62 protein-coding genes and 2 tRNA genes (1 of these 64 cut by a window edge) are annotated in these 53,515 nt (G+C 69.1%); 22 read left to right on the forward strand and 42 right to left on the reverse strand.

All coding sequences use genetic code 11. The annotated features are described in order from the left end of the window. Both KUG41_RS06885 and KUG41_RS06890 read right to left on the reverse strand, forming a co-directional pair. Positions 1-1,600, reverse strand: a 1,600-nt coding sequence (locus KUG41_RS06885) for a cobalamin biosynthesis protein (RefSeq protein ID WP_216902645.1), incomplete at its 3' end; no start/stop codon positions are given. A 53-nt stretch (positions 1,601-1,653) separates the two neighbouring features. After that, positions 1,654-2,985, reverse strand: coding sequence for a hypothetical protein (locus KUG41_RS06890; RefSeq protein WP_216902502.1), 1,332 nt, complete (start codon positions 2,983-2,985; stop codon positions 1,654-1,656). Positions 2,986-3,412: 427 nt separating this feature from the next. Here KUG41_RS06890 and psaA point away from each other — a divergent pair, with 427 nt between their 5' ends. Together psaA and psaB are read left to right on the forward strand one after the other, a co-directional pair. Continuing rightward, positions 3,413-5,716 (forward strand): photosystem I core protein PsaA, encoded by a 2,304-nt coding sequence (psaA, locus tag KUG41_RS06895; protein WP_216902504.1) that lies wholly within the window; start codon positions 3,413-3,415, stop codon positions 5,714-5,716. Between the two features lie 20 nt (positions 5,717-5,736). Continuing rightward, entirely contained in the window at positions 5,737-7,962 is a 2,226-nt protein-coding gene (psaB, locus tag KUG41_RS06900; protein ID WP_216902506.1) for a photosystem I core protein PsaB, read from the forward strand. Positions 7,963-8,449: 487 nt separating this feature from the next. Here the strand turns inward: psaB and KUG41_RS06905 are convergent, their stop codons facing one another. The 4 genes from KUG41_RS06905 to KUG41_RS06920 all read right to left on the reverse strand — a co-directional run bounded on the left by KUG41_RS06905 (position 8,450) and on the right by KUG41_RS06920 (position 10,947). Next, positions 8,450-8,941, reverse strand: coding sequence for a photosystem I reaction center subunit XI (locus KUG41_RS06905; protein ID WP_216902507.1), 492 nt, complete (start codon positions 8,939-8,941; stop codon positions 8,450-8,452). A 62-nt stretch (positions 8,942-9,003) separates the two neighbouring features. Next, positions 9,004-9,120 carry a photosystem I reaction center subunit VIII gene (locus KUG41_RS06910; RefSeq protein WP_015109434.1) on the reverse strand — a complete coding sequence of 39 codons (117 nt, stop codon included), beginning with the start codon at positions 9,118-9,120 and terminating at the stop codon, positions 9,004-9,006. 83 nt (positions 9,121-9,203) lie between these two features. Continuing rightward, the gene (locus KUG41_RS06915) at positions 9,204-10,232 is read right to left on the reverse strand and encodes a glycosyltransferase family 2 protein (protein ID WP_216902509.1); all 1,029 of its coding nucleotides are present in this window, start codon (positions 10,230-10,232) and stop codon (positions 9,204-9,206) included. Beyond that, positions 10,207-10,947, reverse strand: coding sequence for a C40 family peptidase (locus tag KUG41_RS06920; protein ID WP_216902511.1), 741 nt, complete (start codon positions 10,945-10,947; stop codon positions 10,207-10,209). The genes KUG41_RS06915 and KUG41_RS06920 overlap by 26 nt, the downstream gene beginning before the upstream one ends. An 18-nt stretch (positions 10,948-10,965) precedes the next feature. On the opposite strand from KUG41_RS06920, the gene KUG41_RS06925 reads away from it, so the two are divergent. Further along, positions 10,966-11,886, forward strand: a complete 921-nt coding sequence (locus tag KUG41_RS06925; RefSeq protein WP_216902513.1) for a serine hydrolase — start codon at positions 10,966-10,968, stop codon at positions 11,884-11,886. A 14-nt stretch (positions 11,887-11,900) separates the two neighbouring features. After that, entirely contained in the window at positions 11,901-12,587 is a 687-nt protein-coding gene (locus KUG41_RS06930; protein WP_216902515.1) for a GAP family protein, read from the forward strand. 36 nt (positions 12,588-12,623) lie between these two features. On the opposite strand, the gene KUG41_RS06935 is transcribed toward KUG41_RS06930, so the two are convergent. Together KUG41_RS06935 and alr are read right to left on the reverse strand one after the other, a co-directional pair. Further along, positions 12,624-12,712, reverse strand: a tRNA-Ser gene (locus tag KUG41_RS06935). 18 nt (positions 12,713-12,730) lie between these two features. Continuing rightward, positions 12,731-13,954 (reverse strand): alanine racemase, encoded by a 1,224-nt coding sequence (gene alr / locus KUG41_RS06940; RefSeq protein WP_216902517.1) that lies wholly within the window; start codon positions 13,952-13,954, stop codon positions 12,731-12,733. Between the two features lie 74 nt (positions 13,955-14,028). Between alr and KUG41_RS06945 the strand changes: the two genes are divergently transcribed. Continuing rightward, positions 14,029-14,529: an HNH endonuclease gene (locus KUG41_RS06945; RefSeq protein ID WP_216902519.1), complete on the forward strand. Its 501-nt coding sequence runs from the start codon at positions 14,029-14,031 to the stop codon at positions 14,527-14,529. Positions 14,530-14,541: 12 nt separating this feature from the next. On the opposite strand, the gene prfA is transcribed toward KUG41_RS06945, so the two are convergent. The 30 genes from prfA to rplC all read right to left on the reverse strand — a co-directional run bounded on the left by prfA (position 14,542) and on the right by rplC (position 31,260). Beyond that, positions 14,542-15,657, reverse strand: coding sequence for a peptide chain release factor 1 (prfA, locus tag KUG41_RS06950; RefSeq protein WP_216902521.1), 1,116 nt, complete (start codon positions 15,655-15,657; stop codon positions 14,542-14,544). 115 nt (positions 15,658-15,772) lie between these two features. Then, positions 15,773-16,078 (reverse strand): 50S ribosomal protein L31, encoded by a 306-nt coding sequence (rpmE, locus tag KUG41_RS06955; protein ID WP_216902523.1) that lies wholly within the window; start codon positions 16,076-16,078, stop codon positions 15,773-15,775. 8 nt (positions 16,079-16,086) lie between these two features. Next, complete coding sequence (gene rpsI, locus KUG41_RS06960) at positions 16,087-16,494, reverse strand: 30S ribosomal protein S9 (RefSeq protein WP_216902525.1); 408 nt, start codon at positions 16,492-16,494, stop codon at positions 16,087-16,089. Then, positions 16,491-16,943 (reverse strand): 50S ribosomal protein L13, encoded by a 453-nt coding sequence (gene rplM, locus KUG41_RS06965; protein ID WP_216902527.1) that lies wholly within the window; start codon positions 16,941-16,943, stop codon positions 16,491-16,493. The genes rpsI and rplM overlap by 4 nt, the downstream gene beginning before the upstream one ends. Positions 16,944-17,010: 67 nt before the next feature. Next, positions 17,011-17,910, reverse strand: a complete 900-nt coding sequence (gene truA, locus KUG41_RS06970) for a tRNA pseudouridine(38-40) synthase TruA (protein WP_216902646.1) — start codon at positions 17,908-17,910, stop codon at positions 17,011-17,013. Between the two features lie 7 nt (positions 17,911-17,917). After that, complete coding sequence (gene rplQ / locus KUG41_RS06975) at positions 17,918-18,268, reverse strand: 50S ribosomal protein L17 (protein ID WP_015109423.1); 351 nt, start codon at positions 18,266-18,268, stop codon at positions 17,918-17,920. A 46-nt stretch (positions 18,269-18,314) separates the two neighbouring features. Continuing rightward, positions 18,315-19,253 (reverse strand): DNA-directed RNA polymerase subunit alpha, encoded by a 939-nt coding sequence (locus KUG41_RS06980; protein ID WP_216902529.1) that lies wholly within the window; start codon positions 19,251-19,253, stop codon positions 18,315-18,317. Positions 19,254-19,335: 82 nt separating this feature from the next. Further along, the gene (gene rpsK, locus KUG41_RS06985) at positions 19,336-19,728 is read right to left on the reverse strand and encodes a 30S ribosomal protein S11 (RefSeq protein WP_035830892.1); all 393 of its coding nucleotides are present in this window, start codon (positions 19,726-19,728) and stop codon (positions 19,336-19,338) included. 171 nt (positions 19,729-19,899) lie between these two features. Next, positions 19,900-20,265: a 30S ribosomal protein S13 gene (rpsM, locus tag KUG41_RS06990; RefSeq protein ID WP_216902531.1), complete on the reverse strand. Its 366-nt coding sequence runs from the start codon at positions 20,263-20,265 to the stop codon at positions 19,900-19,902. 66 nt (positions 20,266-20,331) lie between these two features. After that, positions 20,332-20,445, reverse strand: a complete 114-nt coding sequence (gene rpmJ, locus KUG41_RS06995; protein WP_006173336.1) for a 50S ribosomal protein L36 — start codon at positions 20,443-20,445, stop codon at positions 20,332-20,334. A gap of 43 nt (positions 20,446-20,488) precedes the next feature. Next, complete coding sequence (locus KUG41_RS07000) at positions 20,489-21,040, reverse strand: adenylate kinase (protein WP_216902533.1); 552 nt, start codon at positions 21,038-21,040, stop codon at positions 20,489-20,491. A 25-nt stretch (positions 21,041-21,065) separates the two neighbouring features. Further along, the gene (gene secY, locus KUG41_RS07005; RefSeq protein ID WP_216902535.1) at positions 21,066-22,385 is read right to left on the reverse strand and encodes a preprotein translocase subunit SecY; all 1,320 of its coding nucleotides are present in this window, start codon (positions 22,383-22,385) and stop codon (positions 21,066-21,068) included. A gap of 120 nt (positions 22,386-22,505) precedes the next feature. Beyond that, complete coding sequence (gene rplO / locus KUG41_RS07010) at positions 22,506-22,961, reverse strand: 50S ribosomal protein L15 (RefSeq protein ID WP_216902537.1); 456 nt, start codon at positions 22,959-22,961, stop codon at positions 22,506-22,508. Positions 22,962-22,969: 8 nt separating this feature from the next. Further along, a complete protein-coding gene (rpsE, locus tag KUG41_RS07015; protein WP_216902539.1) occupies positions 22,970-23,632 on the reverse strand; it encodes a 30S ribosomal protein S5 in 663 nt (220 codons plus the stop codon). Positions 23,633-23,646: 14 nt separating this feature from the next. Continuing rightward, positions 23,647-24,012, reverse strand: coding sequence for a 50S ribosomal protein L18 (gene rplR, locus KUG41_RS07020; RefSeq protein WP_216902541.1), 366 nt, complete (start codon positions 24,010-24,012; stop codon positions 23,647-23,649). 32 nt (positions 24,013-24,044) lie between these two features. Further along, positions 24,045-24,584 (reverse strand): 50S ribosomal protein L6, encoded by a 540-nt coding sequence (gene rplF / locus KUG41_RS07025; protein ID WP_216902542.1) that lies wholly within the window; start codon positions 24,582-24,584, stop codon positions 24,045-24,047. A 16-nt stretch (positions 24,585-24,600) separates the two neighbouring features. Continuing rightward, positions 24,601-25,002: a 30S ribosomal protein S8 gene (gene rpsH, locus KUG41_RS07030; protein WP_216902544.1), complete on the reverse strand. Its 402-nt coding sequence runs from the start codon at positions 25,000-25,002 to the stop codon at positions 24,601-24,603. Positions 25,003-25,022: 20 nt separating this feature from the next. Continuing rightward, positions 25,023-25,562 (reverse strand): 50S ribosomal protein L5, encoded by a 540-nt coding sequence (gene rplE / locus KUG41_RS07035; RefSeq protein WP_216902546.1) that lies wholly within the window; start codon positions 25,560-25,562, stop codon positions 25,023-25,025. 113 nt (positions 25,563-25,675) lie between these two features. After that, on the reverse strand, positions 25,676-26,032 hold the full coding sequence (rplX, locus tag KUG41_RS07040) for a 50S ribosomal protein L24 (protein ID WP_216902548.1): 357 nt from the start codon (positions 26,030-26,032) through the stop codon (positions 25,676-25,678). A gap of 1 nt (position 26,033) precedes the next feature. Then, positions 26,034-26,399: a 50S ribosomal protein L14 gene (gene rplN, locus KUG41_RS07045; protein WP_015109410.1), complete on the reverse strand. Its 366-nt coding sequence runs from the start codon at positions 26,397-26,399 to the stop codon at positions 26,034-26,036. A gap of 10 nt (positions 26,400-26,409) precedes the next feature. Next, entirely contained in the window at positions 26,410-26,661 is a 252-nt protein-coding gene (gene rpsQ / locus KUG41_RS07050; protein WP_216902549.1) for a 30S ribosomal protein S17, read from the reverse strand. Between the two features lie 17 nt (positions 26,662-26,678). Beyond that, positions 26,679-26,891 (reverse strand): 50S ribosomal protein L29, encoded by a 213-nt coding sequence (gene rpmC / locus KUG41_RS07055; RefSeq protein ID WP_216902551.1) that lies wholly within the window; start codon positions 26,889-26,891, stop codon positions 26,679-26,681. Positions 26,892-26,893: 2 nt separating this feature from the next. Beyond that, positions 26,894-27,352 carry a 50S ribosomal protein L16 gene (rplP, locus tag KUG41_RS07060; protein WP_216902553.1) on the reverse strand — a complete coding sequence of 153 codons (459 nt, stop codon included), beginning with the start codon at positions 27,350-27,352 and terminating at the stop codon, positions 26,894-26,896. Between the two features lie 16 nt (positions 27,353-27,368). Then, positions 27,369-28,097: a 30S ribosomal protein S3 gene (rpsC, locus tag KUG41_RS07065; protein ID WP_216902555.1), complete on the reverse strand. Its 729-nt coding sequence runs from the start codon at positions 28,095-28,097 to the stop codon at positions 27,369-27,371. A 19-nt stretch (positions 28,098-28,116) separates the two neighbouring features. Next, entirely contained in the window at positions 28,117-28,476 is a 360-nt protein-coding gene (gene rplV / locus KUG41_RS07070; protein WP_216902557.1) for a 50S ribosomal protein L22, read from the reverse strand. Positions 28,477-28,480: 4 nt separating this feature from the next. Then, entirely contained in the window at positions 28,481-28,756 is a 276-nt protein-coding gene (rpsS, locus tag KUG41_RS07075; RefSeq protein WP_216902559.1) for a 30S ribosomal protein S19, read from the reverse strand. A gap of 35 nt (positions 28,757-28,791) precedes the next feature. After that, positions 28,792-29,655, reverse strand: a complete 864-nt coding sequence (rplB, locus tag KUG41_RS07080; protein WP_216902561.1) for a 50S ribosomal protein L2 — start codon at positions 29,653-29,655, stop codon at positions 28,792-28,794. Positions 29,656-29,670: 15 nt separating this feature from the next. Continuing rightward, a complete protein-coding gene (locus KUG41_RS07085; RefSeq protein WP_015109402.1) occupies positions 29,671-29,973 on the reverse strand; it encodes a 50S ribosomal protein L23 in 303 nt (100 codons plus the stop codon). Then, complete coding sequence (gene rplD / locus KUG41_RS07090) at positions 29,966-30,601, reverse strand: 50S ribosomal protein L4 (protein WP_216902563.1); 636 nt, start codon at positions 30,599-30,601, stop codon at positions 29,966-29,968. Before rplD ends, KUG41_RS07085 begins: the two co-directional genes overlap by 8 nt. Positions 30,602-30,612: 11 nt before the next feature. Beyond that, positions 30,613-31,260: a 50S ribosomal protein L3 gene (gene rplC, locus KUG41_RS07095; protein ID WP_216902565.1), complete on the reverse strand. Its 648-nt coding sequence runs from the start codon at positions 31,258-31,260 to the stop codon at positions 30,613-30,615. A gap of 449 nt (positions 31,261-31,709) precedes the next feature. Between rplC and KUG41_RS07100 the strand changes: the two genes are divergently transcribed. The 7 genes from KUG41_RS07100 (at position 31,710) to recA (ending at position 38,773) form a co-directional block, all read left to right on the forward strand. Further along, complete coding sequence (locus tag KUG41_RS07100) at positions 31,710-32,171, forward strand: NAD(P)H-quinone oxidoreductase subunit N (protein WP_216902567.1); 462 nt, start codon at positions 31,710-31,712, stop codon at positions 32,169-32,171. A 60-nt stretch (positions 32,172-32,231) separates the two neighbouring features. After that, the gene (locus KUG41_RS07105; protein WP_254216931.1) at positions 32,232-33,530 is read left to right on the forward strand and encodes a sodium:proton antiporter; all 1,299 of its coding nucleotides are present in this window, start codon (positions 32,232-32,234) and stop codon (positions 33,528-33,530) included. Between the two features lie 43 nt (positions 33,531-33,573). Next, entirely contained in the window at positions 33,574-34,638 is a 1,065-nt protein-coding gene (locus KUG41_RS07110) for an LdpA C-terminal domain-containing domain (protein ID WP_216902569.1), read from the forward strand. Positions 34,639-34,748: 110 nt separating this feature from the next. Next, positions 34,749-36,368, forward strand: a complete 1,620-nt coding sequence (locus KUG41_RS07115) for an AAA family ATPase (RefSeq protein ID WP_371734064.1) — start codon at positions 34,749-34,751, stop codon at positions 36,366-36,368. A gap of 112 nt (positions 36,369-36,480) precedes the next feature. After that, positions 36,481-36,552: transfer RNA gene (locus tag KUG41_RS07120), tRNA-Gln, on the forward strand. Positions 36,553-36,573: 21 nt separating this feature from the next. Further along, positions 36,574-37,356, forward strand: a complete 783-nt coding sequence (locus tag KUG41_RS07125; protein ID WP_216902571.1) for an HAD family hydrolase — start codon at positions 36,574-36,576, stop codon at positions 37,354-37,356. Between the two features lie 199 nt (positions 37,357-37,555). Then, complete coding sequence (gene recA / locus KUG41_RS07130) at positions 37,556-38,773, forward strand: recombinase RecA (protein ID WP_216902573.1); 1,218 nt, start codon at positions 37,556-37,558, stop codon at positions 38,771-38,773. Between the two features lie 51 nt (positions 38,774-38,824). On the opposite strand, the gene KUG41_RS07135 is transcribed toward recA, so the two are convergent. The 3 genes from KUG41_RS07135 to KUG41_RS07145 form a co-directional block, all read right to left on the reverse strand. Further along, complete coding sequence (locus KUG41_RS07135; protein ID WP_216902575.1) at positions 38,825-39,163, reverse strand: DUF1815 family protein; 339 nt, start codon at positions 39,161-39,163, stop codon at positions 38,825-38,827. Between the two features lie 136 nt (positions 39,164-39,299). Further along, a complete protein-coding gene (locus KUG41_RS07140) occupies positions 39,300-39,551 on the reverse strand; it encodes a DUF2839 domain-containing protein (protein WP_216902577.1) in 252 nt (83 codons plus the stop codon). 28 nt (positions 39,552-39,579) lie between these two features. After that, positions 39,580-41,037 carry a helicase gene (locus KUG41_RS07145; RefSeq protein ID WP_216902579.1) on the reverse strand — a complete coding sequence of 486 codons (1,458 nt, stop codon included), beginning with the start codon at positions 41,035-41,037 and terminating at the stop codon, positions 39,580-39,582. 43 nt (positions 41,038-41,080) lie between these two features. On the opposite strand from KUG41_RS07145, the gene KUG41_RS07150 reads away from it, so the two are divergent. The 4 genes from KUG41_RS07150 to KUG41_RS07165 all read left to right on the forward strand — a co-directional run bounded on the left by KUG41_RS07150 (position 41,081) and on the right by KUG41_RS07165 (position 44,692). After that, the gene (locus KUG41_RS07150) at positions 41,081-41,980 is read left to right on the forward strand and encodes a prephenate/arogenate dehydrogenase (protein WP_216902581.1); all 900 of its coding nucleotides are present in this window, start codon (positions 41,081-41,083) and stop codon (positions 41,978-41,980) included. Between the two features lie 129 nt (positions 41,981-42,109). After that, positions 42,110-43,147, forward strand: a complete 1,038-nt coding sequence (corA, locus tag KUG41_RS07155) for a magnesium/cobalt transporter CorA (RefSeq protein ID WP_371734065.1) — start codon at positions 42,110-42,112, stop codon at positions 43,145-43,147. A gap of 152 nt (positions 43,148-43,299) precedes the next feature. Then, positions 43,300-43,698, forward strand: coding sequence for a hypothetical protein (locus KUG41_RS07160; RefSeq protein WP_216902585.1), 399 nt, complete (start codon positions 43,300-43,302; stop codon positions 43,696-43,698). Between the two features lie 28 nt (positions 43,699-43,726). Then, the gene (locus KUG41_RS07165) at positions 43,727-44,692 is read left to right on the forward strand and encodes a RimK family alpha-L-glutamate ligase (RefSeq protein WP_216902587.1); all 966 of its coding nucleotides are present in this window, start codon (positions 43,727-43,729) and stop codon (positions 44,690-44,692) included. A gap of 207 nt (positions 44,693-44,899) precedes the next feature. Here KUG41_RS07165 and KUG41_RS07170 read toward each other — a convergent pair whose 3' ends face one another. Beyond that, positions 44,900-45,592 (reverse strand): hypothetical protein, encoded by a 693-nt coding sequence (locus KUG41_RS07170; RefSeq protein ID WP_216902589.1) that lies wholly within the window; start codon positions 45,590-45,592, stop codon positions 44,900-44,902. Positions 45,593-46,867: 1,275 nt separating this feature from the next. On the opposite strand from KUG41_RS07170, the gene ggpS reads away from it, so the two are divergent. The 6 genes in view from ggpS to KUG41_RS07200 are tightly spaced (at most 20 nt apart) and all read left to right on the forward strand, a layout consistent with a single transcriptional unit that may run on beyond the window. Further along, the gene (gene ggpS / locus KUG41_RS07175; RefSeq protein ID WP_216902650.1) at positions 46,868-48,340 is read left to right on the forward strand and encodes a glucosylglycerol-phosphate synthase; all 1,473 of its coding nucleotides are present in this window, start codon (positions 46,868-46,870) and stop codon (positions 48,338-48,340) included. Positions 48,341-48,342: 2 nt separating this feature from the next. Continuing rightward, a complete protein-coding gene (locus KUG41_RS07180; protein ID WP_371734067.1) occupies positions 48,343-49,617 on the forward strand; it encodes an ABC transporter substrate-binding protein in 1,275 nt (424 codons plus the stop codon). Positions 49,618-49,637: 20 nt separating this feature from the next. Then, positions 49,638-50,477 carry a carbohydrate ABC transporter permease gene (locus KUG41_RS07185; protein WP_216902591.1) on the forward strand — a complete coding sequence of 280 codons (840 nt, stop codon included), beginning with the start codon at positions 49,638-49,640 and terminating at the stop codon, positions 50,475-50,477. Then, positions 50,474-51,301, forward strand: a complete 828-nt coding sequence (locus KUG41_RS07190) for a carbohydrate ABC transporter permease (protein WP_216902593.1) — start codon at positions 50,474-50,476, stop codon at positions 51,299-51,301. Before KUG41_RS07185 ends, KUG41_RS07190 begins: the two co-directional genes overlap by 4 nt. 11 nt (positions 51,302-51,312) lie before the next feature. After that, positions 51,313-52,305, forward strand: a complete 993-nt coding sequence (locus KUG41_RS07195; protein WP_254216933.1) for an ABC transporter ATP-binding protein — start codon at positions 51,313-51,315, stop codon at positions 52,303-52,305. Then, positions 52,305-53,515: the 5' portion of an alpha-amylase family protein gene (locus KUG41_RS07200; RefSeq protein ID WP_216902597.1), read on the forward strand. It continues 451 nt past the right edge of the window; 1,211 of the gene's 1,662 nt are visible here — the first part of the coding sequence; it begins with the start codon at positions 52,305-52,307; the stop codon falls past the right edge of the window. The genes KUG41_RS07195 and KUG41_RS07200 overlap by 1 nt, the downstream gene beginning before the upstream one ends.

Genomic DNA, 53,515 nt, shown 5'->3' on the forward strand with positions numbered 1-53,515 from the left:
GCTCCTCCGCCCGCCCCAGCTGCGTGGCCAGCAGCACCGGGGTGCCGGCCGGCCGGCACTCCCCCAGCAGCTCGATGGCTCTGCCCAGCTGCCAGGGACGGCCGAGGGAGCGGGGGTTGTAGAGAGCCACCACGAAATCGCCGCTGGCCGCGCCCCGGAGGCGCCGCTCGATCACCTCCCAGGGGGTGAGCCGGTCACTCAGGCTGATGGTGCAGAAGTCGTGCATCAGGGGCGCCCCCGCCCGGGCGGCAGCCAGCTGAAGGGCCGAGAGCCCTGGGTGCACCGTGAAGGCGGGGCGGTCGAGGTCAGGCAGCTGCAGCCAGAGCTCCAGGGCCAGACCCGCCATGCCGTAGATGCCACTGTCTCCCGAGGAGATCAGGGCCACGTCGATGCCCTGGCGGGCCAGGTCGAGGGCCTCGGCGCAGCGGGCCCGCTCCTCCGTGAGGCGGCCTTCGCGGCGCAGCTGGTCGGGCCGGCGCAGGGGTTCCAGCAGATCGAGGTAGAGCCCGTAGCCCACCCAAACGGTTGCCGCGGCCAGGGCACGGCGAGCATCGCCGCTGAGCAGGTCGATTGCGCCGGGGCCGGATCCCACCAGATGGAGACTGCCCCGCTGTGGCGCCCACTGGCGATCGGCCTGGGCAACGGCCAGGGTGCCGGCGCCCCGCTCCCCGGCGCCGGCCCGCTCGATCCGCTTCTCCACCAGCAGCCCGGCGGTTTCGGTCGGGGAGGCCGCCGGGTCCGACGCGTGGCATGCGGCCAGATGCGCCGCTGCTTCGGCCACGCTCGGGGTGCCCATCTCCCGGGCCACCGCCTCTGAGGGGTGGGGCACTCCGATGCCGGACAGGCTGGCGGCGTCGTAGAGCCGCAGGGGCCAGCCGTGGCGCTCGGCCAGGCCCAGCAGGGCGGGTTCGTCCCCCTTGCGATCGATGCTGGCCAGTCCGGCCACGGCTTCGGGGGCCAGTCCGGCCGTCTCCAGCCCTCGGTTCACCAGTCGCTCCAGCAGGCTCAGACTCGTGTCCCGCTCGCAGCCGATGCCCAGCCAGAGGCTGGGGGGATGCCAGCGGCAGCCGGGGCCGCTGCGCGGCCCGATCACCAGGTCCGGGGGGACTGATTCCAGGCTGGGGCCTGTCGCGTCCAGCTCCTGCCACAGATCGGTGCCGCTTTCCTGGAGGCGGGCGCTGCGGCGGCCCCGGGCCTCCTGCACCATCAGCCGGCGCCAGTCACCGCCACCCCGGCGCCAGCCCCAGGCCAGGCCGAAGGAATCAAGGGGCAGCCGGCCCCGGGCGGCGCCGGCCCCGGTGAGCACCGCCTGGCCGTCGACCAGGGCCGCGATCTCCTGGCTGAGCCGATCCCCCCCGGCGGCGTGGCCCCCCAGAAGAGGCACCACGAAGCGACCGTCCGGATCCACCACCACCACGGCGGGATCGCTGTCCTTGTCGGTGATCAGTGGGGCGATCAGCCGGGTCATCAGGGCGCAGGCGCCGACGGCCACCACCGCGCTCGCCCCGGGCCACTGGTCTGCCAGCCAGGCGGCCGATCCTCCCTCCTCCTGGCCCCGCACCACAGTCAGGACCCCCGCCTGGCGGAGTCGCTCAAGCATCGGTGCGGCCGTCGGGCCGAAGCCGATGCCGACGATCCGGCGCTCGCCGCCGCTCACGACGCCAGCCTCTGGCGCAGCCGCTGCAGCCGGCCGGGGGGAGCCCCGTCGGCGGCCGGCGCATCCGCGGGCGCCGCAGCTGGTTCCCCTGCCACAGGGTCGGCGTCGGCAGGATCCGGGTCCGGGGCCGGGACGGCCTCCACGGCGGCAGCCGCCGTGGCGTCGTCGGGAGCGATCGGGACGGTCTCCGGCTCGCCTGGTTGCACCGGGGCTTCCACCGGCTCGTCGGGGGCCATCGCCGCTGGCGCCTCCGGTGGCATTTCCTGTTCCTGTTGCTGTTCCTGTTCCGAGGCCGTCGCGATCTCAGGCTCGGCTCCCATCGGCGTGGCCGTTTCGGGCTCGGATTCCCCTTCCTGCTCCTGCTCTGGCTCCGGCTCGGCCGGGGGTGGGGCCTCGCCCAGCAGGCTGGCCAGCTCGGCGGGCTCCAGGCGGTCCCCCTGCCAGCGGGGCCGCTGGCCGCCGGGTTCCAGCAACACTTCGCCCACCAGGCTGTTGAAGGGTGGGTTGAGGGGCTCGCCGATGCCATCGAGCAGCTCCAGCTGGATGGTGTTGCTGCCGGTGCGCCAGCCCTCCAGCCACAGGGGCGTCTGGTGATCCACCAGGAAGCTGTCACCGTTGACGCTGACCCGCAGCCGCCAGCTGGCGTCGCCGGCCCTCAGGTTCTGCAGCGGAGCGTCGAGCAGCAGCCAGTCGAGCAGCAGGGGCGTGGCCGCGGCTTCACCCCGGGGGCTGACGGCGATCAGCTGGGGACTGCCCGGAGCGGGCTGGCTGAGGGGGTTGCTGGCGACCCGGTGCAGCCGGATCTGGCGCTGGGCGCCGGGGCTCTTCACCACTTCGCCCCAGGGCCGGGCCGCATAGACGGTGAGCCGGTGGCTGCCCGGTTCCAGGGGCCGCATGGTGGTGGAGGTGGTGGTCAGCGGCAGGGGGGGATCCCCATCCAGCTGCACCACCAGATGGGCCCCGAGCCCCAGGGAGCCGGCATCCGCCAGGGGCCAGTCCTCCACCCGCAGCCGCAGCTCCCAGGGACCTGCCGGCAGCAGAGCCCCATCCGCCGGGGAGAGGATCTCCACCCGGGGGCGTCGCCCGTCGAGGGCCTGCTGCAATTGCTGTACCGCCGGTGGAGGGGCCACTTCCTGCAGGCCGGAGCGGCCCATGGCGAGGGCGCCGGCAGGCGGGGTGGCCGCATGACGGCGTCCCGGCAGGGAAAGGGAGAAGGCCGGCGCCGCCGTCAGGGTCAGCACCAGCACCAGAAGCACCACCGCCAGGGCGGCCCAGGGCTGGGCAGCGTTCAGCCCCTCCCATCCCTGTTCTTCGCCCCTGCGGCCCACGCGCTCTGTCCGTCGTTCGTGCGGGCCATTCTGCTTCCGGGGCGGAAGCCGGAAAAACGGCAGTTGAATCGGCCCGGAAAATGACGCAAAAGGTTATAGGAACTCGGCCATTTTCCTGATTGTTACGTTGTTGACAACCTGTCGCCAGACCGTAGTCGCAGCCTTGGAAGCGCCGGGATTAAACCTTTGTGACTGGCGGCCGATTCGTCTTGTTTTCGACCCCTATACTTCCGCCAGCGGTCCCCTTTCGGGGCCCAAAGCCCCAGTCGTGGCAAGGGTTTTCTCCCCCTCTGCGACTGGTGCCCATGGCCGGCTCAACCCGGTCATGGGGCCCACCGATGGAGCCGGGCCGGTCGTCAGACCAGCCTTCCGCGTCCGTCGAAGGGGTGGACCTCCACCTCGACCCCGTCCCTCGAGGAACGTCTCGATGACCATCAGCCCACCAGAGCGTGGGAAAACGGCGAAGGACATGGTTGACCGGAACCCCGTTCCGGCCGATCCCGCAGTGTTCGGCAAGCCCGGCCACTTCGATCGCACCCTCGCCAAAGGTCCCAAAACCACCACCTGGATTTGGAACCTCCACGCCAACGCTCACGATTTCGACAGCCACACGAGCGACCTCGAAGAGGTCTCCCGGAAGATCTTCAGCGCTCACTTCGGCCACCTGGCCGTCATCTTCATCTGGCTGAGCGGCGCCTTCTATCACGGTGCCCGCTTCTCCAACTACACCGGCTGGCTGGCCGACCCCCTGCACGTCAAACCCAGTGCCCAGGTGGTCTGGCCGATCTTCGGCCAGGAAATTCTCAATGGTGATGTGGGGGCCGGCTTCCACGGCATCCAGATCACCTCAGGCCTCTTCCATGTGTGGAGAGCCTGGGGCTTCACCAGCGAGTTCCAGCTCCTCTGCACCGCCATCGGTGCCCTGGTGATGGCCGGCCTCATGCTTAACGCCGGTGTCTTCCATTACCACAAGGCAGCCCCGAAGCTGGAGTGGTTCCAGAACGTTGAGTCCATGCTCAACCACCACCTGGCCGGTCTGCTCGGGCTCGGGTCCCTGTCCTGGACAGGTCACCTGCTGCACGTGTCGCTGCCCACCACCCAGTTGATGGATGCCATCGACGCCGGCACCCCGCTGGTGCTCAATGGCAAGACCATCGCTTCGGTGGCCGACATCCCGCTCCCCCACGAATTTCTCAACCAGGATCTGCTGACCCAGCTGTTCCCCGGCTTCGGCGTGGGGATCTCCGCCTTCTTCACGGGCAACTGGGCCGCCTACAGCGATTTTCTCACCTTCAAGGGTGGGCTGAATCCTGTGACCGGCAGCCTCTGGATGACGGACATCGCCCATCACCACCTGGCGATCGCGGTGCTCTTCATCGTGGCGGGTCACATGTACCGCACCAACTGGGGCATCGGCCACAGCATCAAGGAAATTCTCGAGGGCCAGAAGGGCGATCCCCTGCTGTTCCCCGCGCCCAGAGGTCACGATGGGCTCTACGAATTCCTGACCACCTCCTGGCACGCCCAGCTGGGTCTCAACCTGGCGCTGTTCGGTTCGCTCACGATCATCGTGGCGCACCACATGTATGCGATGCCTCCGTATCCCTACATCGGTATCGACTACCCGACCCAGCTGTCGCTGTTCACCCACCACATGTGGATCGGCGGCTTCCTGATCGTCGGCGCAGGTGCCCATGCGGCCATCGCACTCATCCGCGACTACGACCCGGCCAAGAACATCGACAACGTGCTCGATCGGGTGCTCAAGGCCCGTGATGCCCTGATCAGCCACCTCAACTGGGTGTGCATCTTCCTGGGCTTCCACAGCTTCGGCCTTTACATCCACAACGACACGATGAGTGCCCTGGGTCGTCCCCAGGACATGTTCAGCGACACCGCGATCCAGCTGAAGCCCGTCTTCGCCCAATGGATCCAGGGCCTGCACGCCGCCGCCGCCGGCACCACCGCACCCAATGCGCTGGCCGGTGTGAGCGAAGTGTTCAACGGCACCGTCGTCGCTGTCGGTGGCAAGGTGGCCGCCGCGCCGATCCCCCTGGGAACGGCCGACTTCATGGTCCACCACATCCACGCCTTCACGATCCACGTCACCGTGCTGATCCTGCTGAAGGGTGTGCTGTATGCGCGCAGCTCCCGCCTCGTCCCCGACAAGGCGAACCTGGGCTTCCGCTTCCCCTGCGACGGCCCCGGCCGTGGCGGTACCTGTCAGGTGTCGGCCTGGGACCACGTGTTCCTCGGCCTGTTCTGGATGTACAACTCCCTGTCGATCGTCATTTTCCACTTCAGCTGGAAGATGCAGAGCGACGTGTGGGGCACCGTCAATGCCGACGGCAGCGTCCAGCACATCACCAACGGCAACTTCGCCCAAAGCGCCATCACCATCAATGGCTGGCTGCGGGACTTCCTCTGGGCTCAGGCCGCACAGGTGATCAACAGCTACGGCTCGTCCTCCAGTGCGTACGGTCTGATGTTCCTGGGTGCCCACTTCGTCTGGGCCTTCAGCCTCATGTTCCTCTTCAGTGGCCGCGGCTACTGGCAGGAGCTGATCGAGTCCATCGTCTGGGCTCACAACAAGCTGAAGGTGGCTCCCGCCATCCAACCGCGGGCGCTTTCCATCACCCAAGGCCGTGCCGTCGGTGTCGCCCACTACCTGCTGGGCGGTATCGCGACCACCTGGGCCTTCTTCCTGTCCCGACTCATCGCGGTCGGCTGACCTCCACCTGACCTTTCCCAATGGCAACGAAATTTCCTTCGTTCAGCCAGGGTCTGGCACAGGACCCGACAACCCGCCGTATCTGGTACGGCATCGCCACGGCTCACGACTTCGAGAGCCATGACGGAATGACGGAGGAGCGGCTTTACCAAAAGCTGTTCTCCACCCACTTCGGTCACCTGGCGATCATCGGCCTCTGGGTTTCGGGCAACCTGTTCCATATCGCCTGGCAGGGCAACTATGAGCAGTGGGTCGCCGATCCGCTGCATGTCCGTCCCATCGCTCACGCGATCTGGGATCCCCACTTCGGCCAGGGCGCCATCGACGCCTTCACCCAGGCGGGCGCCACCTCACCGGTGAACATCGCCTACTCCGGTCTGTACCACTGGTGGTACACGATCGGGATGACGACCAACATGGAGCTCTACCAGGGTTCCATCTTCATGCTGATCCTCTCGGCATGGGCCCTGTTCGCCGGCTGGCTCCATCTCCAGCCCAAGTTCCTGCCTTCCCTGGCCTGGTTCAAGAACGCTGAATCGCGGCTCAACCACCACCTGGCTGTGCTGTTCGGCTTCAGTTCCATCGCCTGGACCGGCCACCTGGTTCACGTCGCCATCCCCGAATCCCGGGGTCAGCACGTCGGCTGGGACAACTTCCTCTCGGTCTCACCCCACCCCGCCGGTCTGGCTCCGTTCTTCACCGGCAACTGGGGCGTCTATGCCCAGAACCCTGACACCACCGGTCAGGTGTTCGGCACCTCCGAGGGGGCCGGCACCGCGATCCTCACCTTCCTGGGTGGTTTCCACCCCCAGACCGAAGCGCTGTGGCTCACGGACATCGCCCATCACCACCTGGCCATCGGCTGCCTCTTCGTGATCGCCGGCCACATGTACCGGACGAACTTCGGTATCGGTCACTCGATCCGCGAGATCCTCGAAGCGCACAATCCCCCCAAGGGAACGCCGTTCGGGGGTGCCCTGGGCGCCGGCCACAAGGGCCTCTACGACACGATCAACAACTCCCTCCACTTCCAGCTGGGCCTCGCCCTTGCTTCCCTGGGGGTGATCACCAGCCTGGTGGCGCAGCACATGTATGCGCTGCCGTCCTATGCGTTCATCGCCAAGGACTACACCACCCAGGCGGCCCTCTACACGCACCACCAGTACATCGCCATCTTCCTGATGTGCGGTGCCTTCGCCCACGGTGCGATCTTCTTCATCCGCGACTACGACCCGGAAGCCAACAAGGACAACGTCCTTGCCCGGATGCTTGAGCACAAGGAAGCCCTGATCAGCCACCTGAGCTGGGTCTCCCTGTTCCTCGGTTTCCACACCCTGGGTCTCTACGTCCACAACGACGTGGTGGTCGCCTTCGGAACCCCCGAGAAGCAGATCCTGGTGGAGCCTGTCTTCGCCCAGTTCGTTCAGGCCGCCAGTGGCAAGGCTCTGTACGGCATGGATGTGCTGCTGGCCAACGCCGACAGCATCGTCAGCAACCCTCCCGGACCGGGTGGTTACTGGATTCCGGGCTGGCTGGATGCGGTGAATGCGGGGGACAACTCCCTCTTCCTGCAGATAGGTCCTGGCGACTTCCTGGTGCACCACGCCATCGCGCTGGGTCTGCACACCACCACCCTGATCCTGGTGAAGGGTGCCCTGGATGCCCGGGGTTCCAAGCTGATGCCCGACAAGAAGGACTTCGGCTACTCCTTCCCCTGCGACGGCCCCGGCCGTGGCGGCACCTGCGACATCTCGGCCTGGGACGCCTTCTACCTGGCGGTCTTCTGGGCCCTGAACACCGTGGGCTGGGTCACCTTCTACTGGCACTGGAAGCACCTCGCCATCTGGCAGGGCAACGTGGCCCAGTTCAACGAATCCAGCACCTATCTGATGGGCTGGTTCCGCGATTACCTGTGGCTCAACAGCTCCCAGCTGATCAACGGCTACAACCCGATGGGATCCAACAACCTGGCTGTCTGGGCCTGGATGTTCCTCTTCGGTCACCTGGTGTGGGCCACCGGCTTCATGTTCCTGATCTCCTGGCGGGGTTACTGGCAGGAGCTGATCGAGACCATCGTCTGGGCGCATCAGCGCACGCCTCTCGCCAACCTGGTGGGCTGGCGCGACAAGCCCGTCGCCCTCTCGATCGTTCAGGCCCGGGTGGTGGGTCTCGCCCACTTCACGATCGGCTACATCCTCACGTACGCCGCTTTCCTGATCGCTTCCACTTCCGGCAAGTTCGGCTGATCCCTCAGCCCCTTGCCCCCTTTCGAGGGACGGTTCCACCCCCGGCGTCAGCCGGGGGTTTTTTCATGGTCGTGCTCCCGGGCCGCGCTTCCGGCTCGGCCCCAAGGGCTCCACAGGGTGCGGGCTTCTTCAGCCTCCTCCAGCTCCTGGAACGTCGCCCAGACAAGGGGCACAGAGAGAGTCCAGTGGCTCTGGCCCAGCTGACCCCTGGACGTGCTTCCTGGCCACTGAAGACAGGACCCGTGGCCACCCACCACCCCTGGCCGCTGGTCTGCTGAGGCTTCTGGTCGAGGTCCTGTCCCGATCGCATGGTCCCTGCCCCCAACCCGGACTGCCCCTTGTCCCCAGACGCTCCAGCCGATCCAGGGCGAACGCCGTCCCCCGCGTCACCCTCCCTGCCAACAAAAAAGCCCCGCCCGGGGGCGGAGCGAGGAGAGGGGGGAAGCCCCGCGCAGCGGGGCTGGGAACGTTGCCCTTCGGCGGGGGCTCAGCCGACGCTCCAGACGCCGCCGGCGATGTTCGCCAGGGGGGACTGGATGGCGGTGCTGCAGAGGAACCAGGCGAAGGCGGCGCCGCCGCAGCCGCCGAGCCAGAAGCCGCTGGCGAACTCGGCCCAGCCGGCTTTGGTGAACAGGTCGGCCGGGGGGTTGTCGATGGTGGCGTCGGGCGGCTGCACGCTGGGGCCGCTGCCGGCGGTGCCGTAGATCGACAGGCAGATGGTGAGGATCGACACCAGGCCGACGGTGGCGAGCAGGCCTGCCGTGCTCGCGAACTCCGTGGCCCGCAGGGGACCGGCGTAGGCGAAGGGGCCATAGAGGAAGTAGCCGTGGGCCATGCCCACCTCCAGACCCCGCCGATTGGGGGACAGGGACGGTCTGTAGGCCGGCAAGGCATTCAGGAAGGCCTTGGTGAAGTAGCTGCTGTTGACGGGGGTGGCCAGATTGCCGACGGTCGGGTCGGCCACGGGGGTCACGGTCATGGGAGGCGGGTCGGGTGGTCGTCAGAAGGGGAGGCGGATGACGCTGGGGCCGGGGCCGGTCGTCAGTCGGTCGCCTCGATCACGTTGAACAGCAGGGCCATGGCCACCGCCGCGCCGAGGATTCCCACCAGGGGAACCATCACGGAAGGCATCCAGGCAACGGCAAATTCACCAGTCATGGCATGGGCCAGTAAGAACCGCCGGTACTGTAAGGAGCCCTTCCTGTCTGGCTTCTCAGGGACCCGAGGGGCGACATAAAAGTTCAGCTGCTGCCCCGCAGCGTGGCCCGCACCCGGTAGATGGGTCGCCCCTGGCTTTCGTGATACGTGCGCATCTGCAGCTCGGCCAGCAGGCCGAAACAGAAGATCTGCACCCCGCTCAGGATGGCCAGCACCGCCATCAGCAGCAGCGGCCGGTTGCCGATGTCGGCCCCCAGCATCAGCTTTTCGCCCACCAGCCAGGCGGCGATGGCCAGCCCCGCCCCCATGGTCACCAGGCCGGCGAAGCCGAACACATGCATCGGCCGGGTCAGGAAGCGCTTCATGAACCAGACCGTCAGCAGGTCCATCAGCACCCGGAAGGTGCGATCAATGCCGTAGTTGCTGCGGCCGAACCGGCGGGGATGGTGGGATACCTTCACCTCGCCGATCCGGGCCCCTTCAATGAAGGCCAGGGCCGGCAGGAAACGGTGCAGTTCTCCGTAGAGATTCATGTCGCTGAGCACCTCCCGCCGGTAGGCCTTCAGCGAGCAGCCGTAGTCGTGCAGCCGTACCCCCGTGACCCGGGCGATGAGCCGGTTGGCCAGCAGGGAGGGCAGCAGCCGGTTGAGGGCCCCGTCCTGGCGCTGGTGGCGCCAGCCGCTCACCAGATCGAGTCCGTCCTGCTCCAGGCGGGCCAGCAGCAGGGGGATGTCGGCGGGATCGTTCTGGAGATCCCCATCGAGGGTCACGATCACTTCGCCGCTGCTGACATCGAAGCCTGCGGCCATGGCGGCGGTCTGGCCGTAGTTGCGACGCAGCAGCACAGCCACCAGTTCCGGCACGCGGTCGACCAGGTCGGTCAGCACCGCCTGGGTGCCGTCCTTCGAGCCGTCGTCCACCAGCACCAGCTGGAAGGATCGGCCCAGCGGCCGCAGAGCTCCCAGCAACTGCTCGACCAGGGCGGTCAGGCTGGCCTCCTCGTTGTAGAGGGGCACCACCACCGAGAGTTCAGGATTCTGGGCCAAAGCAGCTCCGCCATGACCCCCCGGGGCCGGAGTTCCGAACTTAGGGGGGCAGGGGACTGCCGTCATGGCTGTGCATCACCCGTCCCGCCCCGCGCAGCTCGGCGCGGTAGTGGCTGGCCACCGGATCCCGGTTGTGGGGGTGGATGTCATCGATGCCGATGCCGTCCCGGCCGTGCTGCCGCCCGGAGCTGTGCAGGTAGCGGCCGCCGCCCAGGTGCAGCCCCACGTGGGTACAGCGCCGGGAGGTGCCGAAGAAGATCAGGTCGCCGGGAGCCAGCAGGCTGGTGATGCCGCTGCGGACCGCCACAGGCCGGCAGAAGCGCTCCTGCAGATAGGCATCCCGGGGCAGCCAGATGCCGGCCCGGGCGAAGGCGGTCTGCACCAGTCCCGAGCAGTCGAAGTCCGGGCCCAGGGTTCCGCCCCAGAGGTATCGGTTGGGCTGGTGGCGGGCGGCCTCGGCCCATGCGAGCACCTCCTCCAGGCGAGCAACGATCCGGCTGCGGTCCAGGCGGGCCAGGGAGGGCGGCCGGGCGGGGCAGGCCCGGGCTTCCAGCTCGTCGCTCTCCACCCAGCAGGGGTAGCCGTCCTCGTGCAGCCGCACACGCAGTCGTTTCGAAACGCCGGCAGCGGAGGGGGCGCCGGCCGCTGTCAGCACCTTCAGGTGGCGGCCCGCCCGCACCTGGGTGGCCAGCCCTGGCCCGACCGGCCGGCTGTAGGCCTCCAGCGGCTGCGTCAGGGCCCAGCAGCTGCCCGGCGCCGGCAGGGTGCCTAAGGTCGCCATCACATGGTGTCGCCGCTGATGGCGTTCTACAGCCCTGATCCGGCCATGGCCCAGATTCTCGGCCAGCTCGTCGCCCAGCTGGAGCAGGACGGCCGGCCGGGGCTGGGGGAGCAGCTTTCGGTCACCTGGCTGCGGTACGGGGCTTCCCTGATCGGCGCAGCCGATGCGATGGGCCACGAGACGTTCTGGGGCCAGCCGGTGACGGGGGCCAACTGGTCGGGGGAGCGACCGCGCTACCCCGCCAGTGTGGTGAAGCTGGTGTATCTGGTGGCTGCCGAGACCTGGCTGCAGCGCCAGCTGATCGACGATTGCCCCGAGCTGCGCCGGGCCCTGGCCGACATGGTGCGGGACTCGGGCAACGACGCCACTTCCCTGGTGCTGGATCTGCTCACCGGGACCACCAGCGGCCCGTCCCTGCCCCCGGAGCGGTACCAGGCCTGGTGCCGTCAGCGGCAGCTGGTGAATGGCTGGCTGGCCAGCCTGGGCTGGAGCGAGACCAGGGCGGAGAACGCCTGCCAGAAGACCTGGGCCGAGGGCCCCTACGGCCGCGAGCGCGACTTCTACGGTCCTGGACTGGAGAACCGCAATCGCCTCAGCACCGACTTCACGGCCCGCCTGCTGCATGCGGTGGTGGCTGGAGGGATCGTGTCCCCGCCGGCCTGCCGCCGCATGATGGACCTCCTGCAGCGCTCGCTCGACCCGGGGGAGCGGGCCGCCGATCCCGAGAACCAGGTGGATGGCTTTCTCGGGGCCGGGCTGCCGCAGGGGTCCCGGCTGTGGAGCAAGGCCGGCTGGATGAGTCAGGCCCGTCACGATGCCGCCTACCTGGAGGTGGAGGGCAGGATGCCGATGCTGCTGGTGGTCTTCAGCGAGGGAAGGGTCAGGGCCGCCGATGCCACCCTGCTGCCGCAGATCGCCTCCGCCCTGCTGGCCGCCTGAGTCTGCGTAGCATCATGCTGCGCCGTTCCGCCCCCTTGGCTGCCCTGCCGGTCGATGTGGTCCCGCTCGCCCTGGGGGCGGCGGTGAGCCCGATGCTGCTGGTGGGACAGATGCGCACCCTCACTGCTCCTGGATCCGGCCTCAGGCAGAGCTGGGCCTTCGTCGCCGGCAACGCGGCCGTGGTGGCGATCTGGGCCCTGCTGGGGCTCGGTTCGGGCGTCTCCCTGCCCGCCCGTCCCACCGCGGGCGCCGATCCGGTGTCAGCGGGGATCCATCTGGTGCTGGCCCTGGTGCTGCTGGCCATCGGCTGCGGTGCCCTGCAGCACCAGGGCGCGATGGCGTCGGCAGAGGAGGCCCCGGGAGGGGGGGCGGGCCGATCACCGGCCCGTTCCTTCGGGCTGGGACTGGCCCTCATGGCCGGCAACCTCACCTCCCTGGTGCTGTATCTGCCGGCGCTGCAGGACCTGGCCCGCGCCGGCCTCCGGCCCGATGTGCTGGTGACCCTGGTGCTGCTGGTCAGCCTGATCACCCTGGCGGCCTCGCTGCTGCCGCCCCTGGCCCTGACCTTCACCGGCGGCTGGGGTCGGGCCCGGCTGGAGCAGCTCTCCCGGTGGACGCTGATCCACCAGCGCCAGATCAACGCCGGGCTCTGTTTCGTGTTCGCCGCCTATCTCACTTTCAGTGGCCTGGCCAGGCTCTGAGGGGCCTGGCGTCGGTGCCCACGGTGGGGCCTGGAACGGAGAGGGAGGGATTCGAACCCTCGACAGAAGTTGCCTCCTGTAACTCCTTAGCAGGGAGCCGCTTTCAACCACTCAGCCACCTCTCCAGTGGCCCAGAGAGCTTATCAGGGCTCAGCCGCCGACTCCGGGGCGATGGGCGCTCCCGGTTCCGGAGCCACCGCCAGGCGCGGCAGGCGGTGCTTGAAGCCGCAGAGGATCTCCCAGGGAATCGTGCCGCAGCGCTCGCTCCAGTCGATCGGGCCGATCGCCTGCCCCTGCTGTTCCCCCAGCAGGGTGACCACGCTGCCCACCTCGATCCGGGGAGCGTCGGTGGCGTCAATCACCAGCTGGTCCATGGTGATCGCGCCCACCTGGGGCAGGCGCCGCCCTTCGAACAGCACCTCCATGCGGTCGGAGAGCTGGCGGGGCACGCCGTCGGCGTAGCCGATCGAGACCACCGCCAGCCGGCTGGGGCGGCTGGTCCGGAAGCGGTGGCCGTAGCTCACCCCGACCCCGGCGCCCACCTCGCGCAGCAGGGTGACCCGGGCATGGATCCCGAGGGCCGGCCGCAGGGGCACGACCCCGGCCAGGTGGGGGGCCGGTGGGTGGCCGTAGAGGGCCAGGCCCACCCGCACGAGGTCGAAGTGCTGCTGACGGCTGCGCAGGGTGCCCGCCGAATTGGCCAGGTGACGGCACCCGGCCTCCAGCCTCTGCTCCGCCAGGCTGGTCAGCACCGACTCGAAGCGCCGCTGCTGGAGCTCGCTGAGGCCGTCGTCCTCCCCGGGGGCGGCATCGGCGCAGGCCAGGTGGGAATAGATCCCCACCAGCTCGATGGCGTCCATGCCGCCCAGGGCCGCCACCAGCCGGGGTCCCTCCTGCCAGTCGGCGCCGAGGCGGGCCATGCCGGTGTCGAGCTTGAGCTGCACGGCCATGGCACGGCCGCTGCCGCTGGCCAGGTTCTGGCACAGGAGCGCCTCCCGCATGCTGCTGAGGGTGGGCATCAGCTGCCAGCGCAGGCAGCTGCGCAGTTCCTCGGGCTGGGTGAGGTTGCCGAGAACGAGCACCGGGGCCCAGATGCCGGCGCGCCGCAGCTGCACCCCTTCCGCCAGGGTGGCGACGCCGAAACAGGCCGCCCCCGCCTCCAGGGCGGCGCGGGCCACGGGCAGGGCGCCGTGGCCGTAGGCATCGGCCTTGACCACCGCCATCAGCTGGGTGTCAGGGCCGATGTGGCGCCGCAGGGCCCGCACGTTGGCCTGGATCGCCGCCGTGTTCACCTCCACCCAGGCCCGCTGCCGCGACTCGCCGGTCTCCTCCGTCGCGCCGGCCGGGACGAGCGAGGAACGGGTCATGGGCGGGACGTATGGGAGCAGGCCATGATTCTCATGGGAATCCCGTTAGCATGCCGCCTATCCAGCGGACTGGCATGGGCCACGTTCTCGTTCTGAATGCGTCCTACGAACCGCTGAACATCACCACCTGGCGTCGGGCCATGGTGATGCTGCTCAAGGGGAAGGCCGAAGGACTCGAGCATGACCCCGAGCGTGCCATCCGCCCGGACCATTTCCTGCCCACCGTGATCCGCCTGCGCCAGTTCGTGCGGGTTCCGTACAAGCAACTGCCCCTCACCCGCCGCAACGTGTTCCAGCGCGACGGCCATTCCTGCCAGTACTGCGGCTTCAGTGGCGACCAGCTCTCCATCGACCACGTGGTGCCCCGCAGCCGCGGCGGCACCGACATCTGGGAGAACGTCACCACCGCCTGCCTGCCCTGCAATGTGCGCAAGGGCAACCGCACCCCCCGGGAGGCGGCCATGCCCCTGGCCCGGGAGCCCCGCCGCCCCCTGGGCAGCCTCAGCTTCGAGGCCAACCGCCGCATCCGCTCCGGCCAGCACCAGGAGTGGGCCAAATACGTGATCGGCGCCTGAGCAGCCCACGCTTCAGCCTCCCGTGCCGCTGGCTTCCAGGGCCAGGGCCTCGAGGGCCTGGCGCTGCTCCTCGGCGATGCAGGCGCCGATCAGGTCGTCAAGCTGGCCGGTGAGCACGGGTTCGAGGGAAAAGTTGCGCCCCAGCCGGTGGTCGGTCACCCGGTTGTCCTTGGCGTTGTAGGTGCGGATCTTCTCGCTGCGGTCGCCGCTGCCCACCTGGGCGCGGCGCACGGAGCGCTCCTCGGCGTTGGCCTCCGCCAGCTGGCGCTCGTTGAGCTTGGCCCGCAGGATCTCCATGGCCCGCTCCCGGTTCTGGAGCTGGGAGCGTTCCTGGGTGCAGAACACCCGGATGCCGGTGGGCTTGTGGAGCAGATCCACGGCCGTTTCCACCTTGTTGACGTTCTGGCCACCGGCGCCCCCCGAGCGGGCCGTGCTGATGTCCAGATCGCCGGGATCGATCTGCACCTCCACCGGGTCGGCCTCGGGCATCACCGCCACGGTGGCCGTGGAGGTGTGCACCCGTCCCTGGGATTCGGTGGCCGGCACCCGCTGCACCCGGTGCACGCCCGCCTCGAACTTCAGCCGGCTGTAGACCGCCTCGCCTCGGATCGCCAGGATCAGTTCCTTGTAGCCCCCCAGATCCGCCTCCGAAGCACTCACGGGCTGCACCTGCCAGCCCTGGCCCTGGGCGTAGCGCTCGTACATGCGGGCCAGATCGCCTGCCCACAGGCTGGCCTCGTCGCCGCCGGCGCCGGCGCGGATCTCCAGCATCACGCTGCGCTCGTCGCGGGGATCGGAGGGGAGCATGGCCAGGGTGAGACGCTCCCCCAGGGCAGTGAGGCGCGCCTCAAGGCTGACCAGCTCCTCGGTGGCCAGGGCGGCCAGCTCTTCGGCGTCGGCGTCGCCCCGGGGCTCCTTCAGCAGCGTCCGGGCCTGCTCCCGTTCCTGCTCCAGCTTGCGCAGCTGGTGGTAATCGTTGACCAGGGGCTCGAGCCGGGCCCGTTCCCGGGCCAGCTCCTGCAGCCGGCCGGGATCGGAGGCCACCGCCGGGTCCGCCAGTTGCCGCTCCAGGGTGGTGAAGGTGCGGCAGACAGTGTCCAGACGGGATTGGAGCAGCTCGGAGTCCATGGACGGTGCCGATCAGGGGAGCGCCCTCCGGGGCGGCAGGGGGGCTCGCCGGGAACGGACCCAAAAAAACGGCCGGATGCCTGGGGCACCCGGCCAGGGAAACGCCTGGGCCGGATCAGGCTTCGGCAGCGGCAGGTTCGGCTGCAGGTTCGGCGGCTTCTGAAGGAGCCTCGGCAGGCTTGGCGGCCTTCTTGGTGCCGGAGGCGGAATCGGTGCTGCCCATGCCGTACTTGCGCATGAAGCGATCCACCCGGCCCTCGGTGTCGAGGATCTTCTGGGTGCCGGTGTAGAAGGGGTGGTTGCCGCTCCAGACGTCGACCGTGAGCTCGGGCTGGGTGGAGCCGGTGGTCATGACCACCTCCCCATTGCAGATCACCTTGGCGTCGGGATACCAGGTGGGGTGGATGTCGGGCTTCGGCATGATGAGAATCAGCGCTTGGAGAACTGGGGAGCCTTGCGGGCTTTCTTGAGGCCGTACTTGCGACGCTCCTTGGCCCGGGGATCGCGGCTCAGGTGGCCTTCGATCTTGAGCGGCTTGCGGTTGTCGGGGGAGAGGTCGCACAGGGCCCGCGCCGCGCCCTGCTTGATGGCATCGGCCTGGCCGGTGAGGCCACCGCCGCGCACGTTCACCAGCAGGTCGTACTGACTTTCCAGGCCGAGGGTCTGGAGAGGGGCCTTCACCGCCGCCAGGTAGACGGGGTTGTAGTTGAGGTAGTTGTCACCGGGACGGCCGTTGATGGTGACGCTGCCGGCTCCGGGGACGACCCGGACCCGGGCCACGGCGGTCTTGCGACGGCCCGTGCCCCAGTAGACGACGCGATTGGAGGTGCTGGTCATCGGGCGGCGGCGGCGGGATCGAGGGCGAGGGGCTGGGGCTTCTGGGCGGCATGCGGATGCTCGGTGCCCTTGTAGACCTTGAGCTTGCGGAACAGCTGACGGCCGAGGGCGTTGTGGGGAAGCATCCCCTTGATGGCCTTCTCGACGATGCGCTCCGGCAGGCGGGCCTGCAGGTGCTCGAAGGTTTCGGTCTTCATGCCGCCGGGACGGCCGGAATGGCGGCGGTAGATCTTCTGGGTGGCCTTGTTACCGCTGACGCGGATCTTCTCGGCGTTGATCACCACCACGAAGTCACCGGTGTCGAGGTGAGGGGTGAAGGTGGGCTTGTTCTTGCCGCGCAGCACCTGGGCCACTTCGCTGGCCAGTCGACCGAGAGTCTGATCCGCTGCGTCGACCAGATACCACTGGCGCTCGAGCGAATCGATGGAGGGTGGGGTTGTCTTGTTCATCGCGCCGGCGGGCCGGTTTGGGGTGAGCCCATCGCAGCAGGATGGGTCGGGACAGGAAGGATCGACCCTACCGCGTCGTCGGATCGCAGGGAGAATCGTGCGATTCCAGAAGAAATCGCGGTTGGCAATCATACCAGCCGGCCTCCGGAAACACCGGCTGCGGATAGCCCACCCGCAGCAGGCAGAGTCCCTGGGGCGGGGCGGCCTCCTTCACCTCGTGGCGGGCCCCGCTGCGCCAGCGGCGCAGGAACGCCTCGCTTTCCAGGCGGCCTTCTCCCACCGCCACCAGCTGCCCCATCAGCAGACGGACCATGCCGTACAGGAAGCCGCTGGCCTGCACCTCGGTGACCAGCAGATCCCCCTGGCGGACGATCTCCACGTCCTGCAGGGTGGTGCGGGCGTGGGCCCGACGGCTGCCCGCCCGCTGGAAGGCGGAGAAGTCGTGCTCGCCGAGCAGGGCCTCCAGGCAGCGGGCCATGGCCTGCTCATCCAGCCGCCACTGGTAGCGGTGCCAGCTCCAGGGGGCGAGAAACAGATTGGGGGTGCGTCCGTTGTGGATCGTGTAGCGGTAGCGCCGGTAGGTGGCGGAAAAGCAGGCATGCCAGTCGCCCGGCACCTCGGCGGCGGCCCGCACCCGGATCGTGGGCGGCAGCCGGCCGTTGAGGGCCCTGGCCCAGCGACCCACGGGAATGGGGCCTGCCGCATCGAAGTGGACCACCTGGGCGGCGGCATGGACGCCGCTGTCAGTGCGGCCCGCGGCCACTGCATGGACAGGACGATGGGGGTCGAGAGCCCGTATCGCAGCCTCCAGGGTCTCCTGGACGCTGCCGTTGAGAGTCTGGCGCTGCCAGCCGTGGAAGGCGGATCCGTCGTACTGGATCGAGATGGCGATCCGCCGGACTCCGGGCGCAGCCAGGGGCCCGGCAAGGGCGTCTGGCCTTGGGAACTGGGGCCCGGAGGGGGTCAGGGAGGGCTCAGACCAGCTCGATGATCGCCATCTCGGCGTTGTCACCCCGGCGACGCACGGTGCGGATGATGCGGGTGTAGCCACCCTGGCGGTCGCCGTAGCGATCCTGGGCCTTGTCGAACAGGGCGTGCACCAGCTGCTTGTCGTAGATGTAGCCGATGGCCCGGCGGCGGGCGGCAAGGGTGCCGTCCTTGGCCAGGGTGATCATGCGCTCGGCCTCGTCACGCAGGGCCTTGGCACGGGCCTTGGTGGTGGTGACCCGGCCTTCACGGATGAGCTGGGTGGTGAGGCCGCGCAGCATGGCCTTGCGTTGGTCGGCGGGGCGTCCCAGCAGGGGGACTCGGCACTGGTGTCGCATGGTGGGGACGGGGCGGGTGGCGAAGCGGGGCAGGGGTGATCGCCTTTCAGCCGCTGGTGCGGCTCTGGGGCAGGGAGATGCCGATCCTCTCAAGCGCCTCGATCACCTCGTCGGCGGACTTGGAGCCGAAGTTCTTGATCTCCAGCAGGTCTTCGTAGCTGAAGCCCATGAGATCGGATACGGAGTTGACCTGGGCGCGCTTGAGGCAGTTGTAGGCCCGCACCGAGAGGTTCAGTTCCTCCAGGGGGATCTGGGCCTCGGCCGAAGGCTCCGGCTCCAGGCCCGGCTCCTCGGCCATGGTGAGGGTCGCCAGGGGCTGGAACAGGCCGATCAGCTGGTTGGCCGCCTGGGCCATGGCGTCGTCGGGGGTGACGCTGCCGTTGGTCTCGATCTCGATGCGCAGCCGCTCGCGGGCCGAACCGCCTTCACCGACGGCGGTTTCATCGACGGTGTAGTTGACCCGGCGCACGGGCATGAAGACCGCATCGATCTGGAGCAGGTCGATGGCGGAGGTGTCCTCGTTGTGGCGATCCACGGGCCGGTAGCCGATGCCCCGCTCCACATGCACCTCCATCTCCAGGCTGTGGCCTTCGGCCACGGTGGCGATCTCCCGATCACCGTCGATCACCTGCACCTGGGGGGAGAACTGCAGATCCGAGGCCGTCACCCTGGCCGGACCGTTGACCATCAGGCGGCCGATCTCCAGGTCGCGGCTGCGGCTGTTGACCGGGACGGACTTGCAGTTGAGCAGGATGTCCAGCACGTCTTCGCGGACGCCGGGCACCGTGGCGTACTCGTGGTTCACACCCGAGAGACGCACCGCCGTGATGGCACTGCCTTCGAGACCGCCGATCAGGACGCGTCGCAGGGCGTTGCCGAGGGTGGTGGCCTGGCCCCGATCCAGGGGGCCGATCAGGAAGACGCCCGTCTGGGAACGGTCGTCGGCGACCTGGTGCTCGACCCGATCGATCTGGTAGTGCAACACGGTCTGAGGTGGAGAAAAGGGGAAGGTGGCCGCGAGCGCGGCACGGGGGAGGCGGGCAGGAGGCCGGAGGATTCCGGTCGGCTCAGACCCGGCGGCGCTTGGCCCGGCGGCAGCCGTTGTGGGGCAGGGGGGTGACGTCGCGGATCAGGGTGATCTCGAGACCGGCCACCTGGAGGGCCCGGATGGCGGTTTCACGGCCGGAGCCCGGGCCGCGGACCAGTACCTCGATCTGACGCATGCCCTGTTCCAGGGCCCGGCGGGCCGCCGCCTCGGCGGCGGTCTGGGCGGCGAAGGGGGTGCCCTTGCGGGCGCCCTTGAAGCCGCTGGCACCGGCAGAGGACCAGCTGATCACCTCACCGGCGGTGTCGGTGATGGAGACGATGGTGTTGTTGAAGGTGCTCTGGATGTGCGCGACGCCGTTCGGGACGTTGCGTTTGGCCTTCTTGGGGCCGGTCTTCTTGGCGGGCTTGGCCATGGCGGAGGTCCTGCGGATGCAGGGAGGTGATCGGGGGACTGGGGAAACCCCGGTGACGCCCTTCCGGGGAGGAGGGCGGCGGGGCTGCGGCCGAACGGCGGCCGCTGGGAGCCGCAGGCAGGGGGGGAAGGAGTTTGAGGCGGAGGAAGGAGCAGGCCGGGAGTCCCGGACTTACTTCTTCTTGCCGGCGACGGTCTTGCGGGCACCGCGGCGGGTGCGGGCATTGGTGCGGGTGCGCTGGCCACGCACGGGCAGGCCCATGCGATGGCGACGGCCCCGCAGGCAGCCGATGTCCTGCAGGCGCTTGAGGGCCATGCCCTCTTCGCGGCGCAGGTCGCCCTCGAGGATGAAGGACTCAGCGGCTCCGCGCAGCTTCTGCACGTCGCTGTCGCTGAGGTCCTTCACCCGGATGTCGGGGCTGACCCCCGATTTGGCGAGAATCTTGCGGGCCCGGGTGAGCCCGATCCCGTACACGTAGGTGAGTGAGATCTCAACCCTCTTGTCACGAGGGATATCGACACCGGCGATCCGAGCCACGTCAGGAAACGTTCAGAGGGCAATGGGGGTGGCAGCCGGAGGCGGCCGCCGTGGCAACGGCAAGGGTCAACCCTGACGCTGCTTGTGCTTGGGGTTGGTGCAGATCACCATGACCCGGCCGTGGCGACGAATCACCCGGCACTTGTCGCACATCTTCTTGACTGAGGCACGCACCTTCATGGGCGTTGTGCTCTCCGAATTTGCAAACCGCTAACGTATCACATCAGTCAACCAGTCCGGCCACGATCCGCGCCGAGATCTCCTCCACCGTGCCGGAGGCCTCCACGCTGCGGAGCAGGCCCATGTGGCGGTAATGGTCGATCAGGGGGGCGGTCTGCTCCTGGTAGACCACCAGCCGGTTGCGGATCACCTCCTCGTTGTCATCGGCCCGGCCGCGGGAGAGCAGGCGCTGGATCAGCACGCCGTCCTCCAGTTCCAGCAGCACCACCTGCTCGATCCGCTGGTCGAGCTCCGCCAGCAGGCCATCGAGGGCCTCGGCCTGGGCCAGGTTGCGGGGGAAGCCGTCCAGCAGCCAGCCCCCGTGATGGTTTTCCAGGCGGTGGCGCACGATCGCCAGCACCAGGGCATCGCTGACCAGCTCGCCGCGGGCCATCACCGCCTCCGCCTCCTGCCCCAGGGCACTGCCCGCCTTCACCTCGGCCCGCAGCAGTTCCCCGGTGGAGAGGTGCAGGAGCTGGTGACGTTCGGCCAGGAGCTCGGCCTGGGTGCCCTTGCCGGCACCGGGGGGGCCGAGGAAGAGGAGTCGCTGCTTCATGGGATGGAGAAATGAGGGGGAGGGGCTACTGGCGCACCAGCCCTTCGTAGCGCTGGGAGATGACGTAGGTCTGGACCTGCTTGGCCGTGTCGATGGCCACGCCCACCAGGATCAGCAGGGAGGTGGCCCCCAGACCCTGGAAGGTGCGCACCTGGGTGGCACCCTCCACCGCCGAGGGAATGATCGCCACGGCGCCGAGGAACAGGCCCCCCAGCAGGGTGAGCCGGTTGGAGACGCCGGACAGGTAGTCGGCGGTGGCCGAGCCCGGCCGCACGCCGGGGACGGCGACTCCCGAGCGTTTCAGGTTGGTGGCGATGTCCACCGGGTTGACCGTGAGGGAGGCGTAGAAGAAGGCGAAGCCGCAGATCAGGGCGAAGTACACCAGGGCGTAGAGCCAGGGGGTGCTGCTGTTGGGGTTGAGGTATCCCGCCACCCGGATCAGCAGGGGGTTCCTGGTGAGGTTGGCGATGGTGAGGGGCAGGAACACCACCGCCGAGGCGAAGATGATCGGCATCACCCCACCGGCGTTGAGCTTCAGGGGCAGGTAGCTCTGACGGGAGGCCAGCATGCTGGCGCCGCCCACCTGGCGCTTGGCGCTCACGATCGGGATGCGCCGGCTGCCCTCCTGCAGGAAGATGATCCCCACGATCGTCACCAGGAAGACCATCACCAGCACCACGATGCCTCCCACCGTGGCCCGATCGCCGCTCTGGGCCAGCTGGATGGTGGAGCCCAGGGCCTTGGGCAGGGTGGCGACGATGTTGATGAAGATCACCAGCGAGGCCCCCTGGCCGATGCCCCGTTCGGTGATCACCTCGCTGATCCACATCACCACCATCGAGCCCGTCACCAGGGCCAGGGAGGTCTGGACGACGAAGAGCCAGTCCGGCAGGCCCGGCAGGGCGTACTGGCGCAGGATCAGGGCGAAGACGACGCTCTGGAGGATGCCCCAGCCGAGGGCGACGTAGCGGGTGATCTGGGCCAGCTTGCGCCGGCCGGCCTCGCCCTCGTTCTTCTGCAGCTCCTCGAGCTGGGGCAGGGCCGCCGTCATCAGCTGCAGGATGATCGAGGCGTTGATGAAGGGCAGGATGCCCAGGGCGAACACCCCGAGGGTGGACAGGCCACCGCCGGTGAAGATGTCCAGGAAGCCGATCAGCTGGCCGCCCTGACGGATGAAGTCCTGGAAGGCGACCCGATCGATCCCGGGCACCGGGATGTAGATCCCCAGACGCACCAGCAGCAGCAGGCCGAGGGTGGTGAGCACCCGATCCCGCAGGCCCTTCGACTGGACCAGCTGGACGAGGATTTCAGCGGCGCTCGGATTGCGCCCCCTGCTGAGGAGCATGGTGGTGACGGGACTGTGGGGTGGGAAGCGGGGAGAGGGGCGATACGACCGGAGCCGCCTGCCGCAGCGCAAGGCTACGGGCAGACGGCTCCCGGTTGGAGGCAGGATCGCCCCCCGTGCTCAGGCGACGATCTCGCAGCTGCCGCCGGCAGCCTCGATCTTGGCGCGGGCGGAGGCGGTGAACGCGGCCGCCTGGACGGTGAGTTTCACCTTCAGGTCGCCGTTGCCCAGAACCTTGAGCGGGTAGCGGGGGCTGGTCACCAGGCCGGCCTGCTCCAGGGAGTCGAGGCTGACGGTGCTGCCGGCCGTGAGCTCACCCAGCCGCGACACGTTGATCACCGTGTAGTGGGTGGGGTTGACGACCGGGAAGTGCTTGAGCTTCGGGATGCGCCGGTAGAGGGGCATCTGGCCACCCTCGAAGCCGGGGCGGGTGGGACGGCCGGAGCGGGATTTCTGGCCGCGCATGCCGAAGCCGCAGCTGGCGCCCTGGCCGGCGGCGATGCCGCGACCCTTGCGCAGCTTGCGCTTGCGGGAGCCCGTCTGGGGCTGAAGGCTGTTGAGAGAGAAGGTCGTCATGGCGGGCCTCAGGAGTAGATCTGCTCAAGGGAGATGCCCCGCTCCTTGGCGGTCTCCTTGTGGGTGCGCAGGCCCTGGAGGGCCTGCATGGCGGCGCGGGCGTTGTTGAGCGGGGTCTTGGAGCCGAGCCGCTTGGCCAGCACGTTCTTGATGCCGGCCAGTTCGAGCACGGTGCGGATCGAACCGCCGGCGATCACCCCGGTGCCGGGGGCGGCCGGCCGGATCAGCACGCTGGCGGCGCCGTCGCGGCCGTTGCTGAGGGTGGGAATCGAGCTGGTGCGGGTGAGAGGCACCTTGACCAGATGCTTCTTGCCGTCGGCCACGCCCTTGCGGACGGCGCCGATGACGTCGCCGGCCTTGCCGACGCCGACACCCACCTGGCCGCGCTCGTTACCGACCACGACGATGGCCCGGAAGCTCATCTTCTTGCCGCCCTTGACGGTCTTGGAGACACGGCGGATCTGCACCACCCGCTCCTGCCATTCGGAGTCACGCTCCTGGCCGCGACGGTTGTCACGGCCGCGGCCACCGCCGCGGCGGTCGCCGCCCTTGGAGTCGCCCCGGCCACCACCGCCGCCCCGGCGCTGCTCCTGCTGGCCTTCGGCAGCGGCGGGGACGTCGGAGGCCGCAGGCACGGCGCCGGTCTGGATCTGGTCGTTGGTTTCGGTCATGGTGAGAGCAGGGATCAGAACTGAAGGCCCGCTTCCCGGGCGGCGTCAGCAAGGGCCTTGACCCTGCCGTGGTACAGGTTGCCGCCGCGATCGAAGACCACCTGCTGGATGCCCTTGGCGAGGGCACGCTGGGCGACCAGCTGACCCACGGCGACGGAGGCATCGCAGGTCGCAGCCGCCTGGACGCTGGTGCGCAGGTCCTTGTCGAGGGTGGACGCGGCGCAGAGCGTGCTCTGGGCGTCGTCGTCGATGACCTGGGCGTAGATGTGGTTGTTGGAGCGGAACACGGCCAGCCTGGGACGGTCGGCGGTGCCGGAGAGCAGACGACGCAGGCGGCGGTGACGCTTCTGGGTCTGCTGTTTGCGGGAGAGGGTAGACATGGGGGATCAGACGGTTGACGCTCGAGCAGACCTCATTTCTTGCCGGTCTTGCCGGCCTTGCGCAGGATCTTCTCACCTTCGTACTTGATGCCCTTGCCCTTGTAGGGCTCGGGCGGACGAATGCCGCGGATCTTGGCCGCCTCGTTGCCCACCAGCTCCTTGTCGGCGCCGGAGACGAGGACCGAGGTGTTGTTCTCCACGGTGAAGGTGACCCCTTCAGGAGGGACCATCTCCACCGGGTGGCTGTAGCCGGCGCTGACCACGAGCTTGCGGCCCTGGACCTGGGCGCGGTAGCCCACGCCGATGATCTCGAGCTTGCGGGTGAAGCCCTGGCTGACCCCTTCCACCATGTTGGCGACGAGGGTGCGGCTGAGGCCGTGGCGCTCGCGGGAGCGGCGGTGGCTGCTGGTGGGACTCACCACCACGGTGCCGTCCTCCTGGCTGACGCTGACGCCCTCCGGGAGAACGCGGCTGAGTTCGCCCTTGGGACCCTTCACGGTCACCGCCAGGCCATTGAGGCTGACGGTCACCTTGTCGGGGATGGGAATCGGGGCTTTACCGATACGGGACATGGAACAACTCCTGGGATCAGTAGACGTAGCAGAGCACTTCGCCGCCGACGCCCTGCTTGCGGGCATCACGGTCGCTCATCACACCCCGGGAGGTGGAGATGATCGCCACGCCGAGGCCGCCCAGCACCTTGGGCAGCTGGCGGGTGTTCTTGTAGATGCGCAGGCCGGGCTTGCTCACCCGCTGCACGGAACGGATGGTGGGCTGGCGGTGCTTGCCGCTGTATTTCAGCTCAAGCACCAGCTGGCGCTGCACCCCTTCGCCCTCTTCGGAGATGGCAGCGATGAAGCCCTCGTGCTGGAGCACGTTGGCGATGCTGCGGGAGAGGCGGGAAGCGGGAATCCTGGTGCGCTCGTGGCGCTTCTCACTCGCATTGCGAATGCGGGTGAGCATGTCGGAGATCGGGTCGTGGTTGGCCATGGTCGTGTCCGGAAGGGGGCTCAGGTATTGCGGAACGGCATTCCCATTTCGCGGAGGAGGGCCCGGCCCTCTTCGTCGTTACGGGCGTTGGTCACGATCGTGACGTCCATCCCCCGGATGGCATCGATCTTGTCGAAGGAGATCTCGGGGAAGATGATCTGCTCCCGGATCCCCAGGGTGTAGTTGCCCCGGCCGTCGAAGCTCTTCGGGCTCACGCCGCGGAAGTCGCGGATGCGCGGCAGCGCCAGGTTGATCAGGCGCTCCAGGAAGGCGTACATCCGCTCGCCCCGCAGGGTGACGGCCACGCCGATCGGCATGCCCTGGCGGATCTTGAAGGCGGCGATGGCCTTCTTGGCGCGGGTCACCACCACCTTCTGGCCGGTGATGGTGGCCAGTTCGGTGATCGAGGCCTCGAGCGCCTTGGCGTTCTGGGCCGCCTCACCGAGGCCCCGGTTGACGGTGACCTTGACCACCTTGGGAACCTCGTGGACGTTGGAGAGGTTGAGATCCTTCAGCAGCTTGGGCTGGATCGTCTCCCGGTAGCGCTGTTTGAGTGACATGGCGGGGGGATGGGGGGGCGCTTCTGGACGGGGTCAGAAGGCGGACAGGGAAGGGGAGAAAGGGAGCGTCACGACGTGGGGTGGGACGTCGCGGGATGGAGCGGAGGCGGCGGTCAGTCGAGCACCTCCCCGGTCTTCTTGAGGCGGCGCTTCTTGGTGCCGTCCTCCTGGACGACAATCTCCACCCGGCTGGCCACCTTCTTGTCGGTGGAGAAGAGCATCACGTTGGAGGCGTGCAGGGAGGCCTCTTCGGTGACGATCCGGCCGGTCTCGCCTTCCTGGGTGGGTTTGACGTGACGGGTGCGCAGGTTGATGCCCTGCACCACGACGCGGTTCTCGTTCGGCAGGGTGCGCAGCACCTCGCCGGTCTTGCCCCGGTCCTTGCCGGCGATCACCTGGACCGTGTCGCCCTTGCGGATGCGCATCTTGATGCGCTGCACGGGCCGGGCTTTGGGGGTTGCGGTGGCCATCTCAGATCACCTCCGGAGCGAGGGACACGATCTTGGTGAAGTTGCGTTCACGCAGCTCGCGGGCGACGGGGCCGAAGACCCGGGTGCCCTTGGGGTTGTTGTCGTTCCCCAGGATCACGGCGGCGTTGTCGTCGAAGCGGATGGCATTGCCGGTGTCCCGGCGCAGCGTGGCCCGGGTGCGCACCACCACGGCCTTGACCACATCCGATTTCTTGACGCCCATGTTGGGCATGGCGTCCTTGACGGCCGCCACGATCACGTCGCCCACGTGGGCGTAGCGCCGGTTGGTGCCGAGCACCCGGATGCACTGGATGCGCTTGGCGCCGCTGTTGTCGGCGACGTTGAGGAAGGTTTCCTGCTGAATCATGGGTGGTTCCTCAGCCGGCGCTGGTGGTGGTGAGTACTTCGGCCACGGCCCAACGTTTGGTGCGGCTGAGGGGGCGGGTCTCGGTGATCCGGACCCGGTCACCCACGCGACAGCTGTTGGCTTCGTCGTGGGCCTTGTAGCGGGTGGTGCGGCGGACGGTCTTCTGATAGATGGGATGGGGGAAGCGGTTTTCCACCGCCACCACCACCGTTTTGTCCATCTTGTCGCTGACGACGGTGCCGACCCTTTCCTTGAGTGCCATGGGGATGGAGGGGGGAATCAGGAGGCGACGGTGGAGCGCTGGCGCTCCTCCTGCACCGTCAGCAGGTGGGCCAGCTTGATGCGGGCCTCCTTGAAGCGGTGCGGGTGCTCCAGCCGGCGGGTGGCCTGCTGAAAGCGGAGGTCGAACAGCTCGCGGCGGATGCCGTCGATCTGTTCGCCGATCTGGGCGTCGCTGAGCGCGCGCACGTCGGTGATGGTGGGACGGGCCATGGTCAGGACTCCACTGCGAGGGCGGGTTCGGGGGCGGCTGCCTCCTGGTCGGCCAGGGCGAGGAACTTCGTCTTGACCGGCAGTTTGTACTGGGCCAGACGCATGGCCTCCTTGGCGATCTCGGGGGTGATTTCAGGACCCCCCATCTCGAACAGGATGCGACCCGGCTTGATCACGGCCACCCAGAACTCCGGGTTGCCCTTGCCGGATCCCATGCGGGTTTCGGCCGGCCGCATGGTGACGGGCTTGTCGGGGAAGATCCGGATCCAGATCTTGCCCCCCCGCTTGACGTAGCGGGTCATGGCCCGGCGGCTGGCCTCGATCTGGCGGGAGGTGATCCACCCGCACTCCTGGGCCTGCAGGGCGAAATCGCCGAAGGCGATGGTGTTGCCGCGCGTGGCGATGCCGCGCATGCGGCCTCGCTGCTGCTTTCGGAACTTGACGCGTTTTGGACTCAGCATGGTTCAGGCCTCCTGATCACTCCTCGTTGGAGCGGTCTTCGAACTGTTGCGGCCGGCGGTTCGCCCGGCGTTTCGGTGCTCCACCCACGGGCAGCTGATCCTGCTGACCGGGAAGCACCTCCCCTTTGAACACCCAGACCTTGATGCCCAGCACCCCATAGGTGGTGGTGGCCACCTTGGTGGCGTAGTCGATGTCGGCGCGGAGGGTGTGCAGGGGCACGCGACCCTCGCGGGTCCACTCCGTCCGGGCGATCTCGGCGCCGTTGAGGCGCCCGCTCACCTGGAGCTTCAGACCCAGCACCCCGGCCCGCTGGGCGCGCTGCACCGCCATGCGCATGACGCGCCGGAAGGCCACCCGCTTCTCCAGCTGCTGGGCGATGTACTCGGCCAGCAGGAAGGCGTCGGCGTCGACCCGCTCCACCTCGACCACGTTGATGCGCACCTGACGGTGCACGTCGCCGAGGGTCTTCTGGATGCCGGCGCGCAGTTCCTCGATGCCGCTGCCCTGGCGGCCCACAAGCACGCCCGGACGGGCGGTCTTGAGTTCCACTTCGAGCTGGTCGGCCTTGCGGGCGATCAGCACGTCGCTGATGCCGGCGGCGGCGTACTTCTTGTGAATGAACGACCGGATCCGGTCGTCCTCCTGAAGGAGGACGGGGTAGGTCTTGCTTGGGGCGTACCAGCGGGAGCGGTGATCCTGGGTGATCCCCAGGCGCAGGCCGGTTGGATGGATCTTGTGTCCCATCGGGCGGTGTCCTCGGGGGTCAGGCGGTGGGCGCTGCCACAGCAATGCTGATGTGGCAGGTCTGTTTCTTGATGGCGTAGGCGCGGCCCTGGGCGCGGGGTCGGAACCGCTTCAGGGATGGGCCCATGTCGGCGATCGCCTGGCTGATGACCAGGGTGGCCGGATCGAGGCCGAGGTTGTGTTCGGCATTGGCGACCGCGGAGCGGAGCACCTTGGTGATCGGGCCGGTGGAGCGGTAGGGCATGAACTCGAGCATGATCAGGGCATCGCGGTAGGTGCGACCCCGGATCTGATCGAGAACCCGGCGGACCTTGGACACGGAGCCTCGGATGAAGCGACCGTGGGCCAGGGCCTGGGTGTCGGGGGTGTTGGTTGCCATCGGATCAGCGGCCTCCCTTCTTGTCTTTGATGTGACCGCGGAACGTGCGGGTGGGGGCGAATTCGCCCAGCTTGTGGCCCACCATCTGCTCCGTCACGTAGACGGGCACGTGGGCCTTGCCGTTGTGAACGGCAATGGTGTGGCCGATCATCATCGGCAGGATGGTGGAGGCCCGTGACCAGGTCTTGATCACGGTCTTGTCGTCGGCGGCGTTCTGCCGTTCCACCTTGCGAAGCAGGTGGTCGGCGACGAACGGACCTTTTTTGAGTGAGCGTCCCATGGCGGATCAGGCGAACAGCAGAGCGGTGTGGGTCATCAGGAGTCGCGTCCGCCTCGGCTCCGTTTGGAGGTGCGGCGCTTCTTGCGCAGCACGAACCGGTTGCTCGGCTTGTTGCGCTTGCGGGTCTTGAGGCCCAGGGCGGGCTTGCCCCAGGGGGTGACCGGGCCGGAGCGGCCGATCGGTGCCCGGCCCTCGCCACCCCCGTGGGGGTGGTCGCAGGGATTCATCACACTGCCGCGCACCTCGGGGCGGCGGCCCAGCCAGCGCTTGCGGCCGGCCTTGCCCAGGCTGGTGTTGCGCTGTTCGGCGTTGCCCACCTCACCGAGGGTGGCGTAGCACTCACGGCGCACCAGCCGCACCTCCGTGGAGGGCAGCTTGAGAGCGACGTAGTCGCCTTCCTTGGCCACCACCTGGGCGCTGGCCCCGGCGGTGCGCACCATCTGGCCGCCCCGGCCGGCGTAGAGCTCCACGTTGTGGACGCTCGAGCCGAGGGGAATGGCCGAGAGGGGCAGGGCGTTGCCGTTCTCGATCGGAGCATCGGGGCCGGACACCACGCTCTGGCCGACGGCCACGTTGGCCGGAGCCAGGATGTAGCGCTTCTCGCCGTCGGTGTAATAGAGCAGCGCCAGACGGGCGTTGCGGTGCGGGTCGTAGTGGATCGCGGCCACCTTGGCGCTCACGCCGTGCTTGTCGCGACGGAAGTCGACGATGCGGTAGAGGCGCTTGTGGCCACCGCCGCGGTGGCGGCAGGTGATCACGCCGCGGTTGTTGCGGCCCTTGTGGCGGTGCTTGGACACCACCAGGCCCCGTTCCCGGTTCTTGCCCGTGATGTCACTGAAGTCAGTGACCACCAATGTGCGGGTGCCGGGAGTGTTGGGCCTGTAGTTGCGGATTGCCATGACGTTTCAGACCCCTCAGGACTCAGGGAACAGCTGGATGGCGTTGCCTTCGGCAAGCCGCACCACCGCTTTCTTCACCTGGGCGCGTTTGCCGGCGAAGCGCCCCACCCGGCGGGTGCGGCGGGGGGGATTCATGGTGCTGACGCCGACGACCTTGACGTCGAACAGGTGCTCGACGGCCGCCTTGATGTCGGGCTTCGCGGCCCGATGGTCCACCTCGAAGGTGTACTGGTTGATCTCGATGGCCCGGGTGGCCTTCTCGGTGATCAGCGGGCGACGGATCACGTCCGCCAGCCGGCCTGCAAATCGCTCAGACATCGCCGTAGACCTCCTGAATCTTGGCCAGTGCCTCTTCGCTGAGCACGAGCTTGTTGGCATGGAGCAGATCGAACACGTTCAGCTGATCGGCGGCGATCAGCTTCACCTTTTCGAGGTTGCGCACCGAACGGCGCACGGCCTCGGAAGCCCCGTCGAGCACCAGCAGCACCTTGGCTCCGGCCTCGATGCCGAAGCGGGCCAGGGCGGCGGTGATCTCCTTCGTTTTGGGGGTGTCGAGCCCTTCGGCGAAGCCCTTCACCACCGTGATGTCCGCAACGCGGCTCATCAGGGCGGTGCGCAGGGCCAGGCGGCGTTCCTTGCGGTTCATCGCCACCGCGTAGCTGCGGGGCTTGGGTCCGAAGATCACGCCACCGCCGGGTCGCAGGGGGGTGCGGATCGAGCCCTGGCGGGCCCGGCCGGTGCCCTTCTGCTTATAGGGCTTGCGGCCACCGCCGGCCACCTCGGCCCGCGTGAGGGTGCTGGCCGTGCCCTGGCGGGCGTGGGCCAGCTGGCGCACCACCGCCCGGTGCAGCAGGCCTTTGGCGGATGTCGGCTTGGCGACCTTGAGGCCGAGGGGAGCTTTGCCGCTCTCCTTGCCCTGCCAGTCGCGGATCACACAGTCAGTCATGGGTGTTCTCCTCAGTTCGCGGCGGGGCTGCCCACCCGCCTGGCCGGGCGGATGTCGAGCAGGGCGCCGGGCTTGCCGGGCACCGAGCCCTTGACGACCAGCAGATTGCGTTCCGCGTCCACCTTGAGAATGGTGAGGCCGCGGGTGGTGATCTGCTTGCCGCCGTAGCGGCCGGCCATCCGTTTGCCGGGATAGACCCGGCCGGGCGTGGTGCCGGCGCCGATGGAGCCCGGTTCGCGGTGGTTCTTGGAGCCGTGGCTCATCGGACCGCGGCTGAAGCCGTGGCGCTTCTGCAGGCCCGAGAAGCCACGGCCGATGGTGTCGCCGCTGACGTCGACCTTCTGGCCGGGGCTGAAGTCCTCGACGGTGACGGGGGCACCGAGCTCAAGGCCGTCAATGGCCTCCAGGCGGTACTCCTTGAGGTGCCGCAGGGGCGCCTCGCCGGACTTGGCCAGGTGGCCCTTGGCGGGTCTGTTGACGAGCTTCTCGCGCGTTTCGCCGAAGCCGAGCTGCACCGCGGTGTAGCCGTCGGTGGCTTCGCTCTTGAGTTGGGTGATGCGGCAGGGACCCGCTTCGATCAGGGTGACCGGAATGGATTTGCCTTCTTCATCGAAGAACTGGGACATACCCAGCTTCTTCCCGAGAATGCCGATGGACATGGGAGGGAGAACAACACCAGCTGGACTGCCGTGGCGCAACGTCGGGAGTCTGGGCCGGAGCCCGGAAACCCGAAGAAACCGCCGGACGGCGGGGGCTGAATTCGTGGAATCGCAGATTGACCCGGAGGTCAGGAGCTAGCGAGGCGAATCAGCGGGCTGGGACTTGCCGGAACCGAGGACGAAACGGGTTGGGGGCGAACCCCCGGCCTGATTTCGTTGTGTCCGGCAGTATCCCGACGTTCCGGACAGCGGCGAAGCGCTGCACTGGATCGTGCGGGCCAGAAAGGAGGCATCACCAATGACGCATCCCGTACCGTTCTCTGGAGGCCCGGCTAGCGGACGGGCACAGATGATCGGCACAAGAGACCACCCTACCCCATGGTGTGCACCACCACCTCCGGGGCCCGGGCCTGCTGCCAGACTCACCCCCGACCCGTCTGCCGCTCCCGATGCCTCTGCTGATGACCGGCCGCGGTTTCCGCAACGAACTGGAGCGCTGCGGTGCCCTCGCCCTGTTCGTGCCCCTGGAGGGCGGTGCCGAAACCCGCCTGCTGCGGCGGCTGCGGGCGGCGGGCTACCGGGCTCAGCTCACCTCCGCCCGGGGCCTGGGCGATCCGGAGGCCTACCTGTTGCAGCTGCACGGCATCCGGCCGCCCCATCTCGGGCATCACAGCGTGGGCAAGGGCGCCGCCGTGGGCGAGGTGCAACGCGTGATGCCCCTGCTGGGCGCCCAGCTGGCCGGGGAGGGTCCCGTGCTGCTGTGGCTGCTGGAGGGTCAGGTGCTGAGCAGCTCCGAGCTCGCCGGCCTCTGCGACCTCTGCCGGCGCGAACCGCGCCTCAAGATGGTGGTGGAGATGGGCGGCGCCCGGGTGCTGCGCTGGCAGCCCCTTGAGCAGCTTGTTCCCGCCTGAGGCCACCGCAGCCCGGCGTGGTCCCCCATAGCCTGACCCCGTTCGGCGGACTCCCGGCAGTTGAGTGAGCGGCTGGCATTGATCTGGGGTTCGGCCTTCTTCGCCGGCTCCCTGGCCCAGGCCACGGCCTGGGTGACGGGCCAGCCGGCCGTGGTGCTGCTGCTGGGCATGGGCCTGCTGGCGGGCCATGCCGGCTTCGATCTGGTGCACCCCGAGGACCTCGGTGCCGGCCTGGAGCCGGTGGTGGGGCTTCTGGTGAGCCTGGTGCTCTTCGACGGGGGCCTCAACCTGCGGCTGGCCGGCCGCGACCTGCAGCGCTCGGTGCTGCAGCTCGTGCTGGTGCGGCTGGTGCTGGGGCTGCCCCTGGCGGCCCTGCTCGCCCACCTGCTGGCGGGCCTGCCCTGGTCCCTGTCGCTGGTCTACGGGGCGATCGCCCTGGCCACCGGCCCCACGGTGGTCACCCCCATGGTTCGCCAGCTGCGGCTCGCGCCGAAGCTGGCCCAGCTGCTGGAGGCGGAAGGCCTGATCCTCGAACCGGTGAGCGCCGTACTGGGCCTGGTGCTGCTTCAGGTGACCCTGGGGGATCTGGGGGGCTGGCAGGAGGTGGCTTCCCGGTTGCTGCTGCGTCTGGGGGGAGGGGTGGCGATCGGTGGCCTGGCCGGGCTGCTGCTCTCCGAGGCCCTGAGCCGCCTCGGCGCGGTGGGGGCAGCCAACGGCGGTGACGGGGCGGTCTCCGCCGAAGCCAGTGGTCTGGAGCTCCAGCTCACCCTGGGGGCTCTGTTCCTGATGTTCAGCGGCTGCGAGGCCCTGCTGCCGGAATCGGGCCTGCCGGCGGCGGTGAGCGCCGGAGTGGTGGTGGGCCTGCGCCTCGATGCGGCCGCCACCCAGCTGGATGAACTGATCCGCCAGTTGGCCATGCTCGCCATCACCGTCCTGTTCCCCCTGCTGGCCGCTGATGTGTCGTGGGCGGAACTCAGTCCCCTCGGCCTGGGGGGAGTGGGCTGCGTGCTGGCCCTGATGCTGGTCCGCTGGCCCCTGATCCAGGCCACGGGCCTGGGCCTGCCCAGCCTCGACTGGCGCGAGAAGGTGCTGCTGAGCTGGATCGCCCCGCGCGGCATCGTGACCGCGGCGGTGGTCAGCCTCTTCGCCCTCGAGCTCGACCGGGCGGAGGTGGCCGGCGGCGGTGTGCTCAAGGGGCTGGTGTTCCTGACGATCCTGATGACCGTGGGTCTGCAGGGATTCACCGCCCCCTGGCTGGTGGCCCGGCTGGGGCTCTCCCAGCCCGGCAGCGGCGCGGAACCGGCGCCGCTGGAGCCCGCCCTGGCCGGCGAGGCCGCCGACCTGCCCCGGGCCGGCTGAGCGGCATCAGTGGCAGGATCAATGCTCCCCAGCAGTGCCACGCATGGGTGCCACGGCCTGGGCCCCCGCACCGGAGCTGCTCACGGAACCCGAGCGGGCCCTGGCCCGGGGGGCCTGGGTGAAGCTGATCGGCGGGGCGAGCAACCAGGATCTGGCCGCCATCGAGGATCTGGCCGGCATCCACACCCTGGCGGGGGTGCACTGCCTGGATGTGGCGGCCGATCCGGCCGTGGTGGCGGCGGCCCGCCGCGGGATGGGCTGGGCGGCGGCCCGGGGCGCCCGGCGACCCTGGCTGATGGTCAGCCTCAGTGACGGCCTCGATCCCCATTTCCGCAAGGCCTGGTTCGATCCGGCCCGCTGTCCGCCGGCCTGCCCGCGGCCCTGCGAGCGGGTCTGCCCGGCCCTGGCCATCGACGGCCGGGGGGTGGCGGCTGCCCGCTGCTACGGCTGCGGCCGCTGCCTGCCCGCCTGCCCCCACGGGCTGATCGAGGAGCGCAGCCAGGTGGTGGCGCCGGCCGCCCTGGCGGGCCTGCTGGCGGAGCTGGCCCCCGACGCGGTGGAGCTGCACACGCGGCCGGGGCGGCTGGAGGCCTTCGCCGAACGGGTGGAGCAGCTGAGGGCCAGCGGGGTGCCCCTGCGCCGGGTGGCGGTCAGCGCCGGCCTCGAGGACGGCGGGGGAAGCGTCGAAGGGCTGGCGGCGGAGCTCTGGCAGCGCTTCCGCCTGCTGCGCCGGGCCGGTTTCCGGCCCCTCTGGCAGCTGGATGGCCGTCCCATGAGCGGCGACGTGGGCATCGGCACCGCCCGGGCGGCCGTGGCCCTGCTGGAGCGTCTGGCCCCGCTGGCGCCGCCGGGTCCGCTGCAGCTGGCAGGCGGCACCAATGCCCGCACCCTGGCGCTGCTGGAGCGCTCCCCGGCGGCCGTCCCGCGGGCGGCGGGGGTGGCCTTCGGGGGGGTGGCCCGCCGCCAGCTTCAGCCCCTGCTGCAGGAGGCCGAGGCGGAAGGGCGGCGTCTGCTCGACCTGCCGCGGCTCTGGCCGCGGGCCCTGGCACTCACGCAGGCGCTGGTGGGGCCCTGGCTGGCCCGGGGCGCCGGCGGCGGCGGCCCCTGAAGCCCGGCTAGAACGAACCGGTCGCTTCACCCCGGCGCCCCCTGGAGCCTTCGACCCACCCCGCCCTCTCTCCCCAGCGGGTCACCGACGATCTGGACCGGCTGCTGGCCGTGCTGCCCCCGGTGGTGCAGCGGGCCCTGGCCGGTCCGGAGCAGCGGGAGGGGCTGCTGGAGGTGGTGCTCGACCTGGGCCGGGTGCCGGAGGCCCGCTACCCCGGCCGGGCGGTGCCCCTGGGGGGTGATGCGATCGAGCGGGCCGACCTGGCGGCGGTGCTGCAGCGGCTCGGCCCCTTCGGCGGCGACAACCGGGCCGGCATCGAGCGCACCCTGCACCGCATCAGCGCCATCCGCAACCGCACCGGCGATGTGGTGGGCCTCACCTGCCGGGTGGGCCGGGCCGTGTTCGGCACCGTGGCGATGGTGCGCGACCTGCTGGACACCGGCCAGTCCCTGCTGCTGATGGGCCGTCCCGGGGTGGGCAAGACCACGGCCCTGCGGGAGATCGCCCGGGTGCTGGCCGACGACCTGCAGCGACGGGTGGTGGTGATCGACACCAGCAACGAGATCGCCGGCGACGGCGACATCCCCCACCCGGCCATCGGCCGGGCCCGGCGCATGCAGGTGGCCCGGCCCGAGCTGCAGCACCAGGTGATGATCGAGGCGGTGGAGAACCACATGCCCGAGGTCATCGTGATCGATGAGATCGGCACCGAGCTGGAGGCCCAGGCGGCCCGCACCATCGCCGAACGGGGGGTGATGCTGGTGGCCACGGCCCACGGCAACGAACTGGCCAACCTGATCCGCAACCCCACCCTCAGCGATCTGGTGGGGGGGATCCAGTCGGTGACCCTGGGCGACGAGGAGGCCCGCCGCCGCCGCACCCAGAAGACGGTGCTGGAGCGGGCCGCCGACCCCACCTTTCCCCTGGCGGTGGAGATGCACAGTCGCCACCGCTGGCTGGTGCACCGGGATGTGGCCGGCACCGTCGACCTGCTGCTGCGGGGCCAGCCCACCCGGCCCCAGGTGCGGGAGCTTGACACCGACGGCCGCCTGCTGCTGCGTGAGGACGAGCCCGTCAGGCCCGCCCCAGCTCCACCTCCCGCCTGGGGCGCGGCTCCCGCCCCCCGCCGCCCGGGCCCGGCCCCCCTGGCGGTGGTGCCCCTGCCCGATCCCGCCGGCCCCGGCCCGGCCGCGGCGGCTGCCGGGCCTCCCGTGCCGCCGCTGCGGGTCTACGGGGTGGGGATGGCGGCCCGACAGCTGGAGGAGGCCGTGCGCAGCCGCCAGCTGCCGGTGCAGGTGGTGGCCGGGCCCGAGGACGCCGATGCCCTGCTCAGCGTGCGCGGCCAGCTGGGCCGTGATCCGGAGCTGCGCCGTCAGGCCCGCGACCTGGGCCTGCCGATCCTGGTGATCAAGTCGGACACGCCCCACCAGCTGCAACGGGCCATGGAGCGGCTTCTGGAGCGACGGCGTGAGGGGGGCGCTGGCGCCGGCGGCGCCGATCCGGATCACGAGCCGGAGGGCCCGGCACGCCTGGACGATGCCCATGCCGCCCTGGAGGAGTGCCGGCTGGCGGTGGAGCAGGTGGTGCTGCCCCAGGGCCGGCCGGTGGAGCTGCTGCCCCGCAGTGAGCCGGTGCGGGCCATGCAGGCCGAACTGGTGGACCGCTACCGCCTGCGCAGCGCCGTGTTCGGCCGCGGACGCCAGCAGCGGCTGCGCGTCTTCCCTGCCTGAAGGGGCCTGCAGCCAGGGTGGACGCGGGCGAGTTGACGAAGGACCGGGCGCTGTGGGTAACTAGCTAGACGCCGGTTCCTGACCGACGTCTTTCCCATCCCATGGGCTTGATTGGGCCGTCGCCAAGCGGTAAGGCATCGGGTTTTGGTCCCGACATTCCTAGGTTCGAATCCTAGCGGCCCAGTTTTTTCCTCCCCCACCACCGGTGCCTGAACGCCCCCTGCTGGTGTTCGATTTCGACGGTGTGCTGGTCGACGGCATGGCCGAGTACTGGTGGTCGGCCCGGCGGGCGGCCCTGGCTCTGGCCGACGGTCCCAGGCCCGCTGGCGGCCTGCAGCTGCCGGAGCCGGCACCCGCCGCTTTCGCCCGACTGCGGCCCCTGATCCACAAGGGTTGGGAGATGGTGCTGATGGCCGCCGAGCTGGGCCGGCCCGGGTTCGATCTGCGGGCAGCCCTGGCGGATTACGACGCCTTCCTGACCCGGTCCCTGGCGCGCTGGGGCTGGACTCCCGATCAGCTGCAGCAGTCGCTGGAGGGCCTGCGGCAGGAGGCCATCGCCGCCGATCTCGACGGCTGGCTGGCCCTGCACCGCTTCTATCCCGGCGTGCAGTCCCGCCTGGAGCGCCTGGAGGCGGAGGGGGCCGACTGGGCCGTGCTCACCACCAAGGGCGGGGCCTTCGCCGCCCGTCTGCTGGCCGCCGCCGGCCTCACGCCCCTGGCCCTGTACGGCCACGAGCAGGGCAGCAAGCCGTCGGTGCTGGGGCGCCTGGCGGCCGAGCGGGACCCGGCCCGGCGCCCCCTCTGGTTCATCGAGGACCGGCGCCCGACCCTGGAGCTGGTGCGGAGCACGCCCGGCCTGGAGGCGGTGCGCTGCTATCTGGTGTCGTGGGGGTATCTGGGCCCGGGGGACGGGGAGGGGCTGGGTCCCCTGGGAATCCGCTTGCTGGAGCCGGCGGCTTTCGAGGCCCCCCTGGCGCACTGGCCCTGAGCCGCTAGAGTACGCCCGTACTACAGCGATTGATACGCCGGCCTCTCCGGGTGGCACTGGTTCTCCAGAGGTCGCAGGATGGCCCCCGGTTCCGGGTTCCCCTCTTCAGCGGGCCCACTCCCCACCGGCCCACTCTCCACCGCCCCTTCGCGTTCCCGGCGACCGCCTGCCGCGGCCCGTTCCCCCACCGATCCCCACCATGCCTGCCGATTCCAAGGCCGCTGCCGCCGCTGCTTCCGCTTCCGGCTCCTCCGCCTCCAGTTCCTCCACCTCCTACGTCTCCGCCGCCGCCCCGGGCGGCGACCCCCGGGCCGCCGCCGAGCGCGACAAGGCCCTGGGCCTGGTGCTCAACCAGATCGAGCGCAACTTCGGCAAGGGTTCGATCATGCGGCTGGGGGATGCCTCCCGCATGCGGGTGGAAACGGTCCCCACCGGTGCCCTCACCCTCGATCTGGCCCTGGGGGGCGGCTATCCCAAGGGCCGGGTGGTGGAGGTCTACGGGCCCGAGAGCTCCGGCAAGACCACCCTCACCCTGCACGCCATCGCCGAGGTTCAGAAGCGGGGCGGCGTGGCGGCCTTCGTTGACGCCGAGCACGCCCTCGATCCGGTCTATGCCGCGGCCCTGGGGGTCGACATCGAGAACCTGCTGGTCTCTCAGCCGGACACCGGCGAGATGGCTCTGGAGATCGTCGACCAGCTGGTGCGCTCGGCCGCCGTCGACGTCGTCGTCGTCGACTCGGTGGCGGCCCTGACGCCCCGGGCGGAGATCGAGGGGGAGATGGGCGATCTGGCCGTGGGCAGCCAGGCCCGGCTGATGAGCCAGGCCATGCGCAAAATCACCGGCAACATCGGCAAGTCGGGCTGCACGGTGATCTTCCTCAACCAGCTGCGCCAGAAGATCGGCGTCACCTACGGCAACCCGGAGACCACCACCGGCGGCAACGCCCTCAAGTTCTATGCCTCGGTGCGGCTCGACATCCGCCGCATCCAGACCCTCAAGCGCGGCACCGAGGAGTACGGCATCCGGGCCAAGGTGAAGGTGGCCAAGAACAAGGTGGCCCCTCCCTTCCGCATCGCCGAGTTCGACATCCTCTTCGGCCGCGGCATCAGCACCCTGGGCTGCCTGCTGGATCTGGCCGAGGAAACCGGCGTGGTCACCCGCAAGGGCGCCTGGTACAGCTACGAGGGCGACAACATCGGCCAGGGCCGCGACAACACGATCGCCTGGCTGGAGCAGAACCCTGAACCGAAGGAGGTGATCGAGAAGCTCACCCGCCAGAAGCTCACCGAGGGCTCGGAGGTCACGGCCAATTCGATGAAGCCCCTGGCGGCGGCGGCCAAGCTGGCAGCGGCCAAACCCCAGGCCGGTGATGAGGCGGTCGCCGCTCAGCCGGCGGAGATGCCTGCCGCCGGCTGAGCGGCGACCGGCTGGCGCCTGCCCCTCCTCCCGCCGGGAGGGGCAGGGTTCTCAGGGCTGGGCGGGAAGGGCGACCGCAGGGTCGGGGGTTTGAAGCACCAGGGCCACCCGCTGCAGTTCCTGGATGGCGTCGGCGCCTTCCAGCTTCACCAGCTCCTGGCCGTTGCGGGATTCCACCCAGCTGATGCCGAAGTCGGACACCAGCAGCCGCACCATGTGGTTGTCGCCCAGGTCGGCGACGAAGGAGGCCCCATGACCATCGCGGCCATCGCCGCACAGGTAGCAGGTGGCCGCCATGCCCTGTTTCCGCAGGGACACCGCCAGGGCCTGGAGGCTCAGGATCAGATCCTCAACGACCGAGCGGTATTGCTCGGCCAGACGGAGAAACATGGGTCGTTGCTATCACGGTCTGCCGAATCTAAGCTTTTCTTCCGATTGCCGCTAGGTAGGAATGCTCAGGTGCTGAAACCGGCACCCCGGCCTCCGCCCGGCGAGGACCGCGTCCGGTTCAGCCGTCTGCCATGGCTCAGCCGTCCGCCAGGGTCCACCAGCCGGCCGCGGGACCGATGAAGCGAACGGTGATCCAGAACAGGGCCAGGCCACCGATGCCGATCCAGGCTCCCTTGGTGGTGACCGCCACGAAGCGGTTGGCCTGGTTGCGGGTCAGGGGCAGCCAGGGGGCGATGCGGGGCGAATCGTCCACGGGTCTGCTTTTCCCGGCCCGCGGCTTGTCCCGGGGCGGCAGACCCTGATCAGCGCGGCGCTTGGCTTCCCCCATCCGGGTTCCGACGGCAACTGGAGCCAGGCTAGGGGCCGGGCAGGAGCCGGGCCAGGGCCACCCAGGGCTCGAGGGCGGTGAACACCAGGCGTCCCCAGCTGCGTCCCCGCAGGCGGCCGTCCAGCACCGCCAGCCGGCCACCGCTGCGCCGCAGCCCCGCCACCCCGCGCTGCAGTCGGTTGAGGGCCTCAGGGAGCAGCAGCTCCCGGAACCAGTCGCGACCCTGCTGGCGCAGGACGGCGACGCGGGCCGCGGTGAGGGGATCCTCCAGGCTGGCGATCGGCAGCAGGCCCACCACGACCTGGCAGGGCTGGGGCAGCCGCGGCTGGTGCTCGAGCCACCAGCTCCAGCTGCAGCACACCACCCCATTGCTTTCCGGAGCGGTGCTCTGGTGACTCACGCGGCTGCCGAATTCGGCCGCCAGGCCGCTGGCCAGACCGAGGCGCAGGCCAGGGTCGTCCAGCACCACCACCGTGAGTCCGCTCTGGCCCAGCACCAGCCGTCGGCTCTGCTCGAGCAGATGCTCACCGAAATGGGGGCTGTTGGGCAGGGGCTGGCCCGGGGGGGCGAACAGGGGCAGGGGGTCCGCCAGGGGGGGATCGGCCAGATCCAGCACCACAGCAGGCTCCAGACCCAGGGCGGCACCGGAGGCTGGCTGGCCCTCCGCCGCCCGGCCGGTGGCCAGCTCGCCGATGAGCACAGCCCCCCGTCCGGCCAGCAGGCCGGCCAGTTCGCTCAGGGGTTCAAGGGGCTGGCGCAGCAGCTCCCACTGCAGCAGGGAGGGGTCCACCCGCGCCCAGCTGCTCCAGCCGCTTCCTGCGGCCAGCCAGCGGGGCCAGGGCTCCGGCAGGGGCTCCAGCAGCTGCAGCAGATGGCGCAGGGGGGCCTCGTCGTCGTCGGCCAGGGGCACCAGGAGCTGGGGGGAGCGCGGGTGGGCCAGCACCCGGCGGCTGAGCCGTTCGTGCAGGGCCAGCAGGCAGGCTTCGGCGCACGGCTGGGCGCGGCGCAGCTGGTCCCAGTGGCCGGGCTCCAGCGCCACCTCCAGGGCCTCGCGCAGGGCCCACTCCAGGCTTTCGGCCTCGGGGATCACCAGCTGCCGTTCCCCCAGGGCGCCGCTGCGCCAGGCCGCCACCAGCTCCCGGTGGTCGAGCAGCCAGAGCCGGCCGGCGGGGGGCGCTCCGGGCCCTTCCCAGCAGGCCAGCTCCAGACCCACGCCGCGCAGCCGCGGCCATTCCACCTGCAGCAGCCGCTGGCGCAGGGGCGGGGTGACCACCAGGGCCAGGGGCGCCTCGCTCAGGGCCAGGGGAACCAGGAGGCTGATCCACCAGCTGGGGTCGGTGCCGGGGGCCAGCCGCACCAGGGTGTGGTCGGCGCGGCGCAGGCTGCGGGCGACCAGGCGGCTGAGGGTGAGGTGGTGGGGCCAGCGTGCGACGCCCTCCCGCTGCAGCAGGGCCTTGAGGTGCTGGTGGGCGCGGGCTTCCAACATCGCCGGATCGTAGGAAGCTGGGCCCAGCCGATCCGCAGCGTCGATGACACCGCTCTGGCAGCGCGCACCGGTGGGGGTGGTGGGACTGGGGCTCATCGGCGGCTCCCTGGGCCTGGATCTGATGGCGGCCGGGGCCCGGGTGCGGGCCCTGGTGCACCGTCCCGCCAGCGCCGCCCGCGCCCGGGAGCGGGGCCTGGCCGGCGAGGTGAGCACCGATCCGTCGGTGCTCCGGGGCTGTGGGCTGGTGGTGCTGGCTCTGCCCCTCGACCGGCTGCTGGATCCGGATCCCGCCCTGGTGGCGGCCCTGCCGGCGGGGGCGGTGATCACTGATGTGGGCTCGGTGAAGGAGCCCGTGCTGCGTCGCTGGCAGGGGCTGCTGCGGGCGGCGGGCGGGGGACGGGATGGGGCTCGGTTCGTGGCTTCCCATCCCATGGCGGGCACGGCGCAGGCCGGGGTGGAGGCCGGTGTGACCGGCCTGTTCCGGGGTCGCCCCTGGGTGGCGACCCCGGCGCCGGATACCGATCCGGAGGCCCTGGCGGCGGTGCGGCAACTGGCGGAGGCCGTGGGAGCCCGCTGGTTGTGCTGCGAGGCCGATGCCCATGACCGGGCGGTGGCACTGATCTCCCATCTGCCGGTGCTGGTGGGGGCGGCCCTGCTGCAGGCGGCCGATGCCGGGGCCGCGGAGGCCGGGGCCGGTGGTGCCGGTGCGGCCCTGGTGCGGGCCCTGGCCTCCAGTGGTTTCGCTGACACCACCCGGGTGGGGGGCGGCAATCCGGAACTGGGTCTGCTGATGGCCCGGACGAACCGGGAGGCGCTGCTGGCTGCCCTGGGCCATTACCGCCAGGCCATCGAGATCCTTGAGACGCTGGTGGAGCGGGAGGAATGGCCGGATCTGCAGCGATCCCTGCAGCGTTGCCAGCGGCTGCGGCCGGACTTTCTCTGATCCGTGTGGCGGATCGGTGTTGCCGATAGGCTCCCCACCAATCCGATGGATACGGGCCGGGCGATGAAGACCAGGCCATCGCGAAAGCCAGCCGGAACCCGCAGAACCAGCGGAATCCGCGTCAGGAGAGTGGCCCCAGGCTCCTCACCCGGCGCCGTGGTGTATGTGGGTGAGCAGCGCCTGATCAAGGTGCGGGTGGATGTGATCCACTACGACAGCAGCGGCTGTAGCGAGCGGCAGGACGTTTCGGTGCAGGGCTGTGCCGATGCGGTGCGGCAGAACGGCATCACCTGGATGAACGTCAACGGCGTCCATGACGTCGGCCTGATCGAGCATCTGGGGGAGCGCTTCGGCCTCCATCCGATGACGATGGAGGACATCGTCAACACCACCCAGCGCCCCAAGGTGGAGGAGTTCGAGGGATACATCTTCATGGTGCTGAAGATGATCGCCTTCAACGAAGTCTCCCAAAGCATCGACATCGAACACGTGAGCGTGATCCTGGGCCAGAACTTCGTGATCTCCTTCCTGGAGGATGACGGTGACGTGTTCGATGGGGTCCGCGAGCGCATCCGCTCCTCCGGCGGCCGGATCCGCTGGATGAAGGCCGACTACCTGGCTTACTCCCTCATGGATGCGGTGGTGGACCACTACTTCCTGGCGGTGGAGCGCATGGGAGACATCATCGAAGAGGTGGATGACCGGCTGCTGGAGGACCCCCGCCCGAACGACATCAAGGAGATCCACGGCCTCAAGCGCGGCATCCTCAGCCTGCGCAAGGCGGTCTGGCCGATCCGGGAGGAGGTGGGCGTGATCGTCAAGAGCGAATCCCCACTGCTGACGGCTGAGAGCCGGGTCTTCTGGCGTGATCTCTACGACCACAGCATCCAGATCATCGACCTGGTGGAGACCCACCGGGACATTCTCGGGGGTATGCATGACACCTACCTCTCGATCCTCAGCCACCGCATGAACGAGGTGATGAAGGTGCTGACGATCATCTCCACCATCTTCATCCCGCTCACCTTCATCGCCGGGGTCTATGGCATGAACTTCAAGGAGATGCCGGAGCTGCAGTGGCGGGGTGGGTACTACTCGGTGTGGGCATTGATGATCGTGATCGCCACCAGCCTGTTCCTCTATTTCCGTCGCAAGCACTGGCTCTGAGGCCTTGCCGTCGTTCCGGAGCCGGGTCCCCGTAGCAAGCGCTACTCAGTTTGGTTTTGCTTCCGCTGGGCTAAGGATCATTGCTGAAGCCCGGCTTCCAAGGCCTGCCTCCGGCGTCGTTTCTAGGGTTATCTCGGTTTCGAGCATCGGTCGTGAGTTTCCTGAGCGACGCGGTTCAACTCCTGAATGCCGCCGGCGGAGCGGCCGGGCTCTCGGAAGGGGCGATCAAGTGCCATGCCGGCTGTTATCGCGAAAATCTCGCCCGCTGCAGCGATCCGATGCTCCAGTACGAGCGGGTGTGGCTGCAGGAGCAGCTGCGGGCCCTGCGCGACTGCCAGGGCCATCCGGTGCTGATGGCCCGGCTGGGGGGCGAACAGCGGCTCAACGTGCTGGTGTCCCAGAGCGTGCTGTTCCAGCTGCTGCTGCAGAACGAATTCGCCCGCCGGGGCCTCGAACCCCTCGACCCGCCCGGGCCGGTGGTGGCGGCCGAAGAGGCCTGGGAGATCACCAGCGTGCAGGTGAAGCGCGAGTGGGGCATCCTGCCGGCCTGAGGCGAAGACCTCTGCCGGTGGGATGGCCATGAGTGCCTCCCAGCCCCGGATCGTCCTGCTGCATCTGGGTCAGATCCATGACGAGACACCGGCACTGCGGGACTTCCTTGCCGACCGTGGCATGGCCAGCGACCTGGTCCCTCTGCCCTCGGCCGAGGCGCTGGGGGAGCCGAGGCGAGATGCCATCGACTGGGCTCGCTTCGATCGGGTCAGCCTGCGCGACTGCCGCGGCAGCCATGGCCACGCCGATTTTCTGCCCCGGATCACGGAGCTGGCCCGGCGGCTCGCGGCCCTCGCCGTGCCGCTGGCCAATCCCCTGCCGGTGATCCAGGCGGGGCACGCCAAGAGCGCCTATCTGCCCCGGCTGGAGCGGCAAGGCATCCCCCTCATTCCCACCCGCTGGCTGCCCCGGGGCTGGCGGGGATCCCTGGTGGCGATGCTGGAGAGCTGTGGCTGGAGCGAGGCGGTGCTCAAGCCCTCGATCGGCTCCAGGAGCTGGCAGACCTACCGGGTGCGCCGTGAGGGCCGACGCCTGGTGATCCATGGAGCTGATGGCGCCGTGCCGGTGGAGGCTGACGGGGCTGATGCCCTGGCCGAGCGCCTGGCCAGGGAGGGAGAGGTGTGTCTGCAGCGGTTCCTGCCCGCCATCGGCCGGGCGGGAGAATTCAGTGCCGTCTTTCTCGGTGGCCGGTTTTCCCACGCCGTGGCAAAAACCGTGGCCTACGGGGGCTGGATCGCCCATGAACATTTCGGGGGGTGCAACCGGCCCCATCGGGCCAGCGAGGCGGAACGGGGCTGGGCCGAAGCGGTGGAGCGGCAGCTGCGGCGCCGGTTCGGCGTGCTGCCTTACGCCCGCATCGATGGCATCCGAGACGAGGGCGGTGACCTGCTGCTGCTGGAGTGTGAGCTGGTGGCGCCGCGGCTTTTCCTGACCGAGGGAGAGGCCTTCGGGCGCTACGCCGATGTGCTGTTGGGAGCCATGGGTCGTGGTTAGGGTCAGCCCATGACCCGGCATGGCAGGCGCAGGTCCGCATGGTGACGCTGCTCCCATGCGCGTCCAGTCCCACACAGCCCCCCGGCTCCCGCAGCCCGGAGCCCCGGCTGGTGAGATTCCAGCAAGCCATGCCGGAGAACGGCCCCCAGGCCTGCCAGGAGCGGCTCGGTGTCCAGTCCCCCGGCGGTGATGTGACTCACCAGGCCATCAGCGACTGAGCACCCGCATGGCCTGGTTGCCATCGAGGCTGGGGGGGGCGCTCTCTGGCAGTGCATCGGTGCGAAGGGCCACGGCGACGGTGGCGGCCCAGGGGCGCGGGCCGGTGTCGGCGGGGAACACCAGCACCACCGTGCCGGCCGAGGGGGTGGTGGAAGGATCCTCCGCCAGGATCTCGAGGGCCACCCGGGTGCGGCGACACTGAAGAGCCCGTGCCTGCATCAGGGCCACGAACTCGTGGGTGTTCCAGCGTGCCTCGGTGCCCTGGCAGGGGAAGCGCTGGCTGAGGCGGGCGGCGCTGAGCTCCTCGATGGCGCCGCCCCGCTGCCCATCCCAGACCAGAAGCAGGTTGGCGTCACGGCAGAAGGCGTTGTGCTCCACCAGCTGGCGATCCAGCGTGAGCCGCCTTTCCAGGCCGTGCTTCTCGGCGGGGATCGCAAGGCAGGTCCTGAGGGCCTGGGCCACCTCGCAACCTCGTCCTTCGCAGTAGCCCCGATGGGCCGTGAGGATGTCGCCGGCGGCGGCCACGATCTCGAGAGCGGGCAGGCTGCGGCTCAGTTTCTGCATCAGGGCGTTGAACTGAACGCCTCCATCGCCGAAGGGGCCGCGGTCAGGATCGGTGGCGGCCAGCATCTGATCGATGGCGGAGCTCACCAGCTCCCGCCTCCAGGTCAGATACGTCATGAGGGCTCACTCCTTTGGCGATTTTTTTCAGTGTGTCTCTTGCCGTTGACGACGGCCACGAGCCGTTACATTGCCTGCTTCGCGTATCAACGGCTACGAAATAAAGTGTTGAACCCGCGATCTTGGCTGCTGTGGCTCTCTTGTCGCAGATGCCGATCCGGCCTTCCACCGGCGTCTGCCCGGGCTCGACCGTTCCCAGCTCGAGGCGAGACTGTTCAATCTCGTCAGCTCCGGCAGGGGCGGGGCCCGGAGGGGACCGGGCCGGTGCGGACCGTGGCGCCCGCCTCCACCTGCTGATTCGGGGGGGAAGGAATCCAGGACGTCGAGGGGCCTGGCCCTGGCAACGCACCAAGGCCCCCGCCTGACATCCTCTCTATCGGGGATGTCGTTGGAGCTGCGGATGTACGGCTTGGTGGCGCTGACTCCGCCGACGCTCATCTGACCCATGCCATACCCGTTCGGGCCCATCACCTATTCAAAGGGATCCAGACAGCGCTCCCTGAACCGGCGGTGCACCTCCATCGGATGGATCTCGCAAAGCAGCATCAGGTCGCTGAGCACCATCGACCGTTCGCTGTGGTGGTTGTCGGCCAGGCGGTTGACCCGCAGGATGTCCGCATCCAGGGGCGGCAGGCCGGCGCTGCCATCGTTCCAGCAGGGCGCCAGCCGGCGCCGATCGGGGCCATGCCGTGGAGGTCAGTCATCAACTCCCAGGCTCAGGGGGGCCTTCCATGCTGAGGGAAGCGTCAGCGACCTTTGCGGATGCTGAAGTCGGGATGCCCCCCCGCCCCCGGCCTCTGGCCACAGGCGGCTCTGCCCAGTCCCGATCGATTCCTCCGTTGGGCCTGCCCCACCAGGCCACCCAGCGGCTCACCGGTTTGCAACGGTGTCCCTTCAGGCTCCCCTGGCGGTGGCCACGTCCGCCCGATGTCAGCCATGCGCCCTCCTCCGCTGGGTTGGTGGCGACTCTCCCCCCTGATGTCACGTGCCTGCGAACCGGCAGGCAGGGATGGCCAGGAATCGCTGAAAACCACTGGAGCCACAGGGATGCCGCGTCAGAACTCCCCCCTGGGCAGGTTGACGAAAACTAGCCTTCATGCTCTTCTTGAATGAAGAGAGAGAACCTTGCTACCGAAAGTGCAGAATAAAGCAAATCATGAGCTTCTGAAATCACCCCTGCCGGATAATGAAAATGACAACTCCCAGCAGGAGACTATAGCAATCACACTTCCGCCTCGCGATCACGTGGAAACTGCAGAGCTCGGCTCAACTCAGGTGGGCACCAACAGATTCGTGCTGGTGTATCACCGTTCCCCTTTTGCCGAAATCCTGGATGACCAGGGAAATCGGCAATGGGTCGACCACAAGAGCCCGAATGGAATCATTCCGACCCTGCGGAATCTTTTTCACGAAGAACACTCCGGCACCTGGATTTCCTGGCTTGAGAATCTCACAGGCGAGCCTGCAGAGGATGAGCGCACAACGATTTCTTCGCCAAGTCCATTCACCCTCAGGAGACTTCCTCTCACTAAGGATCAGATCTCAAGCTTCTATCATGTCACCTCGAAGGAGTCTTTCTGGCCGATCCTGCACAGCTTCCCCGGGCTGTTCAGCATCGACAACTCCGACTGGGCCACCTTTGAGGAGGTCAACCGATCGTTTGCGCGGGCGGCCTGTGAAGAAGCGGCCCCGGGGGCCATCATCTGGATTCACGACTACAACCTCTGGCTCACTCCGGCCCTGATCCGTGAGCAAAGGCCTGACGTGAAGATCGCCTTCTTCCACCACACGCCATTTCCTTCCAATGACGTGTTCAGCATTCTCCCCTGGCGGGACGACATTCTCGACAGTCTGCTGTGCTGTGACCTGGTTGGATTTCACGTTCCCCGCTACGCTAACAACTTCGCCCGCAACGCCATCAACCTGCGCGGAGTGGAGGGAGGCGAGGCGGTGCCGGTGGCCGACAAGTTCCGTCGCCTCGGCAGCGCCCTGGCTGAGCCCACCGTGGTTCCATGGCTGGATCACCAAGGCCGCCGCATCCACATCCAGGCCTCTCCGGTGGGGACCTCCCCCGAGCTGATCCGTCAGCTGATGGATTCCGAGGAGGTCCGGCAGATGTCCGGCCAGATTGCCGAGCAGCACGCCGGGCGCAAGCTGATCCTTTCTGCCTCCCGGGTCGACTACACGAAGGGCAACGAGGAGATGTTGCTCGCCTATGAACGTCTCCTGGAGCAGCACCCCCAATGGCATGGGGAGGTGGAGCTGTTTCTTGCCTGTGTGGCCGCTGCCAGCGGCATGCGCATCTACGAAGACATCCAGCGCTCGGTCGAGGAGATCGTGGGGCGCATCAACGGCCGCTTCGGTCGCATCGACTGGACGCCCGTGCGTCTCTCCACCCGTCGCACCCCCTATGACGAGATGGTGGCCTGGTTCAGCCAGGCGGATGTCTGCTGGATCACCCCCCTGCGGGACGGGCTCAACCTGGTGGCCAAGGAATATGTGGTGGCCCGCGAGGGCCAGACAGGCGTTCTGGTGCTTTCGGAATTCACCGGCACCTCGGTGGAACTGGAGGATGCCCTGCTCACCAACCCCTACTCCCACCACAGCATGGACCTGGCCATCACCACGGCGCTGAACATGCCGGAGGAGGAACAGCGACGGCGGATGAACGCCATGGCCCAGGTGGTTGAGGAGTTCACGGTGCAGCACTGGGCTGCGCAACAGCTGGGAACCCTGCGCTCGCTTTGACCCTGGGCCGCCGGCGCTCCCTCTGGGCCCTCGCCCTCGGGCTGGCCCTGGCGGCTGCCCTGCTGCTGTGGCCTCTGGCCTGGGCGCGGCGGCCCGTCACGGTGCGGGTGCTGATGCCGGCCCCCTTCGCGGATGCCACCGCCGCGATGGTGGCCGACTTCAACCGCAGCCCCCGCGGGGTGCGCATCGAAGTGACCCGCGGGCCCTTCGAGACGGAGGCGGTGTCCGACCTGGCGATCAGCAGCCTCCTGCTGGGTGACAGCCCGTACGACCTGCTGCTGATGGACGTCACCTGGACGGCGAAGTACGCCGCCGCCGGCTGGCTGCAACCCCTCGACCCATGGCTGGGTCCGGAGGCCCTGGCGCCTCTGGTGCCGGGGGCCCGTGCCGGCAACCGCATCGACGGTCAGCTGTGGCGCCTGCCCCTGCTGGCCGATGTGGGCCTGCTCTACTGGCGGACGGATCTGATGGAGGCCCCGCCGCGCACCCCCGACGAACTGGTGACACGCTCCCGACAACTGCAGGGGCAGGGTCGGGTGCCCTGGGGGTACCTGTGGCAGGGCCGCCAGTACGAGGGGCTCAGCTGTGTGTTCCTGGAAGTGGTGCACGGCTTCGGCGGCGGCTGGAGCACCGATGAGGGGGAGGGCATGGGTCTGGCCCGCCCCGCGGCGGCGGCGGCGGCGGGCTGGCTGCGCCTGCTGGTGAGCGAGGGGATCACGCCGGAGGCGGTGGCCAACTACGCCGAGCCGCAGTCGTTGCAGAGCTTCCGCCGGGGGGAGGCCGCGTTCCTGCGCAGCTGGCCCTATGCCTGGCAGGAACTGCAGGGAGAGGGCAGCGCCGTGGCCGGCAAGGTGGGCATCACCACGATGGTCGCCGAGCCCGGCCTCCCCCATGCCGCCACCCTGGGCAGCTGGGGCTTCTCCCTGCTGGCCGGCAGTGCCCACCCCGAGGAAGCAATCACCGTGCTGCGGACGCTCACGGGAGCGGACAGCCAGCGGCAGCTGGTCCGGGACTGGGGGTACACCCCCACCCTGGCCGCTCTGTTCGAGGATCCGGATCTGGTGAAGCTGCGGCCCCAGCTTCCCCTGCTGCGGCAGGCGCTCAACGCCGCAGTGGTTCGCCCCCTCTCGCCGGGCTATGCCCAGCTCAGCGACATCCTGCAGCGGGAGCTGAGTGCCGTGATCACCGGCGGCGAGTCCGCCGGCCCCGCCATGGAGGAGGCCGCCCGGGCCAGCCGTCAGCTGCTGCAGGCCAGCGGCAGGGAGGCCGCGGCTTGAGGTTGAGGGCCCTGCTGCTGATGGCCCCGGCTCTGCTACTGCTGCTGGCGGTGTTCGCCTGGCCGATGCTCGAGTACGCCTGGCTGAGTCTGCACGCCCAGTCGGTCTTCACAGGCCTTGAGCCGGTGCCGGTGGGTCTGGCCAACTGGCAGCGGCTGCTGGGCGATGGTCGCTTCTGGCAGGACGCCGGCCAGACCCTGCGCTTCGCCGGGGTGTCGGTGGGGCTGGAGCTTGTGCTGGGCCTGGGCATCGCCCTGCTGCTCCACCAGAACTGGCGCGGCAGGGGCGTGGTGCGCAGCCTCAGCCTGCTTCCCTGGGCTTTGCCCAACACGGTGATGGCCCTGGGGTGGCGCTGGATCTTCGACGACCCGAACGGGCCGATCAATGCCCTGCTGGGGGGCCTGGGGCTGGCCACCCTTCCCTTCCTGGCCTCTCCCCAGCTGGCCTGGATCGCCACCGTGGTGGCGGATGTCTGGAAGACCACCCCCTTTGTGGCGCTGCTGCTGCTGGCGGGGCTGCAGATGATTCCCGCCGACCTGTACGACGCCTTCGCCCTCGAGGGGGGCACTCCCTGGCAGGCGTTGCGGCGCATCACGCTGCCGCTGCTGCGGCCCTACATCTTCATCGTGCTGCTGTTCCGGCTCGCCCAGGCCCTCGGCGTGTTCGACCTGATCGCCGTGCTCACCGGCGGCGGCCCGGCCAGCAGCACCGAGAGCCTGGCGGTGTATGCCTATCTCAATGCCATGCGCTTCCTCGACTTCGGGTATTCCGCCACGGTGATGCTGGGGATGTTTCTGCTGCTGCTGGCTGGATCGGCCCTGCTGCTGCTGCTGCCGCGCGGTCAGGAGGTGAGGTCATGAAGCGCTTCGGCAGGGGCGGTGCCGCCCTGGTCGTGCTGTTGCTGCTGTGGAGCCTGGGGCCGATGCTCTGGCAGCTGTACACCTCCCTGCGCACGCCCGAAGCCCTCCTCGGGGATGGGGCCGGCCCGGGCGGTGGCTGGACTCTGGCCAACTATGTCCAGGTGCTCCACGGCGCCCCCCCCTTCTGGCGCTATCTGCTCAACAGCACGGTGGTCGGAGCGATCAGCACCCTGCTCACGCTGCTGCTGGCGATTCCCTGCGCCTATGCCCTCAGCCGCCGAGGCGGCCTGCTGCGACTCGTGGTGAGCGGGGGCCTGCTGGCGGCCGCGGTGTTCCCCTATGTGCTGCTGTTCCTGGCCCTGCTTCAGGTGGCCCGACAGTTCGGCCTGGCCAACAACCTTCTGGCCCTCTGTCTGCCCTATGCGGGGCTGTCGCTGCCGCTGGCGGTGCTGCTCCTGCAGGCGGCCTTCGCTGAACTGCCGGTGGAGCTGGAGGAGAATGCCTTGCTGGAGGGCTTCACCCTGATGCAACGCCTGCGCTGGATCCTGTTGCCCCTGATGGGGCCGGCGGTGGTGAGCACGGGGTTGCTGGTGTTCCTGTTCAGCTGGAACGAATTCCCCATTGCCCTCACCTGGCTGAGCCGCAGCGAGCTGCTCACCCTGGCACCGGCGATGGCGCGGATCGCCGGCTCGTCGGTGTTCACCGTTCCTTACGGCGCCTTCGCCGCGGCCACCGTTCTGGGCAGCCTGCCCCTGCTGGCCCTGCTGCTGCTCTTCCAGCGACAGATCGTGGCCGGGCTCACCCAGGGGGCGATCAAGGGATGACGGATCCGGGCATGACCACCACCACGTCCGCGCCCAGCCTGCGCCTGGACAACCTCACCCGCCGCATCGGCGGCCGCGCGATCATCGATGGGGTCGACCTGGCGGTGGCCCCGGGCGAGTGCCTTGCCCTGCTGGGGCCCAGCGGCTGCGGCAAGAGCTCGGTGCTGCGGCTCATCGCCGGCCTCGATACCCCGGATGCCGGCAGGATTCTGCTGGAGGGTGACGACATCACCCGGAAGCCTCCGCAGCGCCGTCAGGTGGCGCTGGTGTTCCAGAGCTACGCGCTGTATCCGCACCTCAATGTGTCCCGGAATCTCTCGCTGGGGATGGAGATCCGCGGGGTGCCGGCCCAGGAGCGGGAACGGGAGGTGACCTCCGTGCTGGCCATGCTGCAACTCACGGAGCTGGCCCAGCGGCTGCCGGCGGAACTCTCCGGCGGCCAGCGCCAGCGGGTGGCCCTGGCCCGGGCCCTGCTGCGCCATCCGCGGGTGTTCCTGCTGGATGAACCGATGAGCAATCTCGATGCCCAGCTGCGCGAGGAACTGCGGCCCCAGCTGCGCTCCATCCTCTGCGCCGGCAGCGCTCCGGTGATCTACGTGACCCATGACCAGCAGGAGGCCATGGGCATCGCCGATCGCATCGCGGTGCTGTCCAACGGCCGGGTGCAGCAGTGCGGCACCCCGAAGGATCTCTACCTGACCCCGGCCAACATGTTCGTGGCCTCCTTCATCGGACGGCCCCAGATCAATCTTCTGCCGCAGGAGGACGGAACGGTGCTGGGGATCCGCCCCGAGCACCTGGTGGCGACGGACGACAGCGGGATCCCTGTGAGGGTCCTGAACCGTGAATGGCACGGGGCCAGCCAGCAGCTGCTGGTCTCCAGCCCCCAGGGGGACCTCCGCTGGACCTGTGACGGAGCCCAGCCCATCGGTGAGGGGCTGCGGCTGGGCTGGGACCGGCGCCACGAGCACCATTTCCTCAAGACCACGGGCGCACGTTGCTGATGGCCATCCGGACGGAGCACTGGTGGACAGGCTGCGTGATCTACCAGCTCATGCCGCGGAGCTTCGCTGATTCCGACGGGGACGGCATCGGTGATCTCGCCGGCATCACGAGCAAGCTTCCCTACCTGCGCTGGCTGGGCGTGGATGCGATCTGGCTGACGCCGATCTACCCCTCCCCCCTCAAGGACGGCGGATACGACATCACCGACTTCACGGCCATTCATCCTGAACTCGGCGACCTGGCGGACCTGGCGGAGCTGCTGGAACAGGCGCACCACCACGACATCCGGGTGATTCTCGATCTGGTGCTGAATCACACCAGCCTTCTGCATCCATGGTTTCAGCGGGCCCGCTGGGCGCCGAGCGGCAGCGTCGAGCGCGACTTCTATGTCTGGCGTGACGACGATCGGAGCTATGCCGATGCTCCCGTGCTGTTCCGCCACTTCGAGGACTCGAACTGGGAGTGGGATCCCGTGGCCGGCCAGTACTACCTGCACCGCTTTCTGCGCCACCAGCCCGATCTGAATTACGACAACCCGGCGGTTCAGGAAGAGATGCTGACCGTGGTCGATTTCTGGCTGGACCGGGGGGTCGATGGCTTTCGTCTCGATGCGGTGCCCTTTCTGTTCGAGCGGGACGGGACCCGCTGCGAGGGACTGCCGGAAACCCACGCGTTCCTCAGGCGGCTGCGGGCGCGGGTGGATGCCGGCGGTCGCGACGTGCTTCTGATCGCCGAGGCGATTCAGCCGGTGCGGGAATCGGCGCCCTACCTGGCCGACGATGAACTTCACGCCGCCTTCGACTTCGAGATCACCGCCCAGCTGTTCGCGGCTCTGGCCCATGGCCAGTGCGGGGAGCTGCGCCACTGCCTGATGCACGCCCAGGCCCAGGTGCCCGGGTGCCGCTGGGCCCTGCCGCTGCGGAACCACGATGAGCTCTGGCTCGGGGATGGCCACCTGGTGGATGAGAGCGTCGTTCAGACGGTGGTGAACGGTTTCCCCAATGCCAGGGGTCACTGGCTGAACTGGGGCATCAACCGGCGCCTGGCACCCCTGCTCAACGGCGATCCGCGGCCGAACACCCTGCTGCATGGCCTGCTTTACAGCCTGCCGGGGCTGCCCTGCCTGTACTACGGGGATGAACTGGGCATGGGCGACTGGCCGGGGCTGCGCGACCGCGACCCCAACCGCACCCCGATGGCCTGGACGAG

It is taken from the genome of Synechococcus sp. CCY 9618 (assembly GCF_019038415.1).
GTDB lineage: Bacteria > Cyanobacteriota > Cyanobacteriia > PCC-6307 > Cyanobiaceae > Cyanobium.

Bases quoted from the DNA above. Each gene is read 5' to 3' on its own strand.
- rpsE (WP_216902539.1), bottom strand. From the start codon at position 23,632: ATGACCGAAACCAACGACCAGATCCAGACCGGCGCCGTGCCTGCGGCC.
- recA (WP_216902573.1), top strand. From the start codon at position 37,556: ATGCCTGCCGATTCCAAGGCCGCTGCCGCCGCTGCTTCCGCTTCCGGC.
- KUG41_RS07190 (WP_216902593.1), top strand. From the start codon at position 50,474: ATGAAGCGCTTCGGCAGGGGCGGTGCCGCCCTGGTCGTGCTGTTGCTG.
- KUG41_RS06915 (WP_216902509.1), bottom strand. From the start codon at position 10,232: ATGACGGCAGTCCCCTGCCCCCCTAAGTTCGGAACTCCGGCCCCGGGG.
- rpsC (WP_216902555.1), bottom strand. From the start codon at position 28,097: ATGGGACACAAGATCCATCCAACCGGCCTGCGCCTGGGGATCACCCAG.
- rplF (WP_216902542.1), bottom strand. From the start codon at position 24,584: ATGTCCCGTATCGGTAAAGCCCCGATTCCCATCCCCGACAAGGTGACC.
- KUG41_RS06930 (WP_216902515.1), top strand. From the start codon at position 11,901: ATGCTGCGCCGTTCCGCCCCCTTGGCTGCCCTGCCGGTCGATGTGGTC.
- KUG41_RS07185 (WP_216902591.1), top strand. From the start codon at position 49,638: ATGGCCCCGGCTCTGCTACTGCTGCTGGCGGTGTTCGCCTGGCCGATG.
- rplB (WP_216902561.1), bottom strand. From the start codon at position 29,655: ATGGCAATCCGCAACTACAGGCCCAACACTCCCGGCACCCGCACATTG.
- rpmJ (WP_006173336.1), bottom strand. From the start codon at position 20,445: ATGAAGGTGCGTGCCTCAGTCAAGAAGATGTGCGACAAGTGCCGGGTG.
- KUG41_RS07140 (WP_216902577.1), bottom strand. From the start codon at position 39,551: ATGGGGGAAGCCAAGCGCCGCGCTGATCAGGGTCTGCCGCCCCGGGAC.
- rplV (WP_216902557.1), bottom strand. From the start codon at position 28,476: ATGGCAACCAACACCCCCGACACCCAGGCCCTGGCCCACGGTCGCTTC.
- rplD (WP_216902563.1), bottom strand. From the start codon at position 30,601: ATGACTGACTGTGTGATCCGCGACTGGCAGGGCAAGGAGAGCGGCAAA.
- secY (WP_216902535.1), bottom strand. From the start codon at position 22,385: ATGCTCCTCAGCAGGGGGCGCAATCCGAGCGCCGCTGAAATCCTCGTC.
- KUG41_RS07100 (WP_216902567.1), top strand. From the start codon at position 31,710: ATGCCTCTGCTGATGACCGGCCGCGGTTTCCGCAACGAACTGGAGCGC.
- rplR (WP_216902541.1), bottom strand. From the start codon at position 24,012: ATGTCTACCCTCTCCCGCAAACAGCAGACCCAGAAGCGTCACCGCCGC.
- rplE (WP_216902546.1), bottom strand. From the start codon at position 25,562: ATGTCACTCAAACAGCGCTACCGGGAGACGATCCAGCCCAAGCTGCTG.
- rpmE (WP_216902523.1), bottom strand. From the start codon at position 16,078: ATGCCGAAGCCCGACATCCACCCCACCTGGTATCCCGACGCCAAGGTG.
- KUG41_RS06910 (WP_015109434.1), bottom strand. From the start codon at position 9,120: ATGACTGGTGAATTTGCCGTTGCCTGGATGCCTTCCGTGATGGTTCCC.
- rplX (WP_216902548.1), bottom strand. From the start codon at position 26,032: ATGGCCACCGCAACCCCCAAAGCCCGGCCCGTGCAGCGCATCAAGATG.
- psaA (WP_216902504.1), top strand. From the start codon at position 3,413: ATGACCATCAGCCCACCAGAGCGTGGGAAAACGGCGAAGGACATGGTT.
- rpsS (WP_216902559.1), bottom strand. From the start codon at position 28,756: ATGGGACGCTCACTCAAAAAAGGTCCGTTCGTCGCCGACCACCTGCTT.
- rpsH (WP_216902544.1), bottom strand. From the start codon at position 25,002: ATGGCCAACCACGACCCGATCTCCGACATGCTCACCCGCATTCGCAAT.
- KUG41_RS06920 (WP_216902511.1), bottom strand. From the start codon at position 10,947: ATGGCGACCTTAGGCACCCTGCCGGCGCCGGGCAGCTGCTGGGCCCTG.
- prfA (WP_216902521.1), bottom strand. From the start codon at position 15,657: ATGGACTCCGAGCTGCTCCAATCCCGTCTGGACACTGTCTGCCGCACC.
- rpsK (WP_035830892.1), bottom strand. From the start codon at position 19,728: ATGGCCAAGCCCGCCAAGAAGACCGGCCCCAAGAAGGCCAAACGCAAC.
- KUG41_RS07135 (WP_216902575.1), bottom strand. From the start codon at position 39,163: ATGTTTCTCCGTCTGGCCGAGCAATACCGCTCGGTCGTTGAGGATCTG.
- rplC (WP_216902565.1), bottom strand. From the start codon at position 31,260: ATGTCCATCGGCATTCTCGGGAAGAAGCTGGGTATGTCCCAGTTCTTC.
- KUG41_RS07195 (WP_254216933.1), top strand. From the start codon at position 51,313: ATGACCACCACCACGTCCGCGCCCAGCCTGCGCCTGGACAACCTCACC.
- KUG41_RS07170 (WP_216902589.1), bottom strand. From the start codon at position 45,592: ATGACGTATCTGACCTGGAGGCGGGAGCTGGTGAGCTCCGCCATCGAT.
- rplM (WP_216902527.1), bottom strand. From the start codon at position 16,943: ATGAACAAGACAACCCCACCCTCCATCGATTCGCTCGAGCGCCAGTGG.
- psaB (WP_216902506.1), top strand. From the start codon at position 5,737: ATGGCAACGAAATTTCCTTCGTTCAGCCAGGGTCTGGCACAGGACCCG.
- KUG41_RS07085 (WP_015109402.1), bottom strand. From the start codon at position 29,973: ATGTCTGAGCGATTTGCAGGCCGGCTGGCGGACGTGATCCGTCGCCCG.
- alr (WP_216902517.1), bottom strand. From the start codon at position 13,954: ATGACCCGTTCCTCGCTCGTCCCGGCCGGCGCGACGGAGGAGACCGGC.
- rplP (WP_216902553.1), bottom strand. From the start codon at position 27,352: ATGCTGAGTCCAAAACGCGTCAAGTTCCGAAAGCAGCAGCGAGGCCGC.
- rplO (WP_216902537.1), bottom strand. From the start codon at position 22,961: ATGACGACCTTCTCTCTCAACAGCCTTCAGCCCCAGACGGGCTCCCGC.
- KUG41_RS07000 (WP_216902533.1), bottom strand. From the start codon at position 21,040: ATGAAGCAGCGACTCCTCTTCCTCGGCCCCCCCGGTGCCGGCAAGGGC.
- KUG41_RS07110 (WP_216902569.1), top strand. From the start codon at position 33,574: ATGGGTGCCACGGCCTGGGCCCCCGCACCGGAGCTGCTCACGGAACCC.
- KUG41_RS06925 (WP_216902513.1), top strand. From the start codon at position 10,966: ATGGCGTTCTACAGCCCTGATCCGGCCATGGCCCAGATTCTCGGCCAG.
- KUG41_RS07165 (WP_216902587.1), top strand. From the start codon at position 43,727: ATGAGTGCCTCCCAGCCCCGGATCGTCCTGCTGCATCTGGGTCAGATC.
- rpmC (WP_216902551.1), bottom strand. From the start codon at position 26,891: ATGGCCCGTCCCACCATCACCGACGTGCGCGCGCTCAGCGACGCCCAG.
- KUG41_RS06905 (WP_216902507.1), bottom strand. From the start codon at position 8,941: ATGACCGTGACCCCCGTGGCCGACCCGACCGTCGGCAATCTGGCCACC.
- KUG41_RS07145 (WP_216902579.1), bottom strand. From the start codon at position 41,037: ATGTTGGAAGCCCGCGCCCACCAGCACCTCAAGGCCCTGCTGCAGCGG.
- rpsQ (WP_216902549.1), bottom strand. From the start codon at position 26,661: ATGGCACTCAAGGAAAGGGTCGGCACCGTCGTCAGCGACAAGATGGAC.
- rplQ (WP_015109423.1), bottom strand. From the start codon at position 18,268: ATGCGACACCAGTGCCGAGTCCCCCTGCTGGGACGCCCCGCCGACCAA.
- rpsI (WP_216902525.1), bottom strand. From the start codon at position 16,494: ATGACCAGCACCTCCAATCGCGTCGTCTACTGGGGCACGGGCCGTCGC.
- KUG41_RS06945 (WP_216902519.1), top strand. From the start codon at position 14,029: ATGGGCCACGTTCTCGTTCTGAATGCGTCCTACGAACCGCTGAACATC.
- rplN (WP_015109410.1), bottom strand. From the start codon at position 26,399: ATGATTCAGCAGGAAACCTTCCTCAACGTCGCCGACAACAGCGGCGCC.
- KUG41_RS07150 (WP_216902581.1), top strand. From the start codon at position 41,081: ATGACACCGCTCTGGCAGCGCGCACCGGTGGGGGTGGTGGGACTGGGG.